This is a genomic window from Glycomyces sp. NPDC049804 (genome assembly GCF_040674615.1).
Lineage (GTDB): Bacteria > Actinomycetota > Actinomycetes > Mycobacteriales > Micromonosporaceae > Glycomyces > Glycomyces niveus.
Genome location: NZ_JBFAMQ010000023.1, coordinates 1 through 51,503 on the forward strand (window position 1 = coordinate 1; position 51,503 = coordinate 51,503).

Below are 51,503 nucleotides of genomic sequence, written 5' to 3' on the forward strand. Positions count from 1 at the left end.
ATCCTGAAACGCTACATCGCCCGCGAGATCTACAGGCTCCTCCAACCACCACCCCAAGACACGACAACCCGCGCTTGACAAACATAGAAACGTCCCGAACCGCCACCCGATCCAGCCCGGGAGCCGAGCACCGACCCGAGCGCAATGGGACCTCGTTGTCGCTGCCCGATTGAACCCCAACCCAATCCAGGCCGGGAACCGAGCACCGACCCGAGCGCAATGGGACCTCGTTGTCGCTGCCCGATTGAACCCCAACCCAATCCAGGCCGGGAACCGAAGACCGACCCAAGCGCAATAGGACCTCGTTGTCGCCCGATTGAACCCCTACCGTCGCGGATCGGAAGGCCACAAAGGGATCCCGTCCTTCCCCACCTTGTTGTCGCTGCCTGATTGAAGCCGACCCGCCGGGAGGCCGCAGAGCGACCTGATCCTGGCCGAACCTCTTGCCGTTGCTGCCAGGTTGAGGCGCGGCCCACTCCAATGGAGGAGGCTGTCGGCGCTGCTCGGTATGTTCGCTTGCGAGACAGCGATAGTCGTATGTAGGGACGGACTTCGAATGAGCATGACCATCGGCTTCACGAGCGTGACGCCCCAGGAGTTTGACAGGGCAATCGGGGACTCCGAATGGGCCGACGAGCTGATCGGGAGCGACGAGAAGATCGAGCAGGAGCCCAATGGTTACCTCGACAAGTCCTGGGCGGGGCTGGAGTACCTGATGCATAAGGCCGAAGTGGGATTCGAATTCCTGTTCACGGGCGAGGACATCACCGATGACGGCACCCTGTTCGGCTGGTCGCCCGAGCTGGTCCGCCAGACCGCCGAAGAGCTGCGGTCAGTGCCGTTCGGGCGCCTCGCGGCCCACTACGACGGGCCCGCCATGCAAGTCGCAGAGGTGTACCCCTTGGCCTGGGACGACGACGGTAATGCTCTCGACTATGTCGAGTTCTACTACGCGCAGATGGTGGCCTTCTTCGAGGCGGCGGCCGCGTCGGGCGCGGGGGCGATCATGAGCTTCTCGTTCTGACTGCGCCTTCGCGGGCACCGGTCTGCTCAGTCGTCGAGGTGGGCCGTGGTCGCGGGAGGCTCTCTCTTCTTCTGGGCGCGACCTGGGGTCGCGGCAAAGTGGGGGGCCTTCGGCCACGCGTTCGACAGCGGGGCCTTTGCGCCCCTGAGGCGCAGGCCCCTATCGGGCCGGCAGGAGCGTGACCGGCCTCGCGGAGGGCGAAGGGGCGCAGGCGAAGCTGCGTGCACAGCGCTCAGGGCGAAGGGGCGGCGGATCGGAGGTTTGACCCCGTCTTCCGATCCGCCGCCCCGGTCGTGCACCGGCGCCCCGCCGAGACGAGGGTCGGGGCGCCGGAACTCCGTCGCCTCGAACCTGTGCTACTTCAGACCCGAGGTCGAGAAGCCCTGCACGAAGAAGCGCTGGAAGAACAGGAACAGCAGCAGCACGGGCAGGATGAACATGGTGCTGCCCGCCGCGAGCAGGTTCTGGACCGGGAAGCCCTTCTCATTGACGTACCCGGCGGTCATCTTGACGGCCAGGGTCGTCGTCTCGTCGCTGAGCAGCAGGCTCGGCGCGATGAAGTCGCCCCAGCTGGCGGTGAAGGTCAGCACCATGCAGGCGGCCAGCACGGGCCACGACTGCGGGATGAAGATCTTCCAGAAGATCCGCACATGGCCGCAGCCGTCGAGGACCGCCGCCTCCTCCAGCTCCTTCGGCATGCCCGAGAAGAACTGGCGGAACAGGAAGATCATGTACGCGGCGCCGCTGAGGCCCCAGAGGATCCACGGGATGTAGGTGTCGACGAAGCCGAGCTTGGCGAACATCAGGTAGGTCGGGATCAGGGTGATGATGCCGGGCATCATCATCGTCGAGATCAGGAGCCCGAACCAGAACTTCTTGCCGGGGGCCGAGAGCCGCGCGAACCCGTACGCCATCCACGCCGACGAGACGGTGGTCAGCACCGACGAGAGCGTGGCGAGGATCAGCGAGTTCCGGGCGTAGCCGAGGAAGTCGATGTAGGTGAGGGCGTCGAAGTAGTTGTGCCACTGGGGCGTCTCGGGGAACAGCTGGATCGGGAAGACCGACAGCTCGTTCGGGGCCTTCAGCGAGGTGAGGATGAGCCACCCGAGCGGGCCGGAGAAGACCACGGCGAGCGTGATCAGCGCGATGTAGAGGGCCGTCATGCGGGCCCGGCGCGCGAAGTCGACGTGCATCAGCCCTCCTTCCGCTCAGAGGGGTCGACCCCGCCGTAGAAGACCGCGCGGTTGCCGATCTTGAACACGATGCCGGTGATGAGGAGTACGAAGAGGAACAGCACCCACAGCAGCGCCGAGGCGTATCCGAAGTGGCTCTTGGCGAAGTACTCGGCGTAGACGTGCACCATGAAGAAGTAGTTGCCCTCGGGCACGGCCGTGACCGCGGCGGCGCCGTTGACGGGCGCGAGCAGCAGCGAGGGCACGAACACCTGGAGCGAGCCGATCACGCCGGTGACCACCTGGAAGAAGATGATCGGGCTGAGGATCGGCAAGGTGATCTTGAAGAACGAGTAGACCGGGCCCGCGCCGTCCACCCGGGCCGCTTCGAGCAGCTCCTTCGGCACGTCCTGCAGCGCGGCGAGGGAGACGATCATCGACCCGCCGACGCCCCACAGCATCATGAGGATGAGCACGGAGCGCACCCATGGGTCGGCCAGCCAGGAGATCGGCTCGCCGCCGACGGCGCCGATGGCGGCGTTGGCCGCGCCGGCGTTCTTGTCGAAGATGATCTTGAAGGTGAGCGCGGCGGCCACGCCGGGCACGACGGCGGGCAGGTAGAACAGGGCCCGGAAGAGCGCGCGGCCCTTGAAGTCGCGGTTGAGCATCACCGCCATCAGCAGGCCCGCGGCGACGCCCGTGGGCACGGTCGCCAGCATGAAGATACCGGTGCGGCCCAGGGAAGCGAGCGTCTGCCCGTCCTGGAAGACCCTGATGTAGTTGTCCATGCCCACATAGGACCAGTGCGGGGAGAGTCCGTCGGTGTTGGTGAGGCTCATCCAGAACGCGTAGCCGAGCGGGAAGAGCGTCAGCAGCACGAACCCGGCGATCCAGGGGCCGACGAACAGGTAGAACGTCCGGGGGCGGGTGCCCGCCCGGCCGCGCTTCCCACTGCGCGGCCGGGCGGTCCCGGGGGGAGTCTCGCGCGACGCTGTGAGCGTTGCGGTCACTTCACCAGCTCCTTGCCTTCGTCCAGGAGCGCCTGCATGTCGGTGTTGAGCGTGTCGGCCAGCGCGCCGGCGGCGACGCCCTCGTTGATGGCGTCGGGCAGGTACTGGTTGAGCACGGCGTCGAGGGCCTCGACCTTGACGTACGGGGTGAAGGACAGGACCTTGAAGTAGTCGGCCTCGGCTTCGACGGCCGCGAGCGCCTGCTCCTGGGCGGGGGTCCCGACGGGCAGGTCCGCGCGGAGGGACAGGAGGCTCGGCATGCCCCAGCCGCCGGCGGCGCGCTCCTTGGCGGGGTCGCCGCCCATGAACCATTCGAAGAGCTGCCAGGCTGCGTCGTGGTTCTTGGAGGCCTTGGGGATCCAGTAGCCGGTGGCGCCGAAGCAGGGGCTGACGCGCTCACCGCCCATGGTCGGGGCGGGGGCGAGGCGGGAGGTCTCGGCGAGGGCGGCCTCGGCGGCGATGGCGCCGCCGAACCAGTAGCCGGACCAGGACTGGGCGAGGCGGCCGGTCTGGTAGGGCGGCCAGTCCCAGCCGTCGGGGTTGGGCTCGACGGGGCTGAAGCCGACCTTGGCGCGGGCGTACTCGAGGTACCAGGTGAGGGCCTTCTGCGCTTCGGGCGAGGAGAAGTCGATGGTGCCGAGGTCCTCGGAGAGGAGGCTGCCGCCGGCGGCAGCGGTCATGTTGGTGAGGCTGATGAAGAGGCCGAGGCCGCCGGCCGAGAGGCCGTAGACGGTGGTGGTGTCGCCGTCCTTCTGGGTGAGCCGTTTGCCCATATCGAGCCACTCGTCGTAGGTGACCGGCTCGGCGTCCGAGGGGTGGGCGACGCCGGCCGCGTCGAAGAGGGCGGTGTTGTACCAGAACATGGCGTCCTGGGAGTAGTCCTTGGCGAGGCCGTAGCGGGGCCCCTGGCCTTGGACGGAGCCGTCGTAGCGCCACACGTCGTTGATCGGGTCGATGTCGTCCTCTTTGAGCAGTTCGCTCTTGGCGAAGTAGTCGTCGAGGGGGAGCGCCAGGTCGCGGGAGACGAGGTACGGGGTCTCGACGGCGCCGAGGCCGCGGACCAGGTCGGGGGCGGTGCCGCTGGCGAGCATGGCGGTGAGCTTGGTGGTGTCGACCTCGACGCGCTTGATCGTCATGCCGAGTTCTTTCTCCGCGGATTCGAGGAACTCGGGGCTGAACTCGTTCTCCGGGGCCATGATCGTCAGCGTCTTCTTGCCGCCGTCGCTGCCGCCTGCCGAAGGGGCGCAGGCGGAGAGGGCTCCGGCGCCGGCTGCGGCGGCCGCGCCGAGGGCCGAGCCGCGCACCAGGGTGCGGCGGGTCAGGGCCGCTTGGGACACGGGCGTCCCGAGGGATCCACGCATGGGTTTTCGCCTTTCAGGAAGGGGTTCGAAAAGTCTGTGGACGAAGGCTAGCTCCACTCATATAAGTACGTCAATAGTCTTGACACAGATTTATGGGCGGGTTGTATGATCAGCGCATGCCCCGGACGAAGAGCGGATCCCTCCAGTCACTGCGCCGCGCGAACCAGGAACGGCTGCTCACCCTCTTGCTGCGCAAGGGACCTACGCACCGCGCCGAGCTCGCGCGCCGAGCCGACCTCTCCCGCACCACCGTGTCGACCATCGTCACCGAACTGATGTCCCGCGGCCTGGTGGTCGAGCGGGACGGCGACCCCGACGGGGACGGCCGCGCCAAGGAGACGCTCGCGATCAACCCGGGCGCGGCCGTCGCGCTCGGCCTCGACTTCACCTTCGACCACGTGTGGGTCCACCTCTCGGACCTGGCGCACAACGAGATCGCGGGCGCCGGCCGCGCCGTCGACCCCGACCTCGGCTGGTCTGAGCGCATCGACGTCGCCGCCGACCTGCTCGACGGGCTCATCGCCGCGCACGGCCTCGACCGCGACCGGATCGTCGGCGCGGGCGTCGGTCTGCCCGGCCCCATCGAGAAGGCCACCGGCATCGTCTCCACCTCGCTGCCCGACCAGCCGTGGTCCCATGTGCACGCCGCCGACGAGTTCCAGCGGCGCCTGCGCCTGCCCGTGACGATCGAGAACAACACCCGGCTCGAAGCCGTCGCCGAGGCGTACAGCGGCGCGGGCAGAGGCGTCCGCGACCTCATGTACGTGGGCTTGTCCAGCGGCATCGCGGCCGGGCTCATCCTCGACGGCCGGGTCTTCCGCGGCGCGGCCGGCGCCGCCGGGGAGCTCGGGCACACCTCGGTCGATGTGGACGGACCGGCGTGCCCGTGCGGCAACCGCGGCTGCCTCGTCCTCCACGCGGGCATCCCCGCGGTGCTGGGAGCGCTGCGTCCCCACCTGGGCGCCAAGGCCACGGTAGAGGACGTGCTCGCCGCCGCCGCGGCCGGCGACCGCGCGTGCGAAGGCGTCCTCGCCGACGTCGGCCAGATGACCGGCCGCGTCCTCGCCAGCCTCTGCAACCTCCTCAACCCCGAGCGGATCGTCATCGGCGGCGAGCTCGCCCGCGCCGGCGAAGTGCTGCTCGACCCGCTGCGCACCGCGATCCGCCGGTACGCGCTCACCCTCGTGCGCGAAGTCGACGTCGTCCCCGCCGCCCTCGACCTCGGCGCCCGCGCCGGCGCCGTCGGCGGCGCGGCCCTCATCCTCCGCGAACGCCCCGGCCTCGCCGCCGCCCTCGTCGACCTCACCGAACCCGCGGCGAAACCGCGCCAGCGCGGCAAAGCCGCCGCCGACGCCGATAAGGTCGCCGGATGAACCGATTCGAGGGAAAGGTCGCCGTCGTCACCGGCGGCGCCATGGGCATCGGTGCCGCGGTCGTCGCGCGCCTCGCGAGCGAGGGCGCGGTCGTGTACCTCGCCGACATCGACGGCGAGGCCGGGGCGCGCGTCGTCGCCGAGACCGCAGGGTCCGTCCACTTCGTCCACTGCGACGTCGCCGAGTCCGCGCACTGGCGCGATCTCGCCGCGCGGGCCATGGACGAGCACGGGCACGTCGACACGCTCGTCTCCAACGCCTACGCACTGCGCTTCGGCGCGGCCCACGAACTGCCCGAGGACGACTGGGACCGCGTGCTCGACACCACCCTCAAGGCCACCTATCTCGGCGTCGCCGCACTCGCCCAACCGCTCACGGCCGCCTGCGGCTCCGTCGTCGCCGTCTCCTCCGTGCACGCCCACGCCTCCATGCCCGGCTTCACCGCCTACGCCGCCGCCAAAGGCGGCCTCAGCGCGCTGGTGCGCCAGCTCGCCGTCGAATACGCCCCCGCCGTGCGCGTCAACGCCGTCGCTCCCGGTCCGATCCGCACCCGGCAATGGGACCGCGTGCCCTCCGCGGGGCAGGCCGAGGAGGCCGGGCGCACCCTCGCCGGACGCCTCGGCCGCGCCGAAGAGGTCGCCGCCGCGATCGCGTTCCTCGCCTCCGACGAGGCGGGCTACATCACCGGTGCCGAACTCCCCGTCGACGGCGGCCGGCTCGTCAGGCTCGCCTGACCCCGATCCCTCCACAAGAGATAGAGGTTCCCTTGAACATCGCCAGCATCGAGACCTTCTTCGTCCGGCCCCGATGGCTCTTCGTCCGCGTCGAGACCGACGACGGCCTCGTCGGCTGGGGCGAACCGATCGTCGAGGGCCGCGCCGAAGCCGTCGCCAGCGTCGTCGAGGCGCTCGCCGACCGGCTCATCGGCCAGGACGCCTCCCGCATCGAAGACCACTGGCAGGTCATGACCAAGGGCGGCTTCTACCGCGGCGGCCCGGTGCTCTCCAGCGCCGTCGCCGGCATCGACCAGGCCCTGTGGGACCTCAAAGGCAAAGCCCTCGGCGTGCCCGTCTACGAACTCCTCGGCGGCGCCGTGCGCGACACCGTCCGCGTCTACACCTGGATCGGCGGCGACTCCGCCCAGGCCCTCGCCGAAGACGCCCTGCGCGCCAAGGCGAACGGCTTCGACGCCGTCAAGTGCAACGCCGCGGCCCAGCTCGGCCGCATCGAGACCGCCGCGCAGGTCCACCGCATCGTCGACCAGTTCGCCGAGCTCCGCGCCGCCGTCGGCGACGACATGGACTTCGCGATCGACTTCCACGGCCGCTTCTCCACCGCCATGGCCCGCCGCGTCCTGCCGCTGCTGGAGCCGCTGTTCCCGCTGTTCGTCGAGGAGACGGTCCTGCCCGAGTTCTCCCGCGACCTGCGGGCGATCACCTCGAGCACCGCCATCCCGATCGCCACCGGCGAGCGCCTGTACTCCCGCTGGGACTACCGCGACGTGCTCTCCACCGGCATCGCGGTCGCGCAGCCCGACCTCTCGCACGCCGGCGGCATCTCCGAGGTCCGCCGCATCGCCGCCATGGCCGAGGCCTACGACGTGGCGCTCGCCCCGCACTGCCCGCTCGGGCCGATCGCGCTCGCGGCGAGCCTCCAGGTCGACTTCGCGTCCCCGAACTTCCTCATCCAGGAGCAGAGCCTCGGCATCCACTACAACGAGGACAACGACCTCCTCGACTACCTGGTGGACCCCGCGGTCTTCGCGTTCACCGACGGCGTCGTCCAGCTCCCCACCGGCCCCGGTCTGGGCATCGACATCGACGAGGCCGCGGTCCGCAAGGCCGCCAAGGACCCCCACCGCTGGCGCAACGAGATCTGGCGCCTCAAGGACGGCTCCTTCGCCGAATGGTGACCTCTTGGGGCTCCCGCCGCGCCGCCTGCGGGAGCCCTTGCACCGCTTGAACAAGGAGTGGTGCCGCGGCTGCGGCTCATGGACGGGAAGGCCCCCTGCCGCTCAGCGGCAGGGGGCCGGTGTCGTTGGGGCGGCTACTCGAACCCGCCGCCGAAGTCGCCTCCGCCGAAGTCCCCGCCACCGAAGTCCCCGCCACCGAAATCGCCGCCCGAGTCGCCACCGGCGTCGCCGCCGTCGGCGCCCGCGTCGCCGCCGTCCGCTCCGGCATCGCTCCCGTAATCGGTGCCCTCGATCGCGCCCATCGCATAAGCGGGCGCGATCATCGCGTCGAAGACCATCATGCCGACGAACACGCCCGCGGCACCCGCCAGCGCGGGCTGCCACCAGGGCGTGTTGTACCAGCCGGCCGGCACGGGACGCCCGTCGACGCGGCCGCCCGGGTAGTAGTGGCGGTTCTCGTCGCTCGGGTCGGGCGAGCCGGTGTAGCGGCGGCCCTCGACCTCGGCGCTGACCGGCTCGGTGAGCGCGCCGGTGCGGCGCTGGCCGCGCATGACGGGGACCTCGGGGCCGGGGTCCATGTGCATGGCGGTGCGGGCGGCGCGCACGTAGTTGAGGCCTTCGATGGCGGTCTCGGCGACGAGCCGGTACTGGTTGATCGAGCGGGCCGATTCGAGCTGCGAGCCCGCGGCCGTGTACCGCTCGCCGGCGTCGGCGAGGGCCTGGCCTGCGGGCAGGTTGTCGCCGGGGGCGGTGAGGTTCATGGTCTGGCCGCCGAGGCGCTCGTAGAGGCGCCGGGCCTCGGCCTCGGCATCGGCGAGTTCGGCCTGCGCCCGCTTCTTGTTGGATTGCACCACGAAGAAGATGACGAGGATCGCGACCACCAGCAGGGTCAACCACAGCTCCATGTACCGACTGTACCCGCGGCGGCGCGCCCGGGGCCCGCCCGTCGGGCCCTGCCGGGCGGTACCAGGCCCGTTCGCCCGCTCGCCGACTTGGATTCCGCTCCGCCGGGACCCGCCTGGCAGGCCCTAGACTGGCCCGTATGACGTGGGTCCTATTGGCGGTGGTGTGCCTGGCGGCGGGCGGTTTCGGAGGCTGGTTCGCGGGGCGGTCGCGCCAGGCGGCCGAGTTGGCGGCGGCCACGGCGCGGCTGGAGGCGGCGGCGGACAACGAGCAGCGGCTCGAGTCGACGTTGAAGGCGGTCGCGTACGAGGCGACGGACCACTCGCGCCAGGCGGTCGGGCAGGTGCTCGCGCCGATCGCGGACACGTTGGCGCGCTATGAGACGCGCTTGGGCGATGTGGAGCGGGCCCGCGTGGACGCGTACGCGCAGTTGCGGATCCAGCTCTCGGGGGTCGCGGACATCTCGGAGGATCTGCGCGAGCAGACGGGTCGGCTGCTGGGGGCGCTGCGGTCGCCGCAGGTGCGCGGGCAGTGGGGCGAGGTGCAGCTGCGGCGGATCGTGGAGGCGGCCGGGATGGTCGAGCACTGCGACTTCTCCGAGCAGCACTCGGGTGTGGTCGACGGGCGCGGGGTGCGCCCCGACCTGGTCGTGCGCCTCTCCGGCGGGCGGACCTTGGTGGTGGACGCGAAGGCGCCGCTGCAGTCGTACCTGCAGGCGCTGGAGTCGGAGGACGAGGCGGGGCGGGACCAGCTGCTGCGGGTGCACGCGAAGCACCTGCGGCGGCATGTGGAGTCGCTGGCGGGCAAGGAGTACTGGCGGGCGTTCGAGGACACGCCGGAGATGGTGGTGCTGTTCGTGCCCGCGGACGCGTTCCTGGACGCGGCGCTGCGGGGCGACCCGGCGCTGCTGGAGGACGCGTTCGCGCGCGGGGTGGTTATCGCCTCCCCGGCGACGCTGATGGCGCTGCTGCGGACGGTGGCGCACACGTGGCGGCAGGAGGCGCTGGCGCAGCACGCCAAGGAGGTCCACAAGCTGGGGCGGGAGCTGCACGAGCGGCTGGGCGCGGTGGCGGGGCACTTCTCGCGGCTCGGCTCGTCGCTGGAGGCGGCGGTCGGGTCCTACAACGCGGCGGTGGCGAGCGTCGAGTCGCGGCTGCTGGTGACGGCGCGGCGGTTCAGCGAACTCGAGGTCGCGGGCGACCCGCCGGAGTCCCCGGCCCCGGTGATCACCCCGGCGCGGAAGCCGGCTTGGGAGGCGGTGGAGGATCTGCGCCCCTAGCTCCCGCGCTCCGGGCAGTCCCCCACCCACCCGGGGGGCGTCCCCTGCTCAATTGTTTCGCGGGGGTTCGACAAGCGACCCCCGTTCTTACCGTCGTAAGGAAAAGTGTCACCCGAAAGAGGTCGCCGGGGCTCAGGCGCGCCCGGCGGCCTTGAGGTCCTTGACGAGTTCGCGCGGGAGCGAGAAGGTCAGCTTCTCCGTCACCGGCTCGAACTCCTCGACGCTCGTGAAACCGCGTTCGGCCAAGTGCGCCAAGACATCCTGCACCAGGTTGTCCGGCACCGAGGCCCCCGAGGAAAGTCCCACAGTGGACGCGCCCTCGAGCCAGGCCTCGTCGATCTCGTGCGCGAAGTCGATCAGGAAGCCGGCGCGCGCGCCGTGTTGGACCGCGACCTCGACCAGCCGCACCGAGTTCGAGGAGTTCTTCGACCCGACCACCAGCATCACGTCGCACTCCGCCGCGATGTCCTTGACCACCTGCTGGCGGTTCTGCGTCGCGTAGCAGATGTCGTCGCTCGGCGGGCTCTGCAGCATCGGCAGGCGCTGCTTCAGCCGCCCCACCGTCTCCATCGTCTCGTCCACCGACAGCGTCGTCTGCGAGAGCCACACGACCTTCTCCGGGTCGCGCACCGTGATCCCGTCCACCGCGTCCGGCCCGTCCACGAGCTGGATGTGCTCGGGCGCCTCGCCGGAGGTCCCGATGACCTCCTCGTGGCCCTCGTGGCCGATGAGCAGGATGTCGTAATCCTCCTCGGCGTACCGCACGGCCTCCTTGTGCACCTTGGTCACCAGGGGGCACGTCGCGTCGATCGCCTTCAGGCCGCGCTCGGCCGCCTGGTCGTGCACCTCGGGCGCCACGCCGTGCGCCGAGAAGACCACCACCGAGCCCGGCGGCACCTCCTCGTTCTCCTCCACGAAGACCGCGCCCTTCCCGGCGAGGGTCTCCACCACGTGCCGGTTGTGCACGATCTCCTTGCGCACGTACACCGGCGCGCCGTAGAGCTCCAGCGCCTTCTCGACGGTCACCACGGCCCGGTCCACGCCCGCGCAGTACCCGCGCGGCTTGGCCAACAACACTCGCTTCGGGTCTGCCACGCCTCGATGGTATCCGGCCGCCCGGTTTCGTCACACCCTGCAGTTAGTCTGGCCACGTGACCGACGCAGCGAGCAGCGCCACCGACAGCACCGCCAGCGCTCCAGGCCGCACCGGCCCCGCCACCGGGCCGGGCGTGCCGATGAGCGCCGAGAACCCGTGGCCGCTGCGGGTCGTCTCGAAGAAGATCGGCGACTGGCTCGCCCGCCTCGGCGAGGTGTGGACCGAGGGCCAGATCACGGAGATCAGCCACCGCGGCCGCACCGTCTACCTCACCCTCCGCGACCCGGCCGCCGAGGTCTCGATGCGGGTCGTCGACTTCACCGGCGCGGTCGCGGCGTGCGACCCGCCGCTGCGCGACGGCGCGCAGGTCGTCATCCGCGCCCAGGCCCAGTGGTGGGACAAGAACGGCTCGCTCTCGCTGCATGTGCGCGAGATCCGCCAGGTCGGCCTCGGCGAGCTCCTCGCCCGGCTCGAGCGCCTCAAGAAACTGCTCGCCGCCGAGGGCCTGTTCGCGGCCGAGCGCAAGAAGCCGCTGCCGTTCCTGCCCTACCGGATCGGGCTCATCACGGGCCGCGCCTCGGATGCGATGCGGGACGTGCTCAAGAACGCCAAGGCCCGCCTGCCGTCCGCGGACTTCGAGGTCCGCGAGGTCGCCGTCCAGGGGCCGCGCGCGGTCACCGAGGTGTGCGCGGCGCTGGCCGAGCTCGACCGGGATCCTGACGTCGAGGTGATCGTGATCGCGCGCGGCGGCGGTTCGATGGAGGACCTGCTGCCGTTCTCGGACGAGACGCTGTGCCGGGCGGTGGCCGAGGCGGTGACGCCGGTGGTGTCGGCGATCGGGCACGAGCCGGACACGCCGATCCTCGACTATGTGGCGGACTGGCGGGCCTCGACGCCCACCGAGGCGGGCAAGAAGGTGGTGCCCGACCTCGCGGAGGAGCAGCGCGGCCTGAACATCTGCCGCACCCGGCTGCGCCAGGCGCTGAACGCGATGGTGGCGCGGGAGGCCGACGGGCTCGCGGCGATGCGCGCCCGCCCGGTGATGGCGCGGCCGGAGACGATGCTGGAGGCCCGGGGCGAGGCGGTCGCGAACCTGACGCACCGGATGCGGGCGCGCGTGGATTCGCGGCTGGAGCGGTCGACGGACGACCTGGAGCATCTGCGGGCGCGGCTGCGTTCGCTGTCGCCGCAGTCCACACTCGACCGCGGGTACGCGATCGTCACGGACACGGAGTCGGGGGCGGTGCTGCGGGAGGCGGCGGCCGCCGGTGAGGCCATCGAAGTGCGGCTGGCGGCGGGTTCGCTGCGGGCCGCGGTCGTGCAGACGAGAGAGGAAGGGTAAGTGAGCGGGGAGCAGTTGACGTACGAGGAGGCCCGGGCGGAGCTCGTGGCCACGGTCGAGCGGCTCGAGGCGGGCGGGGCGACGCTCGAGGAGTCGCTGAAGCTCTGGGAGCGGGGCGAGCAGCTGGCCGACCTGTGCCAGTCGCACCTGGAAGGCGCGCGGGAGCGCCTGCGGGCGCGCACGGCGGCGGCGTCGGACGACGACGAGGACTGAGCCGCCGGCCCCGAGCGGGGTCACATCTCCGGCGTCGGCCTTCGAAACGGGCATCCGGCGCGAGCCTGGCGCGGGGTCCGGCAGTTCTCCGTGGAGCGCTTCGTCAGGCGGCTGCGGCTTCGGCCACGCCTTCGGCGAGTTCGGTGAGGTCGGGGACGCCGTCGGGTTCGGCGCTGAGGACGACGGTCTCGCCGCCGATCTCGGCCGTCCAGGTCTCGCCGGCGTTGGTTTCGTATGCGGCCCAGGTGATGCCGGCCGCCTCGACCGGGGTGCCGGTACCGGTCAGAGCCTCGTTCACATCGGCGAGGGCGCCGTTGGTCTCGGCGAGCTGGAGGCCGTGGCCGTCGGGCGAGTAGTAGCCGGTGCGGAGCACGACGGTCTCGCCGTCGACGGCGAGGTCGGTGGAGATGGCCTTCCATTCCTCGCCGAGTTCGGGCTCGATCGCCGCGAGGCCGAGGCTCGCCGCGGTGGCGTGGTTCTCGGTGGTGTCGACGACGCTGACCTGCCGGTCCGAGGCGACCCACTGCCATCCGGCGTAGAACAGGCCGATCGGCACGAGCAGTACCGCCATCGACATCGCCATGTCGCGCATGCGCCGCTGCTTCGGGCGCGCGGCGGCGGGCGCCTCGCCCTCGGCGGGTGCCGCGGGACCGTCGGTGGCGTCGCTCTCGACGGTGTCGGCGGCGCGCTCGGCTTCGACCTCTTCGGTGGACATGGCTCCATCCTGAACCCCCGCCCCGCCGCGCGGCGCACCGGCCCGCCCGGGCGTGGCGCAGGAAGCCCCGGAGCCGGCGATGCGCCGCACCGCGAACCCTCGTGTCCGTTATCCGGACGAGACCTCCCAGCAGGACGCGAATCCGACTTCCACGCCTTCCGGCACCTGCAATACCCTCTCCGCAGCGGCACCCGCCCCCCGACCGGAAGGAGCCCCCGTTGATCCTCGTGGCAGGCGAGAACGTCATCGACCTCGTCCCCGCCCCCGGGGGCCAGCTCCGCCCCACCTGCGGCGGCGGCCCCGCGAACATCGCGGTCGCGCTCGCCCGGCGCGGCATCCCGACCGCGCTCGTGGGCGCCGTCGGCGGCGACCACTTCGGCCGCCAGGCCTGGCGCCGCCACATCGCCGCGGGCGTCCGCCGCGAGTGGATCCTCCGCACCGACCGCCCCTCGACACTCGGTCTGGCGGTCGTCGGCGAGGACGGCAGCGCCGCGTACGACTACTGGACGGCCGGCACCGCCGACTTCGCCTGGGAGCACCGCGCCCTGCCCGCACCCGATCCGGCCGCGGTCGACCTCATCCACTTCGGGTCCCTCGCCGCTTACCTCGAGCCCTCCGCGCGGGCGATCGAGCACTGGGTCAACCGCGCCCGCCGCGCGGTCCCGATCTCGTTCGACCCGAACATCCGCCTCAGCGCGATGGGCGACCGCGCGAAGGTCCTCGAGCGCACCGAGCGCCTGGTCGGCCTCGCCACCCTCGTGCGCGTCTCGGAGCGCGACCTCGCGCAGCTCTACCCCGACGCCGCCGTGGACGAGATCGCCCGCAAATGGCTCGAGGCCGGGCCCGAACTCGTGGTCGTGACCCTCGGGGACGCCGGGTCGGTCGCCTTCCACCGCAGCCACGTCACCCAGATGACCGCCCCGGCCGTCGACCTGGTCGACTCGATCGGCGCGGGGGACGCGTTCACCTCGGGGCTCCTCGGCTGGCTCACCTCGGCCGGGTGGATGCGCCTCGACCGACTCCCCGCCTGGGGCAACCGGAGCGTGGTCGCCGCGGCGCTGCGGTACGCGAGCCAGCTCGCCGCGCAGGCCTGCACCGTCCCGGGCGCGCCGTGACGCCTGTCCCCCACTGGGGCGAAACATACCCGGAGTCGACATAAGATCGAAGGGTGTCTGCTCCTGAACTGCGGATCTGCATCGACGACGCCGACCTCGACGCGTCGCTCCGCCTCGACGTCCGCCGGGGACTCACCTCGCACCCCAAGCACCTGCCGATGCGCCTGCACTACGACGGCCGCGGCTCGACCCTCTTCGCCGAGCTCACCCGCCAGCCCGAGTACTACCAGACCCGCAGCGAGCGGGCGATCCTCCACGACCGCGCCCCCGAGATCGCGGCCGCGCTCGGCGCCGACCCGATCTCGGTGATCGAGCTCGGCGCGGGCCGGGCCGAGAAGATCCGGCCGCTGCTGAGCGCGCTCGCCGACGCGGGCCGGCTCGACGGGTTCTGGCCGTTCGACGTGGCCGAAGGCGAAGTGCGCGACGTGCTGCTCGAACTCGCCCCGGTCTACCCCGACGCGCACCTGGGCGGCATCGTCGGCGACTTCACCCGCCACCTCGCGCACCTGCCCGACCACCACGACACGCGCCTGGTCGCGTTCCTCGGCGGGACCTTCGGGAACTTCAACGGCATGGAGCGCAGCCAGTTCCTGCGCGACCTGCGCGAGGCCCTGCGCCCGGGCGACTGGTTCCTCCTCGGCGCCGACCTCGTGAAGGACCCCGACGTGATCCTCGCGGCCTACAACGACGCGGCCGGGGTGACCGCCGAGTTCAACCGGCACATCCTGTACGTCCTCAACCACCGCCTCGACGCCGATTTCGAACCCGACAACTTCGAGCACATCGCCTTGTGGGACAACGACACCGCCACCATCGACATGCGGCTGCGCGCGATGAAGCCGATGCAGGTGGACCTCGCGGCGCTCGGGATCGACCTGACGTTCTCCGTCGGCGAGGAGATCCACACCGGCATCTCCACCAAGTTCCTCCGCGGCGAGCTCGAGAACCAGCTGCAGGCCACGGGGTTCGAGACGACCGGCTGCTGGACCGACGAGCGCGGCTACATGGGCGTGTTCCTCGCCCGCGCGATCTGAACGGCCCGCACGCGATCGGACGTGCCTGGGGCCGGGCCGGATTACAGTGGGCGGCATGGGAGAGATCGTGCTCATCCGCCACGGCGAGACCACCTGGTCGGCGTCGGGGCAGCATACGTCCGTGACCGACCTCGACCTCACCGAGAACGGCGTGTCCCAGGCGAAGGCGCTCGCGCCGCTGCTCGCCGGGCGCGAGTTCGCCGCGGTCTGGTCGAGCCCGCGCATGCGGGCGCTCATCACCGCCGACCTCGCCGGGCTCGACGTCACCGGCGTCATCCCCGACCTGGCCGAATGGGGCTACGGCGACTACGAGGGCCGCACCAGCGAGGAGATCGAGGCCGAGCGGCCGGGCTGGTCGCTGTGGACCGACGGCGGCGAGGGCGACGGCGGCGAATCGGCCGAGGAGGTCGCGGTGCGCCTCGACCGGGCGCTCGCCGAGGCCGAACCGCTCCTGGACCGCGGCGACGTCGCGTTCGTCGCCCACGGCCACAGCCTCCGCGTGGCGGCGGCCCGCTGGCTCGGCCGCCCGGCCCGCGACGGCCGCGACTTCAAGATCGACACCGCCTCGATCGCGGCCCTCGGCTACGAGCACGGGCGCCACGCGATAACGCTGTGGAACCTCACCGCGGCGGCCGCGAACGGCGACGCCTGACCGGTCAGGGCCGCCAGACGACGACCCCTGTGGACACTTCACGCTCCGCGAACCGGCCGCCGGGCGACGCCTCCGCGAGCAGATCGCGCAGCTCGATCTCGAACGCGGGCAGCCGTTCCGCGAACAGATGCGGCGCGGAACCCGACAGCGAGAACACCGCCGAGACGATCGCGTCGGCGTCGCGGTCGAAGACGCGGCCGTCGTCGACCTGCAGGCGGGTGACCTTGGTGTACCCGGCCTCGCGCATGACCGCCTCTTCGCCGCCCGCGGTGCCGCCGGGCAGGAAGCCCCGGCCCGCGCGGCGGACCGGCCCCAGATAGGCGGCGACGAGCGCACTGATCCGGTCCCACGGCGGGGCCGGGTGCGGCAGCGCCGCAGCGTCCTCCGCGCCCCGGTGGGTGGTCGCGCCGACGTGGATCCAGAACCCCGCGGGGTCGAGCAGGCCGCGGACGCGCCGGGCGACGCGCAGCCGGTCCATCCAGTGGAAGGACTGCGCGAAGGCCACGACCTTGAAGCGGCCCAAGTCATCCGGCAGCTCCTCGGCCCGGTGCCGCCGCCACTCGACGTCCTCGCGCCCGGCCTCCTCGGCCCGGCGGGCCGCCTCGGCGAGCATCCCCGCATCCGGGTCTACGCCCACAGTGGACTCGAAGAGCGGGGCGAGCAGCAGCGTCAGCGAACCCGGCCCGCAGCCCACGTCGAGAAGCCGCCCGGTCCCATCGAGGCCCAGCTCGTCGCGGACGGCCGCGGCGAGAGCGGTCGGGTACGGCATCCGGCCGACGCTGTAGTGGGCGGCACTGCCGGCGAAGAGGGTCTCGTCCCACTCCCAGTCGTCACTCATCGGCGCAGCATCCCCGATCGGCCCGCCGGACGCCAGCGCTTTTCCCACCCCGACGCCGCCCGCGACCCGCGGGATGCTGATAGGCTCCCGCACCCATGAACCCTCCCCTCGTCGTTATCCGCTCGATGCTGGTGCGCTTCCCGGCCCGCTTCTGGCTGCGGGCGTTCGCGGTCGCCACCGCCGTCGACCTCGCCGCGATCAGCCTCGGCGCGGACGCCCTCCGCTGGGCGAGCAAGCCCGCTCTGACGCTCCTGCTCCTCGCCCACCTCATCGTCGCGACCCCGCCGGGCCTGCGTCCCGTGCGGCTGTTCGGCGTCGGGCTCCTGCTGGCGTGCGCGGCCGACGTCGCGCTGCTCCTCGACGGGACGCCCGCGTTCCTGACCGGCATGGGTCTGTTCGCCCTCATGCAGCTCGCGTACCTCGCGGTGTTCGTGCGCCTGGGCGCCTTGCCGGTCCTGCGCCGACGCTGGGCGGTCCCGGGCTGCTATGTCGCGTTCTGGTTGGGCGCCAACGCGGTCCTGTGGCCGCGCCTGGAGTCGCTGGCGGTCCCGGTCGCGGTCTACAGCCTGCTGCTGGTGGCGATGGCGGCCGCCGCGGCGGGCGTGCACCGGCTCGCGGCGGTCGGCGGGCTCCTCTTCGTCGTCTCAGACCTGTGCCTGGGTCTGGGCGTGGCCGGGCTCGAGTTCCCGCTGCAGCCGCAGGCGGTGATGGCGACCTACGCGGCCGCCCAGCTCCTGCTGGTCCTGGGCGCCGCCACAGCGACGACCCCGCGCGAGGGCGCGGCGCATTAGAGTCGGGTCATGAGACGCGTTCTGTGGGTGCTCGCCTTCATCGTCGGCGGCTTCTTCATCTTCCGGGCCCTGATGGAGCCCTTCGTGATCGACTTCGGCGACCCGTCGAGCTACGAGAGCGACTGGGGCGGCCCGACCCTCTTCGGCGTCCTCCTCGTCCACATGGGTCCCGGCGTGCTCGCGGCTATCCTGCTCGTCTACGCGGTCAGACGCTCCCGGAGGCGCCGCGCGGTCGAGCAGACCATCGGTGAATAACCCTTCCGACAACACGAACAGGCCAGGATGACCTCACTCGTCAACATCGCCGGAGTCCTCGCGTTCGCTGCGGTGGTCGCCGCGATGGTCGCGGTCGGCCTGCGCCTCTTCATCCCCGCCGAACCGCAAGGGCCGTCCACGGCGAGGCTGCCGAAGGGGCGTCGGCGTGTGCGGCGACTGCTCGCCGCGGCCGGTGTCCTCGCGGCCGTCGCCTTGATGAGCCTGGCGTTCGAGGTCCGCTTCGCTTACGGCGCGCCGCACGGCCAGCGCGGCGACGAGACGGTGGAGGTGGTCCGTATCGGCGAGTGCGGCGGGCCGAGCGTGCTGCGCTTCGGCCTTGCGCGCACCTGCGAGCTGCGGTCCTACCGGGTCGAGGGCGTCGGCGCCGACGACTACGGCTCGATCGATGTCATCAGCGGAGGTGCTCTCCGGCCCGGCGACCGGGTCGCGGCGTACACGGCTTCGGGCTGGGGTTCCTCGGTGCTCTTCGGCGCCGACGGCACCCGCTGGCATCCGGTGGAGGCCGAGGGCCGTCCCGATCTCGCCTGGCTGCCCACCGCGGTGCTTGTGGCGACCGCGGTGGGTTGGCAGGCGCTCGACAGGGCCGTCAGTCGAGGTCGATCCTCGTGAGGCGCTGGGTGGCGCGGGTGAGGACGACGTAGGCGACGCCGGCGCCGTGCGAGGCGGCGACGGTTTCGAGGTCGACGGCGATGACGGCGTCCCATTCGAGGCCCTTGGACTCCAAGGGGCCGACGAGGGTGACGCGGCCGTCGTGGACGATGCCGGCGAGTTCCGCGTGGCGGTCGTAGGGCGCGATGATGCCGACGGTGCCTTCGACGGCGTCGAGGGCTTCGACGACCGCGCCGGCGACCTCGGGCATGAGGGTGTCGGCGGCGACGGTCTTCTGGACGACGCCGACGCCGGTCTCGCGCACGGCCTCGGGCAGGTCGAGGGTGCGCAGGCGCGGCTTGGCCCATGCGGCGGCGTACTCGAAGACCTCTTTGGAGTTCCGGTAGTTCTTCGTCAGGTGGAACTCGTGGAGGCGGCCGCTGGGGACGGCGCGGCGGCGGGCGTCGGCGCTCTCCCTCGGGCGCGGCCAGCTCGACTGGGCCTCGTCGCCGACGATGGTCCAGCCGGCGCCGCGGCCGCGGCGGCCGAGCATGCGCCACTGCATGGGCGAGAGGTCCTGGGCCTCGTCGACGATGACGTGCGCGTAGTCCTCGTAGAACGCGTCGCGGGCCTGCCGTTCGGGCCGGTCGTAGTAGCGGTCCTGGACGGTGGAGACCTCTTGGATGCCGTCCCAGGAGCGGATGCGGTCCCGGCCCCGCGGCTGGGGCTTCACGCCGAGGAGGATGCGCAGCTCGTCGAGGAGGGCCACGTCGGGGATGGAGAAGTCGCTCTCGCGGAGGGAGGCCGAGACGCCTTCGATGGCCTCCTTCTTGAGGTGGCCTTCGGCGGCGGAGGCGAGGCGGCGGGCGTCGCCGGCCCAGCCGAGCACGTCGGCGGGGTCGAGGTCGGGCCACCAGTGGTCGAGGAAGGTGAGGAACTCGCCGCGCGAGCCCACGTCCCGCGAGAACTTCGCGGGCTCGGCGTCTTCGATGACCGGTTTGATCTTGCGCCACAAGGCGACGAGGAGGGCGCGGCCCGCTTCGGTCTTGGCGAGGTTGGGGCGCGGCTCCTTCTCGAAGACGCGGGCGCGGGCGGCGGCGAGCTCGGCGGCGTCGAGTTTGAACACGTCGCCGCGGTAGACGATCCGCAGCTCGCTGGGGGCGCCCGGCGGGGTCTGGCGGACGAGGCGGCGCAGGATCGGCAGCATCACGGTGCCGCCCTTGACGGCCGCGACCTCGGGCCGGTCCTGGCGGGTGGCCTCGACCCCGGCGTACAGCTCGCCGAGGGAGTAGAGGGCGGCGGTCTCCTCGCCGAGGCTGGGGAGGACGCGCCCGATGTACTTCATGAACACGGCCGAGGGGCCGACGACGAGGATGCCGGCGGCCTCGTAGCGGCTGCGGTCCTGGTAGAGCAGGAACGCGGCCCGGTGGAGGGCGACGACGGTCTTGCCGGTGCCGGGGCCGCCGGTGATGATCGTGGCGCCGCGGCCGGGCGCGCGGATCGCGGCGTCCTGCTCGGCCTGGATGGTGGCGACGATGTCGCGCATCCGCCCGGTCCGCTTGCGGCCCAAGGCGGCCATGAGCGCGCCGTCGCCGATCACGGGGAGGCGGTCGGCGGCGTCCTCATTGAGCAGGTCGTCGCTGATCTCCTCGACGCTGCGGCCGAAGGAGCGGATGACGCGGCGGCGCGCGACCTCCTGCCGGTCGACGGCCGTGGCGCGGTAGAACGGCGCGGCGGCGGGGGCGCGCCAGTCCACGAGGAGGGTGCGGTACTCCTCGTCGCGCACGCCGAGGCGGCCGACGTGGCGGACCTTGCCGTCGTCGAAGTCGAGGCGGCCGAAGACCAGGCCCTCGTGCTGGGAGTCGAGGTCGGCGATGCGGCGGGCGGCCTGGTACACGAACACGTCGCGCTCGTAGCGGGCGCCGGGCACGGTCGCCGCGAGGTGGGCGTAGCCGGTGTCGCGGTTGCCTTCGGCCTCACCGCGGAGCACGTCGACGCGCGCGTACACGCGGTCGACGAAGCCCTGCTCGATCGCGATCTCCTGCTCGGGGGTGCTGGACGGGTCGGGGGCGGGGACGGCGTGCGTGGTGTCGACGTCCTGCTCGACGGCATCCGGTCGTGCGGCTCTGGCGGGGCCTGGTTCCTGGGACACTGCGCTCCTCGCTCGAATTCGGGAACGCACCAGCCTAGCGCGTCGCGGCGACACCCGTCCGCCGATCATGGACTAGCGAGGGCTCGCACACGCGCTACGGCCGGGCGGGCCAGACGCGGTACATCCACGAGTACTCGTCGTCGATCTCGTCGAACCCGAACTGGCGGTAGAGGCCCTGCGCGTCGCCGGTGGCGAGGACGACCCGCTTGAGGCCCAGCCGCTCGGCCTCCGCGACGATGTGCGCCATGAGCCGCTTGCTCAGGCCCTGCCCTCGCACCTCGCGGTCGACGTACACGTCGGAGAGCCACCCGAAGTAGGCGTGGTCGGTGACGAGCCGCGCGAACGCGACCTGGCGGCCGTCCGCCGCGTACACCCCGTACGGCAGCGAGTGGTCGATGGCGAGGTCGCTGCGCTCGCGGGTGCGGCCGACGGCCCAGTACGTGTCGGTGGAGATGACCTTGTGGATCCACTCGCGGTCGAGGCGGTCGGGGTCAGAGGAGATCGTGTACTCGTCGCTCATCGCCCCAACCTAGACCTGAGGTTCAGGCCGCGCCAGCCGAAATCCGGCGGCTCTCCTTGCGGCGCAGGTAGATCTCGATGAACAGCAGGTTGAGGACGATCGAGCCGACGATCGCGGCGGTGTACGCGGTGCTGAAGAGCGCGTCGAAGTCGCCGCCGTAGAACCCCTCGAGCAGCGGCAGCTGCACGGCGATGAACAGCCCCAGGTAGACCCGGAGCGTGACGGCGGCGAACGTCGCGGCCATGCTGCGCAGCATCCACCGCTCGTGCGCGGCGAAGTCGCGCCGCCGCACGGCCCGGTAGGCGCGGGCGGCGGTGTAGATCCAGAACACGTCGAGGAACACGAACGAGACGAGCGCGATCGGCCCGGCCGTGGTGAGGACGGCGACGACGATGCCGGTGAGGGCGCCCGGGAGGATGCCGCCGAGCAGGTAGACGCGGCCGAGGACGCGGTGGACCCGCGGGTGCTTGCGGCGGATCGAGCCGAAGAACTGGAACGGGCCGACGAGGAGCGCGATGCCGCCGGCGGCGGCGTGGGCGACGAGGAACGGGAGGTGGATCGCGACGTTCTCGCGGATGCCGACGCGCGGCTCCATGCCGGGGACGAGGTAGGCCGGCACGGCTTGGAGGACGATCGCGACGCTGGCGACGGCGACCACGGCGACGGCGATGCGGCCGCGCCGTCTCGAGGCGGGCCGCTCGGGGGCGGCGAGGGTGGCGCTCATGAGGGGTGCTCCTGGTTTCGAGAGTTAAACTATCGATAGTGACGCTATCACTAAATCGGACAGGTCACCACCGCCGCTCGGGTAAGAAGGACGCATGCGAATCGGAGCGCTCAGCGCCAGGACCGGGGTCCCCGTGGCCACGATCAAGTACTACGTGCGCGAGGGCCTGCTGGCCGGCGGCGAGCGCACCGGCCACAACCAGGTCAGCTACGGCGAGGCGCACGTCCGCCGACTGCGACTGGTGCGCTCCATGGTCGAGACCGGCGGGCTCCCGATCGCCACGGTCCGCGAGGTCCTCACCGAGATCGAGGACCCCCGGCGCGACCTCGACAGCGCCCTCGGCGTCGCCAGCCGCGCCCTCTCGAGCCACCGCGTGCCCGACGACGCGCCCGACGACAGGCACGTCGAGACGGCGCTGGCGATCGTGCGCCGCCGCGGCTGGGAGCGGGTGCCGCACGAGCACGGCTACATCAGGGCGCTCGCCGACGTCGTCGCCCGTCTCGAGTTCTTCGGCATCAGCGACCTGGCCGAGCTCGAGGACCGCTACGCCCGCGCGGCCGAGCAGGTCGCCGAGGCCGACATCCGCCTCCTCATGCGCCGCGCCGACCGCGACGAGATTCTCGAGACGATGGTCGTCGGCACCGTCCTCGGCGACGCCCTCTTCGAGATCCTCCGCCGCCTCGCGCAAGTCGAGGTCTCCGGCCGCGAATTCAAAGGCCCCGAAGCGAAGCCATCGGAGCGCGACGAGCGCTGATCCACTGAGGACATTATGAGACGACCCTTCCCGCCTGCGACGACGCCATACATGCGAAAATAGCAATGTCTGCAATTGTCGGGTTTCGGACTGACCAAGTCGAATGGGCGGTTCTACGCTATTTCCACGCACCCCGGTGGCGCGGCGGCAGAGACCAAGCCTGCTCGACAAGAGACTTTGCCGCCATCACCAGGAGGCCGTCCGACGAAGTGGGGTAGTCGCGACGGCCCGGCGGCGGGGCTCCAACTACCTGGCCTGGAGCCCCGCCGTCCTCATGCCCCGATTCCCGGAAGCGCGGCGGGTCCCGAGCCCGGGTGGGCGGGGGGCTCGGAGGTTTCTACGATGGGGGTCGGACGTCCGCTACGTGAGGAGTGCGATTCCTTTGGCCCTCAACTCGAACATGGTGGCGCTGGGCACGGCCGCGCCCGATTTCTCGCTGCCGGACCTCGACGGGGCGGTGCGGTCGCTCGCGGGGTTCGACGCGCCGATGCTACTGGTCGCGTTCCTGTGCAACCACTGCCCGTACGTGCGCCACATCGAGCAGGTCCTCGGGTCCTTCGCGGCCGGGCAGGCGGACCTCGACGTGGTGGCCGTCTGCTCGAACGACGCCGAGAACTACCCCGACGACGCCCCGGCCGGCCTCGCCGACCAGGTGGCGCGCGCGAACTGGACGTTCCCGTACCTCGTGGACGAGTCGCAGGAGGTCGCGCGCGCTTTCAGCGCGGCCTGCACCCCCGACTTCTTCCTCTACGGCCCCGACCGCGCGCTCGCCTACCGCGGCGCGTTCGACGGGTCGACCCCCGGCAACGGCGTGCCCGTCACCGGGGAGTACCTCGCGGGCGCGATCGAGCTGGTGCGCCGCGGTGAACCCGTGCCCGAGCCGCACTACCCGTCGACCGGCTGCGGCATCAAATGGCGCTAGTCCAGGGCGCCGTCGCGGGCGACGACGCGGCCGCGCTTGACGACGAGCGCGCGCGCCGGGTGCTCGAGCACGGCCTCTGACGCGTTGCGGCCCTTGACTGCGACGAGGTCGGCGGTGTCGCCCACGGCGAGGCCGTAGCCCTGGATCTTGAGCAGCCGCGCGCCGCCGAACGTGGCGGCCTCGAGCGCGAGCTCGATGTCCGCGTCCTTGCTGAAGCCCGCGTTGCGCGCGAACCACTGCGTGCGCTGCAGGTTGTCGCCGTTGCCGTACGGGCTCCACAGGTCGCGCACGCCGTCCTGCCCGATGCCCATCGCGACGCCCGCTTCGGCGAGTTCCCGCAGCGGCAGGATCTTCTTGGGCGCCACCGAGGTCAAGCCGATCTCGAGCTCGGCGAGCGCGGCGATGAGGCGGGCGCGGACGGCGTCGTCGGCGTCGCAGAGCGCGAACGCGTGGCTGATGACGACCTTGCCCGCGTAGCCGAGGGCGCGCGTGCGCTCGATGATCATGTCGAACTCGCGGACGCCGAGGTCGCCGCCGTCGTGCAGGTGGATGTCGATCTCCGCGCCGTGCTTCTCGGCGAGCGCGAAGACGAGGTCGAGGTGGCGTTCGGCGTCGCCGTCGAAGCCCTCGGGGTCGATGCCGCCGACGCACTTGACGCCCGCCGCGAGGGCCTCGTCCATGAGCTCGGCCGTGCCGGGACTGGCGAGGATGCCGGTCTGCGGGAAGGCCACGAGCTCGAGGTCGATGCGCCCGTCGAGGCGCTCGACCGCTTCGCGCACGGCGTGCACGGCGCCGATGCCGATCCCCGGGTCGATGTCCACATGCGAGCGGGCGTGGGTGGTGCCGGAGGCCACCATGTTCGACAGGAGCGCGGTGATGTAGTCCGCGTTGGGGATGCCGAACTCGGCGCGCCGCTCGGCGCCGTAGGCGATCGCGGCGGCCAGCCCGGGCCCGGCGGTGCGCGGCACCCACGGGCCGCCCCACAGGGTCTTGTCGACGTGGGCGTGGGCGTCGACGAGGCCGGGGATCACGACGGCGCCGCCGAGGTCCTCGACGGCCGCGCCGCCCGCGGGAAGCGAGTCGGCGAGGGCGGCGATCCTCCCGTCCTTGACGAGCAGGTCGGTGCGTCCCTCGCGGCCCCAGAGTCGGGCGTCGCGCAGCAGCAGGTCGGTCATGTGCAGATCCTCTCGCCTCGCCGCGGCGGACGCGACCGCGCCGACGTCCGGGTGAGCCACTCCACGGCCGCGCCGAAGCCCGCCGCCGCGGCCACGGCGGCGCCTGCTACTTCCAAAGCTGGTGGAGTGCGATCTCCAGCTCGCCGAGCATGTTGCGCAGCAGGGGCATCGAGAGGCCGATGACCGTGCCGGGGTCGCCGTCGATGCGGTCGATGAAGGCCGATCCGTAGCCGTCGAGCGTGAACGAGCCCGCCACGTGCAGCGGCTCGCCGGTCGCCACATAGGCGGCGATCTCCTCGTCGGAGACCTCGGCGAAGTGCACCTCGGTCCCCGAGGCGCGCACGATCTTGCGGTCCGCCTCGGTGTCGATGAGGCAGTGCCCGGTGTACAGCGTGCCCGAGCGCCCGCGCATCCGCTTCCACCGCGAGGTCGCCTCGTCCGGCCCGCCCGGCTTGCCGAGGATCTCGTGCCCGAAGTGCAGCACCGAATCGCAGCCGAGCACCAGCGCGCCCGGCGAGACCAGGTCGAGGACCGCGGTCGCCTTCAGTTCCGCGAGGGTGGACGCCAGCATCGCCGGGTCCTCCCCCATCACCCGCGACTCGTCGACGCCCGAGACGATCACGAGCGGTTCGATCCCGGCCGCCTTCAGCAGCTCGCGGCGCGCCGGCGACTGCGACGCCAGCACGAACGTCCGGCTCAACGGTCCATGCCCCTGCGGGCCGGGACGGCGGTGTCGCGCCACGACCGGCGCACCCGCAGCTTCAGCCCCGGGTTCGACCACGCGGCTTTGCGGGCCGGGGCCTCGGACTCCTCCACCGGCCGCGGCAGGGCCGTTATCAGCCCGACCAGGGCGGCCAGTTCCTCGGGGGAGGGACGACCCCGAAGCACCCTGAGGACGGGCTCGTCGGTGGGGTTGCCGCGGTGAAGGGGGACGGACTCCCCCACGACCTTGAGTTCCAGACTCATCGAGCGCTACTCCTCGCCTGTCCCGTTGTCACTGCCGGATGCATCAGTCTTCGATGTCGAATTCGCGGTGCACCCGCTCCCAGAAGCCGTCGCGGACCCAGATCCGCGCTTCGGGGTGGTCGCGTAGAGAGTAACCGAGTTCCTTCTCCGCTTCCACCAGCAGCTCCTTGTCGATGACGGTGGGCAGCTGCGGGCCCGGAAGCAGGTCCGCTATGTTGTCCGCGCCCCTGGTCAGGAGCCACTTGTGGCCCACGTACTCGCCGATCTGCCGCACCGTCTCCGGGTCGAGCTTCTCCCCGGTCTGCGTGGTGCGCACGAACTTCGGCCGGGCCGACTCGGCCTGCGCCAGCGCCTCGGCGGCGTTCATGGTCACGGCCACGGACTGCCGCTGCCCGAAGACGGCGGCGGGGCTGGGCACGCGCGGTTCGGGCTGCGTCATCGGCGCGCCGACCATGCTGTACGTGGCGGCCGCGGCCGTGCCGCTCTTGGTGAAGTAGGCGCGCAGGTCCTCGGCTTCGATGGTGGCGACGGTGTCGGACTCCCACACCAGGCGCTCGGCCTGGTTGGTGCCGTACGGCGGCTCCACGCCCCAGAGGTGGACGCGCACGCCGTAGGCCTGGGCGACCTCGACGGCGGGGACCATGTCCTCGTCGCCGGCGAGGAGGATGGCCTCGTGGACGGCGTGGTGGCGGGCGAGCAGTTCCAGGTCGGAGCGGATCTGGGCGTCGACGCCCTTCTGCTGGCCGCGCGAGTTGAGGTTCCCGAGGCGGACCTTGACGAAATCCATGTTGGCGATGACGCGCTGGTCGACGGTGGGCACGCGGTCGCGGGCGGCGTCGAACCAGTACAGGCGCAGCAGTTCGCCGTCGGAGAGGTGGTGGGCGGCCCGTTCGATGAGGGATTTGATCAGCTTCTCGGCGTCGACGCGGTAGTCGCGGCGGGAGGTGGCGTCGAGCAGGAGCTCCGCGGCCGCCGCGTAGAGGTAGCCGACGTCGATCAATATGGCGTACCGCCGGGACGGCAGCCCTGGCAGCATCCCTCCGATAGGTGTCATGGCCCACTCCCAACGTCGGGCGGGACGAATTGTCCCGCTTCCCCCAGCTGTATAAGACGGTACCCGGATCGGACTCCAGGGATGGGAGTGGTGCGCGTCGCTTCGCGTGGCAACGCGGTTTGTCCTGCTGGGCGCGCGGTCGGCGCGGCGGACGTGTGCGGACCTCACCGGATCGAGTGACAGGAAACGGCAGAGGGCGGCGAGGCTCAGCGCATTCACGGCTCGCAAGCTTCGCCGTGGCGCCCCCTCGCCGCCCTCGCGGCACCGCTTAGAGCGGGATGTTGCCGTGCTTCTTGGCGGGCAGCTCGTCGCGCTTCGAGGCGTTCATGCGCAGGCCGCGCACGAGCATCGCGCGGGTCTCGCGCGGCTGGATGACCGCGTCGATGTAGCCGAGCTCGGCCGCGACGTACGGGTTGTTCAGCTTCTCCTCGTACTCGGCCATGAGCTCGGCGCGCTTGGCCTGCTCGTCGTCGGCCTTCGCCAGCTCGCGGCGGTAGAGGATGTTGACCGCGCCCTGCGAGCCCATGACCGCGATCTCCGCGGTCGGCCAGGCCAGGTTGAGGTCGGCGCCGACGCCCTTGGAGCCCATGACGCAGTACGCGCCGCCGTAGTCCTTGCGGGTGACGACGGTGAGCTTGGGGACGGTGGCCTCGGCGTACGCGTAGATGAGCTTGGCGCCGCGGCGGATGATCCCGTCGTGCTCCTGCGAGGTGCCGGGCAGGAAGCCCGGGACGTCCACGAAGGAGATGATCGGGATGTTGAAGGCGTCGCAGAAGCGGATGAACCGCGCGGCCTTCTCCGAGGCGTCGATGTCGAGGCAGCCCGCGAAGTGCATGGGCTGGTTGGCGACGACGCCGACGGGCTTGCCGTCGAGGCGGCCGAAGCCGGTGATGATGTTCTTCGCGAACAGCGCCTGGGTCTCGAGGAACTCGCCGTCGTCGAGGACGGACTCGAGGACCTTGTGCATGTCGTACGGCTGGTTCGCCGAGTCGGGGATGACGGTGTCGAGCTCGAGGTCGGTGGCGGTGATGTCGAGTTCGAAGTCCTTGGACTCGTAGGCGGGCGGCTCGTCGAGGTTGTTCGACGGCAGGTACGAGAGCAGGTGCTTGACGTACTCGAGCGCGTCCGTCTCGTCCGAGGCCAGGTAGTGGGCGTTGCCCGCGACCGCGTTGTGGGTGCGCGCGCCGCCGAGCTCCTCCATGCCGACGTCCTCGCCGGTCACCGCGCGGACCACGTCCGGGCCGGTGATGAACATGTGGCTGGTCTGGTCGACCATGATCGTGAAGTCGGTGATCGCCGGCGAGTACACCGCGCCGCCCGCGCAGGGGCCCATGATGAGCGAGATCTGCGGGATGACGCCGGAGGCGCGCACGTTGCGGAAGAAGATCTCGGAGTAGCCGCCGAGGGACGCGACGCCCTCCTGGATGCGGGCGCCGCCGGAGTCGGAGATGCCGATGATCGGGCGGCCGGTGCGCAGCGCCAGCTCCTGGATCTTCGTGATCTTCTCGCCCGAGACCTGCCCGAGCGAGCCGCCGAGGACGGTGAAGTCCTGCGCGAACACGCAGACCTCGCGGCCCTCGATGGTGCCGTAGCCGGTGACGACGCCGTCGCCGTAGGGCCGGTTCGCCTCCATGCCGAAGTTGGTGGAGTGGTGGCGGCGCAGGGAGTCCAGCTCGACGAACGACCCCTCGTCGAGCAGCTGCTCAAGGCGTTCGCGGGCGGTGCGCTTGCCCTTCTCGTGCTGCTTCTCGATCGCCCGGGGGTTCCCGGTGGCCGCTTCGGAGAGGCGCTCGGCCAGGTCGGTGAGCCGCCCGGCGGTCGTGTGGAAGTCGATGTCGGTCACGACTCGGATCGTATCGGCCCTTCCGGTCGCTACGCTATGTGCGTGAGCACACCGACGAGAAAGCCACTGGACCGGCACGAGCTCTGGTCGCTGTTGTCGGAGAAGTCCGACTTCTGGACCGAGGTCGATGTGGTGCAAGTCACCGGATCGACGAACACGGACCTGGCCGCCGCCGCCAAGCACGGCGCGACGCAAGGGACGGTCCTCATCGCCGAGGAGCAGGAGCACGGCCGCGGCCGGCTCGACCGCCACTGGGTCAGCCCCGCCCGCGCGGGCCTCACCATGTCGTTCCTCCTGCGCCCGACGCTTCCGCGCGAGGAATGGGGCACGCTCGGCCCCCTCACCGCCGTCGCCCTCGAGGAGACGCTCCTCGCCGTGTGCGGCGTCAGCGCGAAGCTCAAGTGGCCCAACGACGTCCTCATCGGCGACCGCAAGGTCTGCGGCGTCCTCGCCCAGGTCGAGGGCAACGCCGTCATCGTCGGCGTCGGCCTCAACGTCTCCCTCACCGAGGACGAGCTGCCCGTCCCCGACGCCACCTCGCTCCTGATCGCCGGAGCGTCCACCCTCGACCGCGCCGAGATCGCCGCGGGCTTCCTCGCGCACGTCGCGGCCGTCTACGAGACGTGGAACGAGCGCGGCCCCGCCTCCGTGATCGAGCGGTGGCGCCGCAATTCGGCGACCCTCGGCAGGCACGTCGCGGTATCGTTCCCCAACGGCCGCAAGCTCACCGGGCGCGCCGTCGGCATCGACAACGACGGCTGCCTGCAGGTCGCCGCCGCCGACGGCACCGTGGAGACCGTCGCCGCCGGCGACATCGTCCACCTGCGGCCCCAGGACTGACCGGGACCGACCGGCGCGAACGGAGGAGTGGCGCATTGGCCGACCAGGCGCATGACGAGAACGTTCCCGCCGCACCGGGACCGACCGGGCTCGACCCGGAAGCCGAAGGGCTGTACCGGCTCCTGCTGTCCCGCACGGACGCCTCGGTGTCCCGCCTCGCGGCCGACGCCGGACTCCGGCCCGCCCGCACCCGGGAGCTCCTCATGCGACTCGTCGACGACGGCTTCGCCACCATGGTCGCCGACTCCCGCTTCCGCGCCGTCGGGCCCGACACCGTCCTCGGCGGTCGCATCGCCTCCCAGCTCGGCGACGTCCTCGGCGAGTACGAGGCCCTGCGCGAGCTCCTCGAGATCCACCGCGCCGGACCGGGCTCGGGCGGCGGCGATCACGGCTCCTGGGAGGTCGTGAGCGGCCCCGTCGCCATCCGCTCCCGCCTCCGCCAGCTGAAGGCGGGCGCCGAGAAGCGCCTGCGCACGTTCGTGCGCCCGCCCATGGTCCTGCCCGTGCCCGAACCCGCTCTGCACGAGGACCTGCAGGCCCGCGGGGTCTGCCACCGCATCCTGTTCGACCGCGCGGTGCTCGACATCGACCCGTACTCGGACTACCTGCGCCACGCGCTGTCCTCGGGCGACGAGGTGCGGTTCGCCAAGCGCCTGCCGCTCAAGCTCCTCATCGTGGACGACAAGACCGCGCTCATGGAGGAGGGCGGCGGGCGCCCGAAGGCGATCGTCACGGGCAACCGCTCCATCGTGGAGCTCGCGGGCGCGCTGTTCGACCAGCTGTGGTCCAGCGGCATCCCGGCCACGACGGCCTCCAGCAGCGCCGAACGGCTCGACGAGGACGACGCGGTCCTGCTGGGGCTCTTGATCTCCGGGCTCACGGACCAGTCGATCGCCACGAAGCTCGGCATCGGGCTGCGGACCGTGCAGCGGCGGGTGCGCGAGCTCATGGATCTGGCGGATGTGGACACACGCATCCAACTGGGCTGGCACGCCGCCAAGAACGGCTGGGTGCCTTAGCGGAAGCGAGGACCCGACGGGTTCCCGCGCGGCGCCTGAATCGTGGGACGAACGCCGATGCCACGGTGTTGTACTGTGCTTTTGACATTGGCGAAGCTTGCAAGCCGTACATGAGTCATGCCCCCGCCCGTTCTCACTCCTGGAGGTCCGCAGTGGGATATCCCGACGATCAGCTCGCCCGCGGTGAAGTGGTCAAGCTGCACACCCGCCCGCACTGGAAGGAAGGTGTCGGCCCGGTCCTGTGGTTCGTGGTCTTCCTGGCCATCGCCGCCATCGCGATCACGTTCACGGCCCGCATCGACGAGAGCTGGGGGCTGTGGCTGATCCTCGCCGAGGTCGTCATCTTCCTGGCGCTGCTCATCTGGCTTTCGGTGCTGCCGTGGATCCGCTGGCGCTCGACCCACTACGTGATCACCGACCAGCGCATCATGTGGCGCGAAGGCCTCGTGACCCGCGAGAGCCGCCACATCCCGCTGGCGCGCGTGAACACCGTGTCGTACACGCAGAACGTCTGGGAGCGGATCTTCGGCTTCGGCGACATGAACATCGACTCGGCCTCTGACGACGGCGAGATCAACCTGATCGACGTCCCGAAGGTCGACAAGACCAAGGCGCTCCTGTACCAGCTGGCCGAGGACGACCGCTCGCGCCGCGCGGGTGCGGGCGACGGCACCTGACCGCAGGCGTGAAAGCAGGCCCGTGCCGTTGCGGCGCGGGCCTTTCGCTTCAGCCGCTCCGGGCTTCGGCGAGTTCGGGGTGGTGCCGGAAGACCCAGGTGCGGTAGGCGAAGAACCGGAAGACCGAGCCGAGGCCGACGCCGACGATGTTGGCGGCCACGTTCACCGCGAACTCGGTGCCGAAGACCTCCGGCCAGACCTGCGCGAGGCCGGAGTTGGCCCACAGGCAGGCGAGCGCGATGAGCAGGCCGATGCCGTTGAAGAAGAAGTAGAGGACGTACTGGCGGTGGGCGGCGGCGCTGCCGCGGCGCTCGCGCCAGGTCCAGTGGCGGTTCCCGAAGAACGCGACGGTCATCGCGATCACGGCGGAGATGATCTTGGCGGTCCAGTCGGGCCAGTCGAGGCCCAGGTACATCAGGTTGAACAGCCCGATGTCGACCACATAGGCGACGCCCCCGACGCCCGCGAAGCGGATGAGCTCGGCGGCGTGGCGTCTCACCAGGCCCGTGGCGCGCGCGTACAGCCCCGCGAGACCGCGGGGTGCCGAGGGTTGCGGCGGCGTCTCAATGGAGGTCGACATCAAGCCAAAGCCTACCCGTCCCCGCGCGGGAGCGATACCGCCGAGTTCCCCCCGGCCCGCCCACCACGACCGTGAACTGCGACGGCACTCGAGTGTCGGACCCCTATGGGAGCGTCGTCCTTTTCGGTTGGTCGGAAGGCGGATGCGGGTGGGAAGGGGCATGCCCTACGCCCGGGGCCGCGCCGCCGGCCCGGGCTCGCCGCGCCGGGCGACCACGCCGGCGCCACCGAGTGCGCCCCACCTCCGCACGGCCATCGCGGCCCGCGCCCGAGCCGCCCCCGCCCGGCGGCCCGCGAACCGGACCCGCGCTCAGGTCGCGGCCCGCGCCCGAGCAGCCCACGCCCGGCGGCCCGCGAACCGGACCCGCGCTCAGGTCGCGGCCCGCCCCAGCCGCCCTTAGGTCGCGGCCTCGCCGCCGAGGGCGGCCGCGACTGCGACCACTCCCACGATGAACGGGTCGTCGCCGCGTTCGAAGCGGATCACCGCTTCGTCGCCCGTCTGCACCCGGTGGACGTTCACGTCGACGCCGAACGCGTACCAGTCCGGGTTCTCCACGGCCCCGTGCGCGTGGCACCGGGCCGGCTCGCCGAGCGCCTGGCCGCCCGCGGTCAGGCCGTCGCCGCCGCGGTAGCGCGAGCCGCCCCACAGCGTGGCCGCGATCTGCACCTCGCCGCCGTCCTCGACCTCGATCTCGGTGTCCGACGACCGCGGCCCGTCGTAGACCGCGACCTCGGTCGCGGCCGCCCCCGGCTCCGCGAACACCACCGTCAGCGACCAGCCCGCCCAGCGCCGGTCGGCGCACCCCGCGCTCAGGTCGAGCGGCCAGTGGTCGCACTCCGACACCGGCAGCTGGTGGTTGTCCGTCGCGACCCAGTACTCCCCGCCACCCGACACCAGGTCTGTGACCTCGACATACGCCTGCTGCCCGGGCTCGGTGTCCCGCACCGCGGCCGCGTTCAGGTCGGTCCAGGACCCGCCCGGCCCCGCGAGCGAGACCGCCGTCGGCAGGTCGTCCTCGACGCCCGCCCAGTACAGGCCCGCCCACTGGACCGCCGCCCCGCCCGGCACGTCGAGCACCGCGCCCGACACCGCGTCGCCCTCGCGCCCCGCGGGAGCGGTCTCCGGCTTGTAGGCCTTCATCGGCCACTGCTCCCCGCCGCCGAGGCCCGCGGCCTCGCGGCACCCCGGGGCCGCGCAGGTCAGCCACGTGTTCCCCGCGGCCGTGACGCCGGTGGCGTCGACGCTCGCGAACCCGACCTCGCTCCCGGCCGGCGCGATCGGCACCTGCAGGGAGGTCGTCCCGCTGATCCCGGGACCCTCGACCGCGACCTCGAACGTCTGGTAGCCGCTCACCTCGTCGCCGATCATGATGCGCACGAGGGCTTCCGCCGGATCGGGCATCGCCGCGATCGAGCAGTGGACGACCGCGCCGCCCTCGGCGCAGGTCCAGCCCGGCTCGGCGGTCTCGGACGCGAGCGTGATCCCCGGCGGCATCGTGATGTCGAGCGTGACGCGCTCCGAGGCGGCCTGCCCCCAGCCGAGCCGACCGCCCGCGTTCCGCGCGACCGGGGCCGCGTACCCGTGCCGGCCGGACGCCTCGGCGAACGCCCGTTCCGTCACCGGCGCGTAGCCCCCGCCCGCGCCGCCCGGCCCCTCGAGCCGGATCGGCAGCACCGCTTCGCCGCCGGCCACCAGACCGCTCGAGCCGAGCCCGTGCTCGATGCCGTACGAGGCCGGTTCGGCCGCGGGCGCTTCCGGTTCGTCCTCGGGCTCGGGCTCCGGCGCCGCCGGGTCCTCCGGCTCCGGTTCGGGCTCCGGGTCCGGTGGCTGCGGCCCCGGCTCGTCCGGCTCCTCCTCCGGCGCGGCGGGCGCGACCACCGTGTCCTCGGGCGCGGCCTGCGGCTGCGGCTCCTTCTCGTCCCCGGTGAGGGCGAAGACCGCGACCGCGGCCGCCACCGTCACGGCCGTGCCGGTGGCGACGGCGCCCTTCGTGCCGAGTTGCTGCGCGATCCGGCGCACCCAGTTCGCGACCGCCCTGACGGGCGTGAACAGGAACGCGAGCGCGCCGCCGAAGGCGATTCCCGCGGCCGAGACCGCGCCCGCCGCCAGGTACGGCGAGGCCGCGCCGCCCAGGAAGATCACGGCGATCACGCCGCGCAGGCCCGAGTTCAACTCGGTGAGCTCGGCGAACAGCAGGTTGCAGGTGACGCAGGAGTCGAGGTGGTCGTCCACTTTGGCCGCTTCGCGCTCGCCGAGCTTGCCGCGCACGCGCGCGCCGATGCGGTCGACCGTCCAGCGGCACTCCTCGCGCGGCGCGTCGGCCGCGTGCTCGCTCAGGTAGTTCTGGCGCAGCTTCTCGCGGGCCCGGTACGCGAGCGCGGAGACGCCGTTCGGGGTCATGCCGAGCATGGTGGCGATCTTGGCCGGGGAGTCCTCCTCGACCTCGGTGTGCCACAAGACCATCCGCCACCGCTCGGGGAGCTTGCCGAAGGCGAGCGCGGCGTACCGGCGCTCCTGGCCCTCGACGGCGGGGTCGACGTAGATCTCGCCGGAGTCGTGCGCGGTGAGGTCGTCGGTGAACTCGACCTTCTTGTCGCGCCGGACCCGGTCGTAGAAGGTGTTGCGGAGGGTCTGGAGCATGTACGGCCGGAACGCGAGGTCGGGGCCGCCGCCTTCGCGGAAGGTGTGGAGGAGCTTCGCGAAGGTCTCGGAGACGAGGTCGTCGGCGCCGGCGGGGTCGCGGGAGAGGATGCGGGAGAGGCGGCGCGCGGAGTGGATGTGGCGTTCGTAGAGGACGGCGTACGCGGTGGTGTCGCCGCCGCGGGTGGCGGCGATGAGCTCGGGGTCGGAGCGGGTCTCGGGGGCGTTGCCGGGCTGCGGCTCGAGGTGGCGGGGATCGCCGGCGGGGACGGTCTCGGGCATCGTTCGCCGGTGCTCCTTCCAGGTTGCGCCGAACTCGTACGATCGGGGGGCTCAGGCGTCTGCTCGCCGCGCTGCGTTCGGGCCTTCCTTGACGTAACGAGCGAGTACGTCTCGAGTTGCGCCCGTTCAGCCGTTCGGGCAAGCTCCCGGCGAACTGGACATTGCTGTGAGTTTAGGGCAAAAACCCGGCATAACCATAAATTGTAATGTGATTGTGACCAGGCGTGATCGTATTGGGACTTCCCGCCCTGGTTCCCGGCAACTGTCGGAAAACCGTCAGGCCATTGCGTACAGTTTGCTGACGCATTCCCGGCCGACTTCGACGCAAGGGAGGTGAACGATGCCCGCATCGGTCCTGCTCGCACTCCTCGCCGCCACGGCCCTCCTGGCCCTGACCCCGGCGCTGGTGCGCCGCTACGACCCCGACGAGCGGATGATCGCCGACCGGGCCTCGTCCGACGCCCGCGTCCTCGACCGCGAAGGCCACCGCCCCTCCCGCCCCGCCTCCCACGACACGGCCGAACTGAGCCCCGGCGACGGGTCTGACCAGGACGGCTCCCTCGACGCGCTCCTCGACGGGCAAGACCTTCCCCCGCAAGCGAACTCGGGCGGGTGGGAGCGGCGCGGCACGCGCCGCGGCGACTCGGTACGGTTGAGGACCGACGAGTCGTACCCCGGCGAGGACCCCGAGATGCACGAGCAGGCCAGGCTCCGGCAGATGCGCGCCGAATGGTGGCGGCGGCGCCACCGCCGCATCCTCTACGTGCTCATTGCGCTGACCGTGCTCGAGCTCGCCGGCGTCGCGATCGCCGGGCCCGGCTTCTGGATCGGCGCGGGCCTCTCGGCGGCGGCGCTCGCGGGGTACGTGTACTTCCTGCGCGACCGCGCGAAGCGGCTGCGCCGGCCGCGCCGCAGGCCGAAGGCCATGATCGCGGCCGAGCCCGAGCACGGCGAGGCGGGTCCGCCGATGTACGTGCCGGAGCAGCCGGACGGCGACGATGACGACGACGACGAGCCGGAGCCGCGCGAGTCGTTCCTGTTCGAGAACGGGTCGCTCGGCGACGACGCGCCACCGCCGCCGCCGCGCCCGGACCCGCGCCGCCCGGACGGGCCCGCGGGGGTGCGGGGCCGCTCGTACGAGGCGCCGGCGAAGCTCGAGCGCTAGCCGCACGCGGGCGATGAAGCAGAGCACACCGGTGATGCGGCTAAACTTGCCCGGTTATGCCTGAGGAACCGCAGCACCGCCACATCCTGACGTTCAACTTCCGTCAAGGACGCAACAAGCCCCGCCACGACGAGGCCTTCGCGCGCCTGTGGCCGCGCTACGGCCTGGACTGGCAGCCCGAGGACGGCCGGATCGACTTCGCGAAGCTGTTCGGCCGCACCGCGCCCGTGATCCTCGAGATCGGCTCGGGCAACGGCGAGGCGGCGGCCGCGATGGGCGACGCCGACCGCGAGCGGGACCTGCTCGCCGTCGAGGTGTACCCGCAGGGCATCGCCGACCTCATGGACCGCGCGGAGGCGCGCGGTCTCACTAACCTGCGGATCTACCAGGGCGACGCGCTGCCGCTGCTGTGGAACGGGATCGCGCCGGGCTCGCTGGACGAGATCCGCGTGTACTTCCCGGACCCGTGGCCGAAGAAGCGCCACCACAAGCGCCGGATCATCCAGGCCGAGCATGTGGCGACGATGGCCGGGCTGCTGCGCGAGGGCGGGGTGCTGCACTGCGCCACCGACATCGCGGACTACGCCGAGCAGATGCTCGAGGTGCTGACGGCCGACGCGGCGTTCGCGAACACCGCCGAGGGGTTCGCGCCGCGGCCGGACCACCGGCCGGTGACGAAGTTCGAGCGGCGCGGTGTGAAGGCCGACCGTGAGATCTTCGACCTGATCTTCCGCAAGCGCTGAAACACCTTCGCTTCGTTGGCGATGTACACCAGACACATACATCGCCAACATCAAGGAGGCTGCCATGTCCATCACGCAGATCGACCTGAACGATGAAGCGCTCGAAAAGGCCATGAGGCTGATGGGAACCAAGACCAAGAAGGACACGGTCAACTCCGCCCTCGTCGACTACGTCGAGCGCATGGAGCGGCTCAAGGCTGCCGAGCGACTGTTCGAGCGGGGTCGGCGCGGCGAGTTCGACGCCGCAGCCGAGGCGCACCAGGCAGCCGAGCAGGCTTGGAAAGACGCCTACAAGTGATCGCCGGGCATCCCATGGACGCCTCCGCGTTCTGGTATCTGTTCCGCAGCGCCCGCGCGCTGGAAGCCCTGCACGAACACATCGCTTCGGGCATGCTGCGCGTCTGCGAAGCGACCCGCACCGAAATCCTCTATTCCGCAACCGGCGTCGCCCACTTACGACGACCTGGCCCCGGACCTCGACAGCGTCTGCAAGATCGCGCCGGTTCCGAAGCAAGCGTGGCGCGGGGTCGACACCGCGCAATACCGGATGGTCCAGCGAGGCCTCCATCGCTCGGCTGGGCTCGCCGACCTTCTGGTCTGCGCGACCGCGGTACACCATGATCTGACGGTCCTGCATGTGGCAACGACTTCCGGACGGTCGCCTCAGTCATGCCGGAGCTGCGCGAACGCGATGCCCGCCTGCTTGGATGACCTCGAGCGGAGTGCCCGCGTCAGGCGGTGAGGCGGCGGTGCCAGGACTCGGCCGAGGCGTCGGTGAGTGACGCGACCTGGTCGACGGCGACGCGCAGCCGCGCGGCGTCGTCGGCGGCGCGGTCCCAGAGCTCGGCGAACATCGGGTCCATGGCGTCCGCGCCCCGGTCGCACAGGACCGCGACGAGTTCGCGCAGGATCTCGCGCTGCCGCGTGTACCAGTCCGCGGAGGTGCGCGGCTCCATCACGTACCGCCAGGCGATGCCTTTGAGGAGCGCGCACTGGATGCGCTCGGGCTCGGGCACGGTGAGGTCGGCGTCGTAGCGGCGCAGCTGGCCGTCGCCGAACTGGGCGCGGGTGGCCTTGGCGGCGGCGTTCACGAAGCGGCCCACCATGTCCGAGGTGAAGCGCTTGAGGGCGACCTGCGCGCCGAAGGAGCCGTCGTAGTCGTGCAGCGGCTCCAGGAGCGGGTCGCGCAGCAGGTCGCGCAGGGCCTCGCCGAGGACCGCGGTGGACTCGCCGGAGTAGCGGCCCGCCGCGCCTTCGCAGACGGCGGCCTGCTCGGCCTCGTCGTCCATGAGCTTGGCGAGGTTGATGTAGCCGCCGTAGACGCCGTCCTCGACGTCGTGCACCGAGTACGCGACGTCGTCGGACCAGTCCATGACCTGGGCTTCAAGGCTCTTCGCGCCTGCGGGGGCGCCGCCGCGGAACCATTCGAAGACCGCGCGGTCGTCCTCGTAGAAACCGAACTTGCGCACGCCTTCGCTTGCGGCCCAAGGGTATTTGCACATCGCGTCGAGGGAGGCGCGGGTGAGGTTGAGGCCGAGCGAGGCCCCGGTGACGTCGACGGCCTTGGCTTCGAGGCGGCTGACGACGCGGAGGGTCTGGGCGTTGCCCTCGAATCCGCCGCAGGGGCCGGCGATCTCGTGGAGGGCGTCTTCGCCGTTGTGCCCGAAGGGCGGGTGGCCGAGGTCGTGGGCGAGGCCGGCGACGTCGGCGACGTCGGGGTCGCAGCCGAGGGCGGAGCCGAGCTCGCGGGAGATCTGGGCGACCTCGAGGGAGTGGGTGAGCCGGGTCCGCAGGAAGTCGTCGGTGCCGGCGGTGTGGACCTGGGTCTTGTCGGCGAGCCGCCGGAACCCGGCCGAGTGGAGGATGCGCGCGCGGTCGCGCTGGAACGGCGTCCGCGCCGAACCGGGCTCGGCCAGCAGCCGCTCCGCGGCGGGCCAGCGCTTCGCCAGAGGGTGCAGTGCGGGATCGGTCACGCCATCGAGCCTAGCGCGACCGATCCCGGCTGCATGCGTGCGTTAATCCTTCAGGTAGAGGCGCATCACGCCGGTGCCGTCGCCGTCCTCGATGCCGTGCGCCCAGGCGAAGGCCGAGAGCGGTTCGAGCCCTTCGAAAGCCTCCGGGTCCTCCTCGGCCGCGCGCGCCAGATCGACCCAGGCGCCGACGGAGCACTGCGCGGGGGCGAGACCGGCGAACTCGCGGAACCGGTCGTCCTCGGCGAGGGTGCCGTCGGCGACGGCGGACCCGGTGTAGCTCAGCTCCGATCCGTCCACTTCGACGCCTTCGGGGAGGGGCTCGCCCTCGCTCCAGGTGGTGATGAGGTCTTCGAGCTCCTGGGCGCGCTCCTCGGCGAGGTGCGCGGCGAAGTGGAGCGAGTCGGGGTCGACGTCGTCATCGGCGGAGAAGTTCCCGCCGCCGCTGAGGGTCGCGCCCGCGAGGAGATCGGAGAAGTCGCCGACGGCGGTCTCGATCTCGCCGAAGTCGGGACCGTAGGTCTCCTCGACCCACGGCTCGTCCTCGGTGCCGGCGGCCCAGTAGCGGCCGTCGAGCTCCCAGTAGCGCTCCTCGTCCTCGGCGGCGAGGGTCCCGGCCCAGTACTGCTCGTCGAGCTCGGTGTACTCGGCGTACTCCGCGTCGGTGAGCGGGGCCTCGACCACCACGTCGGTGGCGGTGGCTTCGACGCCGTAGAACTCCTCGAAGAAGCCGAGCCAGCCCTTGCTGATCTCGTCGACGTTCTCGGGTACGTAGGCGGCGACGGCGAAGTCGGACGCGGGCAGCTCGCCCATGCCGTCGATGAGTCCCTCGGTGCCGGTCCAGAGGTGGTCGGCGTCGCCGAACATCCGGTAGGTGACCTCGAAGCCCTCGTCGAAGGCGGAGAAGCCGTAGATGAGGTGCCCGGAGTAGAGCTCTTCGACGGCGTCGCTCTCGGCGCCGGAGGTCATCTCGGCGAGGTCGCCGACGGCGTCCATGTCGGTCCAGTGGATGAGGATCTGGTCGCCGTCGAGCCAGGAGCGGGCCTCGCTGTAGTCGTCGGATTCGGCGAGGGGCTGTTCGGCGGCCTCGGATTCGGCGGCGGCGAGCGCCTTGTCGGCGCCGGTCTCGCCGATGACGATGAGGACGTGGTCGTCCTCGACGGTGTAGTCGAAGCTCGACTCGTCGCCGCCGGAGGCGGCCCGGATCTGGGCCATGCCCTCTTCGGCGGCGTTCGCGTCGGTGCTGGCGAGGCTCAGGACGGCGTAGACCTCGTCGTCGTACTCCCAGGTGGCGAGCCCGTGGCGGAGGCCGAGCCAGGAGGTGATGTCCTCGGCGGCGTCGACGCCCTCCACGCCGGACTCGTCGACGAACGCCTCGACGAGCGCGTCGGTGTCCTCGTAGTCCTCGAGGTCCTCGAACTTCTGGAGGTGGTCGAGGAGTTTCGGGGTCTGGTCGAAGGACGGGTCGAGGTTGAGCTCGACGTACATGCTCGCGGTCGCGGGGAAGCTCTCGGCCGGGTCGGGGCCGCGGTCGAGGACGAACTTGAACAGGACGACCGCGCCGACGGCGGCGAGGAGCACGACGGAGAGGATCGCGGCTACGGCGACCTTGGGTCCGCGCCCGCGTCCGGAGCCGCTGGGGGCCACAGGGACCGGCGTGTACGCGCCCGGCGGCATGTAGGCGCCGGGCGGCTGCTGCGGAGCGCCGGGCTCCACATAGGGCTGCGGCTGCTGGGGCTGGTACGCGCCCGCCGGCGGCCCGTAAGCGCCCGGGGGCGGCTGGTTCGGGTCCCCGGGGTAGGGCTGAGAGGTGGCATCGCTCGACATCCTTCGACGCTACGGCCGCAGTGCAACGGCCGTATCCCGGGAACGTGCCAAATGCGACTCGGGTCGCGCAGGACCCGACGCCGGCGTCTCAGAACTCGTAGACCTGGCCGGGGCGCACGACCTCGACGGGGCCGGTGTAGGCGGCGCGGGCCTCGGCGAGGGTCTGGTCCTTGGAGTTCCAGGGCTCGACGAGGTGGGTCAGGAGCAGGCGGGCGGCCCCGGACTTCGTGGCGTACTCCCCCGCCTCCTTGCCGGTGAGGTGCACGTCCTTCGGGTTGTCGCGGCCCTCCAGGTAGGACGCCTCGGCGAGGAGCACGTCGCAATGAGTCGCGAGCGCTTCGAGCGCCTGGCACGGCCCCGAGTCGGAGGTGTACGCGAGGGAGGAGCCGGCGTGCTCGACGCGGAGCCCGTACGTCTCGACCGGGTGCGCGACGCGGTCGGCGGTGACGGTGAGCGGGCCGAGGTCGAACGTGCCCGGCTGCAGCTCGCGGAAGTCGTAGACGTCGGTCATGGACGGGCTGCACAGCTCGCCCTGCCCGCCGTACGCGGCCACGATGCGCTCGGCGACGCCGGTGGGACCGTAGAGCGGCAGCGGGTGCTTCGGCGCGTCGGCGGCGTAGCGGCGCATGACCGCGTACGCGCAGGCGTCGAAGAAGTGGTCGGCGTGCAGGTGGGTGACGATGACCGCGTCGATCAGGTGCGGGTCGAGGTGCTTCTGCAGTTCACCGAGCGAGCCGGTGCCGAAGTCGATGAGCAGCCGGTATCCGCCCGCTTCGACCAGGTAGGCCGAGCAGGGGGTGTCGGGGGCCGGGAACGAGCCGGCGCAGCCGATAACCGTCAGTTTCATGGCAGATCACACCCTGCAGATTTACGGCTCGCAAGCAGTGTCGGCGAAGCTTGCGAGCCGTCGTTGTGCTTCGCCGAGCTGTCCAGTACGGCCGCCGCCGCGTTCGGGAACAGGTTCCCCAGGAACCGGCGCGCGGTCCTGGTGAAGGCCTCCGGGTCGCCGGTCGCGAGGAACCGGTGCTCGGGGGTGTCGGTGCGGGAGGCCAGGAGGTCGTGGTCGGTGAGCACGCGGTAGAGTTCGCGCGCGCTCTCGCTCGCGGAGTTCACCAGTGTCACGTCCTCTCCCATCACCAGTCCTATGAGTCCCGACAGCAGCGGATAGTGGGTGCAGCCCAACACGACCGTGTCGACGTCGGACTGCTGTAGCGGCTCAAGGTACCCCTGGGCGAGCCCCAGGAGCTGTCGGCCGGTTGTCACACCGCGTTCCACGAAATCCACGAACGCCGGGCACGCGACCCCTGTCGCCTTGACGTCCGGGACGGCGTTGAAGGCGTCCAGGTACGCGCCTGAGGAGATCGTCGCGGAGGTCCCGATCACGCCGACGCGGCCGGTGCGCGTGGTGGCGACGGCGCGCCGGACGGCGGGCCGGATGACCTCGACGACCGGGATGTCGTAGCGTTCGCGGATGTCGGCCAGCGAGGCCGCCGCGGCGGAGTTGCAGGCGATCACGAGCGCTTTGACCTCCTGTTCGACCAAGTGGTCGCAGACGTCGAGCGAGAACTTGCGGACCTCGGCGATGGGCCGCGGGCCGTAAGGGACGTGGGCGGTGTCGCCGACGTAGACGAGTCGCTCGGCGGGCAGCAGTTCGCTGATCGATCGGGCGACGGTCAGGCCTCCGACACCGGAGTCGAAGATCCCGATGGGCGCGTCGTTCATGGGCTCCGAGCGTACGTCCAAACGGGCCTGGAACGCCCCTGCTCGTCACGGGAATGTCGCCAAAATGACAGGGTGGCGATCGCCACATGAACGGCGTCGGCGAGGCGTTCTCGTCGGCCTGGGGCGCGGCGCCGGGAGCGGGCCGGACGCGCTCCTCGCCCACCCCGGGTGGGAGGTCTGCCTGCCCGCTCACGCGCCTGTCGGGCCGCACGCCGGAGCGGCCGCGCCCGCGTCAGGCGGACCGCTTCCGTTGCGGCCCTAAGCGGCGACCCGGAGCATGACGAACGCGGCGAGCAGCGTGATCGTGGAGGCGGCCATGAACATCCACGGCACGCCGCGGAAGCGCAGGGACGCGAAGGCCATCATCGCCAGGAGCATCCCGATGACGCCGCAGGAGATGAACGCCGGGGTGAACCAGGCGGGGCTGTCGCCGAAGACGCGGAACAGGCCGACGATCGCGGTCGCGACGCCTGCGAGGACGAGCACGAGCGCCCAGACGGCCACGCCTGCGAGGCGGCGCAGGCGCACGGCGGGCTTCTCGGGCCGCACCGGGCCGAAGTCCTTCGCGGAGGCGATGCCGCCCTGGATGCTGCCGAGCGCGGTCGTCTCCGCGCGCGGCACCGGGGTGCTCGCCCAGGCGTTGTCCCCCGCCGCGGCCTGCGGCGCCGTGCTCTGCCGCGGCAGGTCCTTCGACTTGCGGATCGACACGGAAGGCAGCTTGAGCTTGCCGGCGGAACTCATGCGGCCAGGCTAGCAAGCCACTGAGGACGCCTCAGGATCGCACCGCGACAGTGCGTCCCAAATCGCCGAAACCGGAAACAACGAAACGGCCGGGTCGCGCGCTCGCGCTGCCCGGCCGTTCGCCGTCGTCGTTCCGCTATGCCCAGACCTGGCCGTCGAGGGCGTTCGCCGCGTCGTCCAAGCCGTCCGAGTACGCCCCGGTCGAGAGGTACTTCCAGCCGCCGTCGGCGACGAGCATCGCGATGTCCGCCGGGCGGCCCGCCTTCGCGGCCTCGCGCGCCAGCGCGAGGCCCGCGTGCAGGACCGCGCCCGTGGAGAGCCCCACGAACAGGCCTTCCTCGCTCAGGATCTCGCGGGTGCGCCGCAGCGCGTCCTCGGTGCCCACCGACAGCCGCCGGTCGAGCACCTTCTCGTCGTAGAGCTCCGGCACGAACCCCTCGTCGAGGTTCCGCAGCCCGTACACCAGCTCGCCGTACCGCGGCTCGGCCGCCACGATCTGCACCCCCGGCGCCCGCTCGCGCAGGTAGCGCCCGACGCCCATGAGCGTCGCGGTCGTGCCGAGCCCCGCCACGAAGTGCGTGATCTCGGGCAGGTCGCGCAGCAGCTCAGGGCCGGTGCCCTCGTAGTGCGCGGCCGCGTTCGCCGGGTTCGCGTACTGGTTGAGCATCACCAGGTCGGGACGCTCGGCCGCCATGGCCCGGGCCTTGGCGACGGCCGCGTTCGAGCCGCCCGCGGCCGGGGAGAACACGATCTCCGCGCCGAACGCGGTCAGGAGCTGCCGCCGCTCGAGCGAGGTGTTCTCGGGCATGACGGCGATGAGCCTGTAGCCCTTGCGCCGCGCCAGCATCGCCACGGCGATGCCGGTGTTGCCCGAGGTCGGCTCGAGGATCGTCGCGCCGGGCTTGAGGAGCCCGTCGTCCTCGGCCGCCTCGATCATCTTGGCGGCCACGCGGTCCTTGACCGAGCCGGTCGGGTTCGCGCCCTCGAGCTTCACCCACAGCCGGATGTCGGGCGAGGGCGAGAGCCGCGGGAGGCCGACGAGCGGCGTGTCGCCGAGCGTCGCGGTGATGTCCGTGAAACGTGCCACGGCCAGTCCCTTCTGCGAACTACATGCCGCCCGCGACGGCGGGGAGGATGGTCACCTGGTCGCCGTCGGCGAGCGGGGCTTCGAGGCCGCCGATGAACCGCACGTCCTCGTCGTTGATGTAGACGTTCACGAAGCGGTGCAGCGCGCCCTCGTCGGTCACGACGCGGCCCTTGAGGCCGGTGTGCTGGGCGTCGAGGCTGTCGAAGAGCTTCGCGAGGGTGTCGCCTTCGCCGGTGACGAGCTTCTGGCCGCCGGTGTGGGTGCGGAGGATCGTGGGAATGCGGACTTCGATGGACATGCGGATTTCCTTTGTTCTGTGAGCAGCCGCGAGGACGCTCTCGTCTGGTGCGCAGCGATGAGCTGCAGGACCGGTGCCGCCCGGGGGGGCGGGAGCTCAGTGACAGTCGTAGACGGTCGAGTCGGGGGTGTGCGCGAACTTGTAGCTCTGCACCGCCTCCGGCGCGCCGGTGACCTCGATGGGCTCCTCGGTGATCACCTCGTCGGCGATGCGGAACGAGCGGACCTCGGCGATGTCGGGGTCCTTCGTCGTCACCAGCACGTAGTGGGCGTCCGGCAGCCCCATCTGCGAGGCGATGCCCGCGTCGGAGCGCGACGGGTAGGCCTCGGTGTGGGTGTGCGAGTGGTAGGTCACGACGACTTCCTCGTCGTTGTCCCACATCTGGTCGTAGACCTGCTTCCACTCCTCCGAGTCGAACTCGTAGAAGGTGGTGGAGCGGGCAGCGTTGACCATCGGGATGTGCCTCTTCGGCTCTCCCGTGCCCTCGGGGCCCGCGATGAGGCCGCACGCCTCGTCGGGGTGGTCAGCCCGGGCGTGCGCGACCATCGCCTCGACCAGTTCATGCGCGATCCGCAACACGCAAGCAAGCGTACACGCGGCGCGAGGGGGCCAGAACCCCTCGCTCAGAGCGTGAGACACACCCCTCCACCTGCTACTGAAGGGAATAAACGGACGGGCGTGAACACCGCTCGCTCACGGGGCGCGGGCGCCTTGCAGGTGCATTACGCTCACCGGTATGTCCGTCACGCTGCCGCGCACGCCCCTGTACACCGACCACTACGAGTACACGATGCTCGAAGCGGCCCTCCGCGACGGCACCGCGGAGCTGCCGTGCGTCTTCGAGGTTTTCGGGCGCCGCCTGCCCACCGGCCGCCGCTACGGCGTCGTCGCCGGCATCGGCCGCCTCTCCGAGGCCATCGAGCGCTTCCGCTTCGAGGACGCCGACCTCGAGGACCTCACCTCGCGGGGCGTCGTCAAGCAGTCCACCGCCGAGTGGCTCGCCGACTACCGCTTCAAGGGCGACATCGACGTGTACGCCGAAGGGGAGCTGTACTTCCCCGGCTCGCCCATCGTCACCGTCGCCGGGACGTTCGCCGAGTGCGTGCTCCTGGAGACGCTGACGCTCTCGATCCTCAACCACGACAGCGCGATCGCCAGCGCCGCGGCCCGCATGGTCACGGCCGCGCGCGGCCGCCCGATCCTGGAGATGGGGTCGCGCCGCACGCACGAGGCGGCGGCGATCGCGGCGTCGCGCGCGGCGTACCTGGCCGGGTTCGTGGCGACCTCGAACCTGGAGGCGGGGCGCCGGTACGGGGTGCCGACCTCGGGCACGAGCGCGCACGCGTTCACGCTGCTGCACAAGTCCGAGGTGGAGGCGTTCCAGGCGCAGGTCGACGCGTTCGGGACCGACACGACGCTGCTGGTGGACACGTACGACATCACGCAGGGCATCCGGAACGCGATCGAGGTGGCGGGGCCGCGCCTGCGCGCGATCCGCATCGACTCGGGCGACCTGGACGTGATGGCCACGGGCGCCAGGGAACTGCTCGACGAGCTGGGCGCGCACGACACGAAGATCGTGGTCTCGGGCGACCTCGACGAGTTCTCGATCGCGGCGCTGGCGGCGGCCCCTGTGGACATCTACGGGGCGGGCACGGCGGTCGTGGTGGGCTCGGGCGCGCCGACGGCGCAGCTGGTCTACAAGCTGGTCGAAGTGGAGGGCCGGCCGGTCGCGAAGCGCTCGGAGCACAAGGGCACCAACGGGGGCCGGAAGGTGGCGGTGCGTCGGCACAAGCCGACGGGCACGGCGACGGAGGAAGTGGTGGTCTCCCAAGGGGAGCCGGAGTCGCTGCCGGGCGACAAGCGGCTGCAGACGCCGCTGTTCCGCGGCGGGGGGCTCGTGGAGCAGCCGTCGCTGGAGGAGTCGCGGGAGCTGCTTCGCCAGCGGCTCATCTCGATCCCTTGGGAAGGGCTGAAACTCTCGCCGGGCGATCCGGCGATTCCGGTGGTCCAGCAGCACGGGGGCGCGTAGTCGCAGGGCTTTCGGGATACGATGCGGTTGCCCCTGTCCGCGTTCCACCCCCGGTGCCAGTCAGACCTGCGATCCTCCCCGAAAGGAACCGCCCCAATGGTGTTCAGCAAGCTCAAGGCCATTCTCGGTAGTGGCATCCAAGTCGACACGCTTCTGCACGAGAAGCACGTGGTCCCCGGCGGTGTCCTCAAGGGCGAGGTGCGGATCTCCGGCGCCGAAGTGGACGCCGCGGTGGAGAGCGTCGAGATCGAGTTCACGGCCCTGGTCGAGGACGACTCCAAGGGCGAGGACGCGGCCGGCGCCGTGCACGACTACTTCAAGACCGAGGTCTCGGGCAAGTTCGACCTCGCGAAGGGCACGGCCCACCCGATCCCGTTCGAGGTGCAGGTGCCTTGGGAGACGCCGTTCAACAACGTGGAGCAGCGCCCGCTGGTGGGGGGCATGAAGCTCGGCGTCTCGACGCACCTGTCGCTGGACCAGGCCCTGGACAAGGGCGACCTGGACTGGCTGACGGTGGAGGCGCTGCCGGTGCACAAGGCGGTCTGGGAGGCGCTGGAGTCCTTGGGCTTCGCGTTCCAGGAGACCGACCTGGAGCTGGGCACGATCCAGGGCGCGACGGTGCCGTTCTACCAGGAGGTCGAGTTCTGGGCGACCGAGGGCGAGTTCCACGGGCGCATCCGCGAGCTGGAGGTCGTGTTCGTGGTCGGCGAGGCGAACACGGACGTGGTGTTCGCGGCGGACAACTCGGCGGAGCTGCTGGCACCGGACCTGAACTCGACGATCCGCTTCTCGGTGCCCACCGCGTCGACGGACGTGGTCGAGACGGTCAAGGCCCAGCTGACGCAGTTGGCGGCCCAGAAGGGCGCGTAAGACCAGTTCAAAGCCTTGCAGGGCGGTTCCGCGGATCATCGCGGGGCCGCCTTTCGGCGTTCCCGGGCAAGAAATCCGGGGGGCGGACTTGCACAACGTCTACGTATACGTATAGTCTCTACGTATACCAAGGACGACCCCTGGAAGGAGGTTAAGATGCCGTCATGCCCAACAAGACGATCTACGTCGCCGACAAGGACCTGCCCCTCTACACCCGAGCGCAGGAACTGGCGGGAGGCAACCTCTCCAAGGCGATCTCGACGGCGCTCAAGCGCTACGTCGACGCCGAGGAGGGCCGCCTCGAGGGCTACGAGGAGATCACCGTCCCGGTCGGCCCGGGCACCGGCCGCAAGCGCCAGCGCCAGCGGTTCACCGGCGTCAAGCTCGGCGAGTGGGTCCGCTCGAACGAGAAGAAGGCCGAGATCTACCGGGTCTACCGGTCGCGTTCGGGCAAGTTCGTCATCCACATCGAGAAGACGCCCGACTTCATCCACGAGACCAACGAGACCGGCTGGCGCAAGCTCCTCGGCTTCGGCGAGCAGAGCTACGCCATGAACTACGGGGACGCCTCGCTCGAGGTCGTCGAGACCCTCGAAGCGCTGAAGGCGAAGATCCCGGCCGAGCTGTACCAGATGGTCGCCGCCACGGCGGAGGCCCCGCCGGTGCAGGACCTCGACATCTAGGCCCCGACCCCACCGCCCTCGGACCGCCGGCACCGGCGCGCTGACGACGCCATCCGCGCCACCGGGCGCGTCCCGGCGGTAGACCGCACCCTCCGCAGCCGCGGCGACTCGGGGCGGAGCCCTGCCCACCGACAGTCCACATTGCACTGTCACTGACCCTGGACATCGAGGTGGAACCGTGTTCGAGCTCGGAATGGTGCTCACGCTCTACCCGCCGCCGCAGCGGCTTTCACGCCCGCTGACGCCGCGTCAGGTCGATGTCAGCGCCGTGTCAGCGGACGCGGCCACAGTACTCACATGCCCGGCGAGGGGAACCGAACCGGAACCACGCGAAGACCCCCGGAAGAAGGAATCATGACCAGCAAGCCCGCAGCGATCGAAGCCCGGAACCTCACCAAGTCCTACGGCGAGAAGTCCGTCCTCGGCGGCGTCGACATCTCCGTCCCCGAAGGCACCGTCTTCTCCCTGCTCGGCCCCAACGGCGCCGGCAAGACCACCACGGTGAACATCCTGACGACGCTCATCCCCGCCGGCGGCGGCGACGCGTTCGTCCACGGCAACCACGTGGTGGGCGACGCCGACGCGGTGCGCAAGAGCATCGGCGTCACCGGGCAGTTCGCGGCCGTCGACGGACTGCTGACCGGCCGCGAGAACCTGCACCTCATGGGCCGCCTGCACCACTTGGGCAAGCGGGAGACCAAGCGCCGCACCGAGGACCTGCTGGAGCGGTTCGACCTGGTTGACGCCGCGAAGCGCCCGCCGTCGACCTACTCGGGCGGCATGAAGCGCCGCCTCGACATCGCCATGTGCCTCATGGGCGACCCGAAGGTGATCTTCCTCGACGAGCCGACCACGGGCCTGGACCCGAGCGGGCGCCGCGTCGTGTGGTCGATCGTCCGCGAGCTCGTCAAGAGCGGCACCACGATCTTCCTCACCACGCAGTACCTGGAGGAGGCCGACGAGCTGGCCGACAAGATCGCGGTCCTCAACGGCGGCAGGATCGTCGCCGAGGGCACGCCCGAAGAGCTCAAGCGGCTCGTCCCCGGCGGCCACGTCAAACTCCGCCTCCACCGTGCCGACCAGGTCGAGCGGGCCGTGCAGTCCCTCGCCGCCGTCGTCTCGGACACCGACCCGCTCGGCGTCCAGGTCGCCTCGGACGGCTCGATCCACTCGCTGCGCCGCATCCTCGACGCCATCGACCGCGAGGGCATCGAGGTCGACGAGCTCACCGTGCACACGCCGGACCTCGACGACGTCTTCCTGACCCTGACCGGCCACACCACGAACATCGAGGCCGCGGCCGCCGCCGCGTGACCCGCCCCCACCGACCTCCAAGCCCAGAAAGCAGACTCCGATGAGCACGCTCGCCTACTCCTTCTCCGACACCTCCACCATGCTCCGCCGCCAGTTCAAGCACATGCTCCGCTACCCGTCGCTGACGATCATGCTCGTCGGCATGCCGGTGGTCTTCCTGCTCCTGTTCGTCTACGTCTTCGGCGGGACGATCGGCGACGGCCTCGGCGGCAGCGTTGAAGGCAGCGCCGTCGGCGGCCGCGAGGCCTACCTGACCTACCTGACGCCCGGCATGATGCTCATGGCGATCGTCGCCGCCGTGCAGGGCACCGCGATCAGCGTCGCCATGGACATGACCGAGGGCATCATCGACCGGTTCCGCACCATGTCGATCGCCCGGGTCTCCGTCCTCACCGGACACGTGATCGCCTCAGTGGTCCAGTCCTTCCTGTGCATCGCCGTCACGCTCGGCGTGGCGATCGCGATCGGCTTCCGCCCCGACGCGGACCCGCTCGGCTGGGTCGGCCTGGCCGGCGTCCTGCTGCTGATCTCCTTCGGCCTGACCTGGCTCACCGTCGGACTCGGCATGGCCGCCAAGACCGTCGAGGAGGCCTCCAACACGCCGATGCCGCTGATGCTGCTGCCGTTCTTCGGCTCCGCGTTCGTCCCCACCGAGTCGATGCCGACCGTGATCCAGTACTTCGCCGACTACCAGCCCTTCACCCCGTTCATCGAGGTCGTCCGGGCGCTCCTGTTCGGGAACGCGGTCGGCGGCACGGACCTGGTCCTCACCATCGCCTGGTCGCTGGCCTTCGCGCTGCTCGGTTACGTGATCTCGAAGAAGAAGTTCAACAAGCGCTAAGCGCCGCAAAGCCACCACCAGGAAACACACCCCCGGAGGGCGGGTCGCGAGAGCGGCCCGCCCTCCGGCACGCACCGCCGATGAATCCGCACCGCGAGCCTCGTCTACACCGATACGACACTTCGACCACAAGGAGCACACCATGAACGCGAAGAACCCGAACCAGGGTCCTGCATCCTACTTCCTGTCCATCGAAGAGCGCAGCGGTCGCCCGGTCGAGGAGTGGTTCGCCCTCATCGACGCGAGCGGCCTCACCAAGCAGATGGAGGTCGTGAACTGGCTCAAAGCGGAGCACGGGCTCGGCCACGGTCACGCGAACGCTTTGGCCGCCTACCGCCTCAACCCGGGCAAGTACCCCGCGTTCGTGCGCCCGGAGTAGGGGTGGGGCGCGCCCGCACTTGATGCCGACTCGTGGCTGAGCTGGTGTCGGCGTGCACTGCGACTTGCCGCGCCGCATCGGCCAAGGTTCGGGCGGCAGCGACAACGAGGCAGGATGCGGCGAAGGGCGGGCCGTGCGGCCTTCCGCGCCATGGCAGTCGGAGTTAGAGCAGGCGGCGACACAGAGGTCCCATTCCCCTCCGGCCGGACTTCGGCCGCCCGGCCCGATTCGGTCCCGGTCAGAGCAAGCAGCGACAAAAGGGTCTGAGGGAGGCGCGGGTGTGCAGTGCGGCTGCCCGGCAGCGCTCGCTCCCGGTGATTCACCTTGCGCTGCAGGCAGTCCGACGCCCGATACGAATGTCCCTCATGGATTATTCACTCCTTCGAGTGATGACGCCTCCAACCGACCCATGTCATCATTGAACTACGCACAAACAAGCGAAAACAGCCAGATCATTCGAGAACAGCGGAAGGAGGCGAGGCGTCGATGAGCAGCTGCACCAACACCCCCGGTTCCGCCCGCGCCACCGCCATCCGCTCCGCTCTCGATGACGCCGCCTCGCTCATCAACGCCCAGCACGCCCAGGTCCTCTCCTCGGTGATCGAGATGAAGGAGCAGGGGCTCCACCGCTCGGTGTTCGGGTTCTCCGCCCTGCGGGATCTCCTGGTCTCCCAGTTCGACTTCACCTACAACACGGCAGGATCCATCGCAGCCATCGCGCGGCTGTCGGGAAAGTTCCGGATCCTGGCAAAGGCGGCAACGACAGGGAAAGCCAGGATCGACCAGGTCGCCTATGCTGTCCGCCAGCTCGAGCGAACCCCGGCCATGCGCCTGTTCGCCCGCACCCCCTTCACGACCCCGGCCCCTTCCCCCTTCGATGCCTCGGTGGAATGCGCGACTCCCGAGGCCATGGTCGCTGAGTACTGCGCCCACGCCACCTTCAAGGAGCTGCGTCGTCACCTCGATGAGCTGTGGGCCTCGATCGCTGA

At 71.1% G+C, this 51,503-nt stretch carries 53 protein-coding genes; 28 read left to right on the forward strand and 25 right to left on the reverse strand.

Going from position 1 to position 51,503, the window contains the following annotated elements:
* The first annotated feature begins 556 nt into the window (after nucleotides 1-556).
* Nucleotides 557-1,024, forward strand: a complete 468-nt coding sequence (locus AB0K52_RS23710; RefSeq protein ID WP_363536325.1) for a DUF1877 family protein — start codon at nucleotides 557-559, stop codon at nucleotides 1,022-1,024.
* A gap of 356 nt (nucleotides 1,025-1,380) precedes the next feature.
* Here the strand turns inward: AB0K52_RS23710 and AB0K52_RS23715 are convergent, their stop codons facing one another.
* Genes AB0K52_RS23715 through AB0K52_RS23725 form a run of 3 tightly spaced genes read right to left on the reverse strand, consistent with a single transcriptional unit; the run spans nucleotide 1,381 to nucleotide 4,567 of the window.
* Nucleotides 1,381-2,217, reverse strand: coding sequence for a carbohydrate ABC transporter permease (locus AB0K52_RS23715; protein ID WP_363536328.1), 837 nt, complete (start codon nucleotides 2,215-2,217; stop codon nucleotides 1,381-1,383).
* Nucleotides 2,217-3,206 carry a sugar ABC transporter permease gene (locus AB0K52_RS23720; RefSeq protein WP_363536331.1) on the reverse strand — a complete coding sequence of 330 codons (990 nt, stop codon included), beginning with the start codon at nucleotides 3,204-3,206 and terminating at the stop codon, nucleotides 2,217-2,219. Before AB0K52_RS23720 ends, AB0K52_RS23715 begins: the two co-directional genes overlap by 1 nt.
* A complete protein-coding gene (locus AB0K52_RS23725) occupies nucleotides 3,203-4,567 on the reverse strand; it encodes an extracellular solute-binding protein (RefSeq protein WP_363536334.1) in 1,365 nt (454 codons plus the stop codon). The genes AB0K52_RS23720 and AB0K52_RS23725 overlap by 4 nt, the downstream gene beginning before the upstream one ends.
* Nucleotides 4,568-4,683: 116 nt before the next feature.
* Between AB0K52_RS23725 and AB0K52_RS23730 the strand changes: the two genes are divergently transcribed.
* The 3 genes from AB0K52_RS23730 to dgoD are packed head-to-tail and all read left to right on the forward strand — an operon-like array spanning nucleotide 4,684 to nucleotide 7,852.
* Nucleotides 4,684-5,940 (forward strand): ROK family transcriptional regulator, encoded by a 1,257-nt coding sequence (locus tag AB0K52_RS23730; protein ID WP_363536337.1) that lies wholly within the window; start codon nucleotides 4,684-4,686, stop codon nucleotides 5,938-5,940.
* A complete protein-coding gene (locus AB0K52_RS23735) occupies nucleotides 5,937-6,674 on the forward strand; it encodes an SDR family NAD(P)-dependent oxidoreductase (protein WP_363536340.1) in 738 nt (245 codons plus the stop codon). Before AB0K52_RS23730 ends, AB0K52_RS23735 begins: the two co-directional genes overlap by 4 nt.
* A gap of 32 nt (nucleotides 6,675-6,706) precedes the next feature.
* Complete coding sequence (gene dgoD, locus AB0K52_RS23740; RefSeq protein ID WP_363536343.1) at nucleotides 6,707-7,852, forward strand: galactonate dehydratase; 1,146 nt, start codon at nucleotides 6,707-6,709, stop codon at nucleotides 7,850-7,852.
* A gap of 134 nt (nucleotides 7,853-7,986) precedes the next feature.
* Here the strand turns inward: dgoD and AB0K52_RS23745 are convergent, their stop codons facing one another.
* A complete protein-coding gene (locus AB0K52_RS23745) occupies nucleotides 7,987-8,757 on the reverse strand; it encodes a hypothetical protein (protein WP_363536346.1) in 771 nt (256 codons plus the stop codon).
* 137 nt (nucleotides 8,758-8,894) lie between these two features.
* Here AB0K52_RS23745 and AB0K52_RS23750 point away from each other — a divergent pair, with 137 nt between their 5' ends.
* Complete coding sequence (locus AB0K52_RS23750; RefSeq protein ID WP_363536349.1) at nucleotides 8,895-10,034, forward strand: DNA recombination protein RmuC; 1,140 nt, start codon at nucleotides 8,895-8,897, stop codon at nucleotides 10,032-10,034.
* Nucleotides 10,035-10,166: 132 nt separating this feature from the next.
* Here the strand turns inward: AB0K52_RS23750 and AB0K52_RS23755 are convergent, their stop codons facing one another.
* On the reverse strand, nucleotides 10,167-11,129 hold the full coding sequence (locus tag AB0K52_RS23755; protein ID WP_363536351.1) for a 4-hydroxy-3-methylbut-2-enyl diphosphate reductase: 963 nt from the start codon (nucleotides 11,127-11,129) through the stop codon (nucleotides 10,167-10,169).
* Nucleotides 11,130-11,269: 140 nt separating this feature from the next.
* On the opposite strand from AB0K52_RS23755, the gene xseA reads away from it, so the two are divergent.
* Nucleotides 11,270-12,472 carry an exodeoxyribonuclease VII large subunit gene (gene xseA / locus AB0K52_RS23760; RefSeq protein ID WP_363536459.1) on the forward strand — a complete coding sequence of 401 codons (1,203 nt, stop codon included), beginning with the start codon at nucleotides 11,270-11,272 and terminating at the stop codon, nucleotides 12,470-12,472.
* Complete coding sequence (locus tag AB0K52_RS23765; protein ID WP_363536354.1) at nucleotides 12,473-12,685, forward strand: exodeoxyribonuclease VII small subunit; 213 nt, start codon at nucleotides 12,473-12,475, stop codon at nucleotides 12,683-12,685. It begins immediately after the preceding gene.
* A gap of 103 nt (nucleotides 12,686-12,788) precedes the next feature.
* On the opposite strand, the gene AB0K52_RS23770 is transcribed toward AB0K52_RS23765, so the two are convergent.
* A complete protein-coding gene (locus AB0K52_RS23770; RefSeq protein ID WP_363536357.1) occupies nucleotides 12,789-13,400 on the reverse strand; it encodes a DUF4245 family protein in 612 nt (203 codons plus the stop codon).
* Between the two features lie 227 nt (nucleotides 13,401-13,627).
* Between AB0K52_RS23770 and AB0K52_RS23775 the strand changes: the two genes are divergently transcribed.
* From AB0K52_RS23775 to AB0K52_RS23785, 3 genes are read left to right on the forward strand one after another with little or no spacing between them, the layout of a single operon-like run.
* On the forward strand, nucleotides 13,628-14,515 hold the full coding sequence (locus tag AB0K52_RS23775; protein ID WP_363536462.1) for a carbohydrate kinase: 888 nt from the start codon (nucleotides 13,628-13,630) through the stop codon (nucleotides 14,513-14,515).
* A 53-nt stretch (nucleotides 14,516-14,568) separates the two neighbouring features.
* On the forward strand, nucleotides 14,569-15,549 hold the full coding sequence (egtD, locus tag AB0K52_RS23780) for an L-histidine N(alpha)-methyltransferase (RefSeq protein ID WP_363536360.1): 981 nt from the start codon (nucleotides 14,569-14,571) through the stop codon (nucleotides 15,547-15,549).
* Between the two features lie 55 nt (nucleotides 15,550-15,604).
* The gene (locus AB0K52_RS23785; RefSeq protein WP_363536363.1) at nucleotides 15,605-16,201 is read left to right on the forward strand and encodes a histidine phosphatase family protein; all 597 of its coding nucleotides are present in this window, start codon (nucleotides 15,605-15,607) and stop codon (nucleotides 16,199-16,201) included.
* A 4-nt stretch (nucleotides 16,202-16,205) separates the two neighbouring features.
* On the opposite strand, the gene AB0K52_RS23790 is transcribed toward AB0K52_RS23785, so the two are convergent.
* Nucleotides 16,206-17,039: a methyltransferase domain-containing protein gene (locus AB0K52_RS23790; RefSeq protein ID WP_363536366.1), complete on the reverse strand. Its 834-nt coding sequence runs from the start codon at nucleotides 17,037-17,039 to the stop codon at nucleotides 16,206-16,208.
* A gap of 95 nt (nucleotides 17,040-17,134) precedes the next feature.
* Between AB0K52_RS23790 and AB0K52_RS23795 the strand changes: the two genes are divergently transcribed.
* The 3 genes from AB0K52_RS23795 to AB0K52_RS23805 are packed head-to-tail and all read left to right on the forward strand — an operon-like array spanning nucleotide 17,135 to nucleotide 18,715.
* Nucleotides 17,135-17,830 (forward strand): lysoplasmalogenase, encoded by a 696-nt coding sequence (locus AB0K52_RS23795; RefSeq protein ID WP_363536368.1) that lies wholly within the window; start codon nucleotides 17,135-17,137, stop codon nucleotides 17,828-17,830.
* 9 nt (nucleotides 17,831-17,839) lie between these two features.
* The gene (locus AB0K52_RS23800; protein WP_363536371.1) at nucleotides 17,840-18,085 is read left to right on the forward strand and encodes a hypothetical protein; all 246 of its coding nucleotides are present in this window, start codon (nucleotides 17,840-17,842) and stop codon (nucleotides 18,083-18,085) included.
* A 27-nt stretch (nucleotides 18,086-18,112) separates the two neighbouring features.
* Nucleotides 18,113-18,715: a hypothetical protein gene (locus AB0K52_RS23805; RefSeq protein WP_363536373.1), complete on the forward strand. Its 603-nt coding sequence runs from the start codon at nucleotides 18,113-18,115 to the stop codon at nucleotides 18,713-18,715.
* Here AB0K52_RS23805 and AB0K52_RS23810 read toward each other — a convergent pair.
* The 3 genes from AB0K52_RS23810 to AB0K52_RS23820 form a co-directional block, all read right to left on the reverse strand.
* The gene (locus AB0K52_RS23810) at nucleotides 18,693-20,702 is read right to left on the reverse strand and encodes a UvrD-helicase domain-containing protein (RefSeq protein ID WP_363536465.1); all 2,010 of its coding nucleotides are present in this window, start codon (nucleotides 20,700-20,702) and stop codon (nucleotides 18,693-18,695) included. The two genes, AB0K52_RS23805 and AB0K52_RS23810, sit on opposite strands and share 23 nt — an antisense overlap.
* Before the next feature lie 238 nt (nucleotides 20,703-20,940).
* Nucleotides 20,941-21,366, reverse strand: a complete 426-nt coding sequence (locus AB0K52_RS23815; RefSeq protein WP_363536376.1) for a GNAT family N-acetyltransferase — start codon at nucleotides 21,364-21,366, stop codon at nucleotides 20,941-20,943.
* A 22-nt stretch (nucleotides 21,367-21,388) separates the two neighbouring features.
* Nucleotides 21,389-22,090: a DUF2306 domain-containing protein gene (locus AB0K52_RS23820; RefSeq protein ID WP_363536379.1), complete on the reverse strand. Its 702-nt coding sequence runs from the start codon at nucleotides 22,088-22,090 to the stop codon at nucleotides 21,389-21,391.
* A 94-nt stretch (nucleotides 22,091-22,184) separates the two neighbouring features.
* Between AB0K52_RS23820 and AB0K52_RS23825 the strand changes: the two genes are divergently transcribed.
* Together AB0K52_RS23825 and AB0K52_RS23830 are read left to right on the forward strand one after the other, a co-directional pair.
* A complete protein-coding gene (locus AB0K52_RS23825) occupies nucleotides 22,185-22,844 on the forward strand; it encodes a MerR family transcriptional regulator (RefSeq protein ID WP_363536382.1) in 660 nt (219 codons plus the stop codon).
* Nucleotides 22,845-23,226: 382 nt separating this feature from the next.
* The gene (locus AB0K52_RS23830; RefSeq protein ID WP_363536385.1) at nucleotides 23,227-23,766 is read left to right on the forward strand and encodes a thioredoxin family protein; all 540 of its coding nucleotides are present in this window, start codon (nucleotides 23,227-23,229) and stop codon (nucleotides 23,764-23,766) included.
* On the opposite strand, the gene AB0K52_RS23835 is transcribed toward AB0K52_RS23830, so the two are convergent.
* The 5 genes from AB0K52_RS23835 to AB0K52_RS23855 all read right to left on the reverse strand — a co-directional run bounded on the left by AB0K52_RS23835 (nucleotide 23,763) and on the right by AB0K52_RS23855 (nucleotide 28,813).
* Nucleotides 23,763-24,941, reverse strand: a complete 1,179-nt coding sequence (locus tag AB0K52_RS23835; RefSeq protein WP_363536388.1) for an amidohydrolase — start codon at nucleotides 24,939-24,941, stop codon at nucleotides 23,763-23,765. The genes AB0K52_RS23830 and AB0K52_RS23835 overlap by 4 nt on opposite strands.
* A 106-nt stretch (nucleotides 24,942-25,047) precedes the next feature.
* Nucleotides 25,048-25,641 carry a nucleoside triphosphate pyrophosphatase gene (locus AB0K52_RS23840; protein WP_363536391.1) on the reverse strand — a complete coding sequence of 198 codons (594 nt, stop codon included), beginning with the start codon at nucleotides 25,639-25,641 and terminating at the stop codon, nucleotides 25,048-25,050.
* On the reverse strand, nucleotides 25,638-25,907 hold the full coding sequence (locus AB0K52_RS23845) for an acyl-CoA carboxylase subunit epsilon (RefSeq protein ID WP_363536394.1): 270 nt from the start codon (nucleotides 25,905-25,907) through the stop codon (nucleotides 25,638-25,640). Before AB0K52_RS23845 ends, AB0K52_RS23840 begins: the two co-directional genes overlap by 4 nt.
* A gap of 43 nt (nucleotides 25,908-25,950) precedes the next feature.
* Nucleotides 25,951-26,961, reverse strand: a complete 1,011-nt coding sequence (locus AB0K52_RS23850) for an NYN domain-containing protein (protein ID WP_363536397.1) — start codon at nucleotides 26,959-26,961, stop codon at nucleotides 25,951-25,953.
* 268 nt (nucleotides 26,962-27,229) lie between these two features.
* Entirely contained in the window at nucleotides 27,230-28,813 is a 1,584-nt protein-coding gene (locus tag AB0K52_RS23855) for an acyl-CoA carboxylase subunit beta (protein WP_363536468.1), read from the reverse strand.
* Nucleotides 28,814-28,846: 33 nt separating this feature from the next.
* Here AB0K52_RS23855 and AB0K52_RS23860 point away from each other — a divergent pair, with 33 nt between their 5' ends.
* From AB0K52_RS23860 to AB0K52_RS23870, 3 genes are all read left to right on the forward strand, one after another.
* On the forward strand, nucleotides 28,847-29,644 hold the full coding sequence (locus tag AB0K52_RS23860) for a biotin--[acetyl-CoA-carboxylase] ligase (RefSeq protein ID WP_363536400.1): 798 nt from the start codon (nucleotides 28,847-28,849) through the stop codon (nucleotides 29,642-29,644).
* Nucleotides 29,645-29,679: 35 nt separating this feature from the next.
* Entirely contained in the window at nucleotides 29,680-30,663 is a 984-nt protein-coding gene (locus tag AB0K52_RS23865) for a hypothetical protein (protein WP_363536403.1), read from the forward strand.
* 152 nt (nucleotides 30,664-30,815) lie between these two features.
* Nucleotides 30,816-31,340 carry a PH domain-containing protein gene (locus AB0K52_RS23870; RefSeq protein ID WP_363536406.1) on the forward strand — a complete coding sequence of 175 codons (525 nt, stop codon included), beginning with the start codon at nucleotides 30,816-30,818 and terminating at the stop codon, nucleotides 31,338-31,340.
* 49 nt (nucleotides 31,341-31,389) lie between these two features.
* Here the strand turns inward: AB0K52_RS23870 and AB0K52_RS23875 are convergent, their stop codons facing one another.
* On the reverse strand, nucleotides 31,390-31,920 hold the full coding sequence (locus AB0K52_RS23875) for a GtrA family protein (RefSeq protein WP_363536409.1): 531 nt from the start codon (nucleotides 31,918-31,920) through the stop codon (nucleotides 31,390-31,392).
* A gap of 396 nt (nucleotides 31,921-32,316) precedes the next feature.
* Nucleotides 32,317-34,842, reverse strand: coding sequence for a sigma-70 family RNA polymerase sigma factor (locus tag AB0K52_RS23880; RefSeq protein WP_363536412.1), 2,526 nt, complete (start codon nucleotides 34,840-34,842; stop codon nucleotides 32,317-32,319).
* 340 nt (nucleotides 34,843-35,182) lie between these two features.
* On the opposite strand from AB0K52_RS23880, the gene AB0K52_RS23885 reads away from it, so the two are divergent.
* The 3 genes from AB0K52_RS23885 to AB0K52_RS23895 all read left to right on the forward strand — a co-directional run bounded on the left by AB0K52_RS23885 (nucleotide 35,183) and on the right by AB0K52_RS23895 (nucleotide 37,048).
* Entirely contained in the window at nucleotides 35,183-36,007 is an 825-nt protein-coding gene (locus tag AB0K52_RS23885; protein WP_363536415.1) for a hypothetical protein, read from the forward strand.
* Between the two features lie 56 nt (nucleotides 36,008-36,063).
* Nucleotides 36,064-36,750, forward strand: coding sequence for a tRNA (guanosine(46)-N7)-methyltransferase TrmB (gene trmB, locus AB0K52_RS23890; RefSeq protein ID WP_363536418.1), 687 nt, complete (start codon nucleotides 36,064-36,066; stop codon nucleotides 36,748-36,750).
* Nucleotides 36,751-36,814: 64 nt separating this feature from the next.
* On the forward strand, nucleotides 36,815-37,048 hold the full coding sequence (locus AB0K52_RS23895; RefSeq protein WP_363536421.1) for a type II toxin-antitoxin system VapB family antitoxin: 234 nt from the start codon (nucleotides 36,815-36,817) through the stop codon (nucleotides 37,046-37,048).
* Between the two features lie 433 nt (nucleotides 37,049-37,481).
* On the opposite strand, the gene AB0K52_RS23900 is transcribed toward AB0K52_RS23895, so the two are convergent.
* The 8 genes from AB0K52_RS23900 to AB0K52_RS23935 form a co-directional block, all read right to left on the reverse strand.
* A complete protein-coding gene (locus AB0K52_RS23900; protein WP_363536471.1) occupies nucleotides 37,482-38,699 on the reverse strand; it encodes a deoxyguanosinetriphosphate triphosphohydrolase in 1,218 nt (405 codons plus the stop codon).
* Between the two features lie 66 nt (nucleotides 38,700-38,765).
* A complete protein-coding gene (locus tag AB0K52_RS23905) occupies nucleotides 38,766-40,547 on the reverse strand; it encodes a hypothetical protein (RefSeq protein WP_363536424.1) in 1,782 nt (593 codons plus the stop codon).
* 88 nt (nucleotides 40,548-40,635) lie between these two features.
* On the reverse strand, nucleotides 40,636-41,394 hold the full coding sequence (locus AB0K52_RS23910; protein WP_363536427.1) for an MBL fold metallo-hydrolase: 759 nt from the start codon (nucleotides 41,392-41,394) through the stop codon (nucleotides 40,636-40,638).
* Nucleotides 41,391-42,269 carry a glutamate racemase gene (murI, locus tag AB0K52_RS23915; RefSeq protein ID WP_363536430.1) on the reverse strand — a complete coding sequence of 293 codons (879 nt, stop codon included), beginning with the start codon at nucleotides 42,267-42,269 and terminating at the stop codon, nucleotides 41,391-41,393. Before murI ends, AB0K52_RS23910 begins: the two co-directional genes overlap by 4 nt.
* A gap of 258 nt (nucleotides 42,270-42,527) precedes the next feature.
* Entirely contained in the window at nucleotides 42,528-43,010 is a 483-nt protein-coding gene (locus AB0K52_RS23920) for a hypothetical protein (protein ID WP_363536433.1), read from the reverse strand.
* A gap of 136 nt (nucleotides 43,011-43,146) precedes the next feature.
* The gene (locus tag AB0K52_RS23925) at nucleotides 43,147-44,097 is read right to left on the reverse strand and encodes a cysteine synthase (protein WP_363536436.1); all 951 of its coding nucleotides are present in this window, start codon (nucleotides 44,095-44,097) and stop codon (nucleotides 43,147-43,149) included.
* Nucleotides 44,098-44,116: 19 nt separating this feature from the next.
* Nucleotides 44,117-44,395, reverse strand: a complete 279-nt coding sequence (locus AB0K52_RS23930) for a MoaD/ThiS family protein (protein WP_208499640.1) — start codon at nucleotides 44,393-44,395, stop codon at nucleotides 44,117-44,119.
* Nucleotides 44,396-44,491: 96 nt separating this feature from the next.
* The gene (locus tag AB0K52_RS23935; protein ID WP_363536439.1) at nucleotides 44,492-44,974 is read right to left on the reverse strand and encodes a M67 family metallopeptidase; all 483 of its coding nucleotides are present in this window, start codon (nucleotides 44,972-44,974) and stop codon (nucleotides 44,492-44,494) included.
* Nucleotides 44,975-45,131: 157 nt separating this feature from the next.
* On the opposite strand from AB0K52_RS23935, the gene AB0K52_RS23940 reads away from it, so the two are divergent.
* The 7 genes from AB0K52_RS23940 to AB0K52_RS23970 all read left to right on the forward strand — a co-directional run.
* Nucleotides 45,132-46,427, forward strand: coding sequence for a nicotinate phosphoribosyltransferase (locus tag AB0K52_RS23940; RefSeq protein WP_363536442.1), 1,296 nt, complete (start codon nucleotides 45,132-45,134; stop codon nucleotides 46,425-46,427).
* Nucleotides 46,428-46,523: 96 nt separating this feature from the next.
* Nucleotides 46,524-47,297, forward strand: coding sequence for a sporulation protein (locus tag AB0K52_RS23945; RefSeq protein WP_363536444.1), 774 nt, complete (start codon nucleotides 46,524-46,526; stop codon nucleotides 47,295-47,297).
* A gap of 164 nt (nucleotides 47,298-47,461) precedes the next feature.
* A complete protein-coding gene (locus AB0K52_RS23950) occupies nucleotides 47,462-47,980 on the forward strand; it encodes an EXLDI protein (RefSeq protein ID WP_363536447.1) in 519 nt (172 codons plus the stop codon).
* Nucleotides 47,981-48,334: 354 nt separating this feature from the next.
* Nucleotides 48,335-49,294 carry an ATP-binding cassette domain-containing protein gene (locus tag AB0K52_RS23955; protein ID WP_363536450.1) on the forward strand — a complete coding sequence of 320 codons (960 nt, stop codon included), beginning with the start codon at nucleotides 48,335-48,337 and terminating at the stop codon, nucleotides 49,292-49,294.
* Between the two features lie 40 nt (nucleotides 49,295-49,334).
* Complete coding sequence (locus tag AB0K52_RS23960) at nucleotides 49,335-50,135, forward strand: ABC transporter permease (protein ID WP_363536453.1); 801 nt, start codon at nucleotides 49,335-49,337, stop codon at nucleotides 50,133-50,135.
* A 142-nt stretch (nucleotides 50,136-50,277) separates the two neighbouring features.
* Nucleotides 50,278-50,514: a DUF4287 domain-containing protein gene (locus AB0K52_RS23965; protein WP_208499610.1), complete on the forward strand. Its 237-nt coding sequence runs from the start codon at nucleotides 50,278-50,280 to the stop codon at nucleotides 50,512-50,514.
* A 486-nt stretch (nucleotides 50,515-51,000) separates the two neighbouring features.
* The coding region (locus AB0K52_RS23970; RefSeq protein WP_363536456.1) for a hypothetical protein at nucleotides 51,001-51,503 on the forward strand (503 nt) is incomplete at its 3' end.

What these genes read in the sequence shown, in the direction of transcription:
- AB0K52_RS23820 (WP_363536379.1), bottom strand. Translation starts at nt 22,090, where the DNA reads ATGAGCGCCACCCTCGCCGCCCCCGAGCGGCCCGCCTCGAGACGGCGC.
- AB0K52_RS23940 (WP_363536442.1), top strand. Translation starts at nt 45,132, where the DNA reads ATGTCCGTCACGCTGCCGCGCACGCCCCTGTACACCGACCACTACGAG.
- AB0K52_RS23770 (WP_363536357.1), bottom strand. Translation starts at nt 13,400, where the DNA reads ATGTCCACCGAAGAGGTCGAAGCCGAGCGCGCCGCCGACACCGTCGAG.
- AB0K52_RS23895 (WP_363536421.1), top strand. Translation starts at nt 36,815, where the DNA reads ATGTCCATCACGCAGATCGACCTGAACGATGAAGCGCTCGAAAAGGCC.
- AB0K52_RS23800 (WP_363536371.1), top strand. Translation starts at nt 17,840, where the DNA reads ATGAGACGCGTTCTGTGGGTGCTCGCCTTCATCGTCGGCGGCTTCTTC.
- AB0K52_RS23950 (WP_363536447.1), top strand. Translation starts at nt 47,462, where the DNA reads ATGCCCAACAAGACGATCTACGTCGCCGACAAGGACCTGCCCCTCTAC.
- murI (WP_363536430.1), bottom strand. Translation starts at nt 42,269, where the DNA reads ATGAACGACGCGCCCATCGGGATCTTCGACTCCGGTGTCGGAGGCCTG.
- AB0K52_RS23790 (WP_363536366.1), bottom strand. Translation starts at nt 17,039, where the DNA reads ATGAGTGACGACTGGGAGTGGGACGAGACCCTCTTCGCCGGCAGTGCC.
- AB0K52_RS23955 (WP_363536450.1), top strand. Translation starts at nt 48,335, where the DNA reads ATGACCAGCAAGCCCGCAGCGATCGAAGCCCGGAACCTCACCAAGTCC.
- AB0K52_RS23715 (WP_363536328.1), bottom strand. Translation starts at nt 2,217, where the DNA reads ATGCACGTCGACTTCGCGCGCCGGGCCCGCATGACGGCCCTCTACATC.
- AB0K52_RS23850 (WP_363536397.1), bottom strand. Translation starts at nt 26,961, where the DNA reads ATGACACCTATCGGAGGGATGCTGCCAGGGCTGCCGTCCCGGCGGTAC.
- AB0K52_RS23965 (WP_208499610.1), top strand. Translation starts at nt 50,278, where the DNA reads ATGAACGCGAAGAACCCGAACCAGGGTCCTGCATCCTACTTCCTGTCC.
- AB0K52_RS23825 (WP_363536382.1), top strand. Translation starts at nt 22,185, where the DNA reads ATGCGAATCGGAGCGCTCAGCGCCAGGACCGGGGTCCCCGTGGCCACG.
- AB0K52_RS23815 (WP_363536376.1), bottom strand. Translation starts at nt 21,366, where the DNA reads ATGAGCGACGAGTACACGATCTCCTCTGACCCCGACCGCCTCGACCGC.
- AB0K52_RS23730 (WP_363536337.1), top strand. Translation starts at nt 4,684, where the DNA reads ATGCCCCGGACGAAGAGCGGATCCCTCCAGTCACTGCGCCGCGCGAAC.
- xseA (WP_363536459.1), top strand. Translation starts at nt 11,270, where the DNA reads ATGAGCGCCGAGAACCCGTGGCCGCTGCGGGTCGTCTCGAAGAAGATC.
- AB0K52_RS23795 (WP_363536368.1), top strand. Translation starts at nt 17,135, where the DNA reads ATGAACCCTCCCCTCGTCGTTATCCGCTCGATGCTGGTGCGCTTCCCG.
- AB0K52_RS23735 (WP_363536340.1), top strand. Translation starts at nt 5,937, where the DNA reads ATGAACCGATTCGAGGGAAAGGTCGCCGTCGTCACCGGCGGCGCCATG.
- AB0K52_RS23905 (WP_363536424.1), bottom strand. Translation starts at nt 40,547, where the DNA reads ATGTCGAGCGATGCCACCTCTCAGCCCTACCCCGGGGACCCGAACCAG.
- AB0K52_RS23725 (WP_363536334.1), bottom strand. Translation starts at nt 4,567, where the DNA reads ATGCGTGGATCCCTCGGGACGCCCGTGTCCCAAGCGGCCCTGACCCGC.
- AB0K52_RS23785 (WP_363536363.1), top strand. Translation starts at nt 15,605, where the DNA reads ATGGGAGAGATCGTGCTCATCCGCCACGGCGAGACCACCTGGTCGGCG.
- AB0K52_RS23745 (WP_363536346.1), bottom strand. Translation starts at nt 8,757, where the DNA reads ATGGAGCTGTGGTTGACCCTGCTGGTGGTCGCGATCCTCGTCATCTTC.
- AB0K52_RS23835 (WP_363536388.1), bottom strand. Translation starts at nt 24,941, where the DNA reads ATGACCGACCTGCTGCTGCGCGACGCCCGACTCTGGGGCCGCGAGGGA.
- AB0K52_RS23930 (WP_208499640.1), bottom strand. Translation starts at nt 44,395, where the DNA reads ATGTCCATCGAAGTCCGCATTCCCACGATCCTCCGCACCCACACCGGC.
- AB0K52_RS23710 (WP_363536325.1), top strand. Translation starts at nt 557, where the DNA reads ATGAGCATGACCATCGGCTTCACGAGCGTGACGCCCCAGGAGTTTGAC.
- AB0K52_RS23920 (WP_363536433.1), bottom strand. Translation starts at nt 43,010, where the DNA reads ATGAGTTCCGCCGGCAAGCTCAAGCTGCCTTCCGTGTCGATCCGCAAG.
- trmB (WP_363536418.1), top strand. Translation starts at nt 36,064, where the DNA reads ATGCCTGAGGAACCGCAGCACCGCCACATCCTGACGTTCAACTTCCGT.
- AB0K52_RS23880 (WP_363536412.1), bottom strand. Translation starts at nt 34,842, where the DNA reads ATGCCCGAGACCGTCCCCGCCGGCGATCCCCGCCACCTCGAGCCGCAG.
- AB0K52_RS23750 (WP_363536349.1), top strand. Translation starts at nt 8,895, where the DNA reads ATGACGTGGGTCCTATTGGCGGTGGTGTGCCTGGCGGCGGGCGGTTTC.
- AB0K52_RS23960 (WP_363536453.1), top strand. Translation starts at nt 49,335, where the DNA reads ATGAGCACGCTCGCCTACTCCTTCTCCGACACCTCCACCATGCTCCGC.
- AB0K52_RS23805 (WP_363536373.1), top strand. Translation starts at nt 18,113, where the DNA reads ATGACCTCACTCGTCAACATCGCCGGAGTCCTCGCGTTCGCTGCGGTG.
- AB0K52_RS23910 (WP_363536427.1), bottom strand. Translation starts at nt 41,394, where the DNA reads ATGAAACTGACGGTTATCGGCTGCGCCGGCTCGTTCCCGGCCCCCGAC.
- AB0K52_RS23885 (WP_363536415.1), top strand. Translation starts at nt 35,183, where the DNA reads ATGCCCGCATCGGTCCTGCTCGCACTCCTCGCCGCCACGGCCCTCCTG.
- AB0K52_RS23945 (WP_363536444.1), top strand. Translation starts at nt 46,524, where the DNA reads ATGGTGTTCAGCAAGCTCAAGGCCATTCTCGGTAGTGGCATCCAAGTC.
- AB0K52_RS23845 (WP_363536394.1), bottom strand. Translation starts at nt 25,907, where the DNA reads ATGAGTCTGGAACTCAAGGTCGTGGGGGAGTCCGTCCCCCTTCACCGC.
- AB0K52_RS23875 (WP_363536409.1), bottom strand. Translation starts at nt 31,920, where the DNA reads ATGTCGACCTCCATTGAGACGCCGCCGCAACCCTCGGCACCCCGCGGT.